Source organism: Pseudomonadales bacterium (assembly GCA_041395945.1).
GTDB lineage: Bacteria > Pseudomonadota > Gammaproteobacteria > Pseudomonadales > Azotimanducaceae > SZUA-309.
In genome coordinates this window covers 288,358-346,028 of the sequence record JAWKZN010000001.1, presented here as the reverse complement: position 1 = coordinate 346,028, position 57,671 = coordinate 288,358, and the positions used below count along the sequence as shown (strand labels likewise).

General features: G+C 61.3%; 54 protein-coding genes and 1 tRNA gene (2 of these 55 only partly in view). 27 read left to right on the top strand and 28 right to left on the bottom strand.

Annotated elements, in window-relative coordinates; translation table 11 throughout:
- Positions 1-210 carry the 3' end of a lipoyl synthase gene (gene lipA / locus R3E82_01640; protein MEZ5549570.1) on the top strand. The gene continues 792 nt to the left of window position 1, outside the view, so 210 of the gene's 1,002 nt are visible here — the last part of the coding sequence; its start codon lies beyond the left edge, outside the window; its stop codon occupies positions 208-210.
- Here lipA and R3E82_01635 read toward each other — a convergent pair.
- Positions 191-772, bottom strand: coding sequence for a GNAT family N-acetyltransferase (locus tag R3E82_01635; protein ID MEZ5549569.1), 582 nt, complete (start codon positions 770-772; stop codon positions 191-193). The genes lipA and R3E82_01635 overlap by 20 nt on opposite strands.
- 33 nt (positions 773-805) lie before the next feature.
- On the opposite strand from R3E82_01635, the gene R3E82_01630 reads away from it, so the two are divergent.
- From R3E82_01630 to R3E82_01610, 5 genes are all read left to right on the top strand, one after another.
- Positions 806-2,164: a leucyl aminopeptidase family protein gene (locus R3E82_01630; protein ID MEZ5549568.1), complete on the top strand. Its 1,359-nt coding sequence runs from the start codon at positions 806-808 to the stop codon at positions 2,162-2,164.
- Complete coding sequence (gene hisI, locus R3E82_01625; protein ID MEZ5549567.1) at positions 2,161-2,568, top strand: phosphoribosyl-AMP cyclohydrolase; 408 nt, start codon at positions 2,161-2,163, stop codon at positions 2,566-2,568. Before R3E82_01630 ends, hisI begins: the two co-directional genes overlap by 4 nt.
- A 69-nt stretch (positions 2,569-2,637) precedes the next feature.
- Positions 2,638-4,047: a cysteine--tRNA ligase gene (cysS, locus tag R3E82_01620; protein ID MEZ5549566.1), complete on the top strand. Its 1,410-nt coding sequence runs from the start codon at positions 2,638-2,640 to the stop codon at positions 4,045-4,047.
- Positions 4,044-5,249 (top strand): NAD(P)/FAD-dependent oxidoreductase, encoded by a 1,206-nt coding sequence (locus tag R3E82_01615; GenBank protein ID MEZ5549565.1) that lies wholly within the window; start codon positions 4,044-4,046, stop codon positions 5,247-5,249. The genes cysS and R3E82_01615 overlap by 4 nt, the downstream gene beginning before the upstream one ends.
- A 1-nt stretch (position 5,250) precedes the next feature.
- Entirely contained in the window at positions 5,251-6,687 is a 1,437-nt protein-coding gene (locus R3E82_01610) for a M20/M25/M40 family metallo-hydrolase (GenBank protein ID MEZ5549564.1), read from the top strand.
- Positions 6,688-6,731: 44 nt separating this feature from the next.
- Here the strand turns inward: R3E82_01610 and R3E82_01605 are convergent, their stop codons facing one another.
- On the bottom strand, positions 6,732-7,322 hold the full coding sequence (locus tag R3E82_01605; protein ID MEZ5549563.1) for an HNH endonuclease: 591 nt from the start codon (positions 7,320-7,322) through the stop codon (positions 6,732-6,734).
- Positions 7,323-7,452: 130 nt separating this feature from the next.
- On the opposite strand from R3E82_01605, the gene R3E82_01600 reads away from it, so the two are divergent.
- Positions 7,453-7,659 (top strand): hypothetical protein, encoded by a 207-nt coding sequence (locus tag R3E82_01600; GenBank protein ID MEZ5549562.1) that lies wholly within the window; start codon positions 7,453-7,455, stop codon positions 7,657-7,659.
- A 57-nt stretch (positions 7,660-7,716) separates the two neighbouring features.
- Here the strand turns inward: R3E82_01600 and R3E82_01595 are convergent, their stop codons facing one another.
- Genes R3E82_01595 through R3E82_01580 form a run of 4 tightly spaced genes read right to left on the bottom strand, consistent with a single transcriptional unit; the run spans position 7,717 to position 10,617 of the window.
- Positions 7,717-8,388, bottom strand: a complete 672-nt coding sequence (locus R3E82_01595; GenBank protein MEZ5549561.1) for a glutathione S-transferase family protein — start codon at positions 8,386-8,388, stop codon at positions 7,717-7,719.
- Entirely contained in the window at positions 8,385-9,389 is a 1,005-nt protein-coding gene (gene rarD, locus R3E82_01590) for an EamA family transporter RarD (protein MEZ5549560.1), read from the bottom strand. The genes R3E82_01595 and rarD overlap by 4 nt, the downstream gene beginning before the upstream one ends.
- A gap of 39 nt (positions 9,390-9,428) precedes the next feature.
- The gene (gene gloB, locus R3E82_01585; GenBank protein MEZ5549559.1) at positions 9,429-10,196 is read right to left on the bottom strand and encodes a hydroxyacylglutathione hydrolase; all 768 of its coding nucleotides are present in this window, start codon (positions 10,194-10,196) and stop codon (positions 9,429-9,431) included.
- Positions 10,197-10,248: 52 nt separating this feature from the next.
- Positions 10,249-10,617 carry a hypothetical protein gene (locus tag R3E82_01580; protein MEZ5549558.1) on the bottom strand — a complete coding sequence of 123 codons (369 nt, stop codon included), beginning with the start codon at positions 10,615-10,617 and terminating at the stop codon, positions 10,249-10,251.
- Positions 10,618-10,682: 65 nt separating this feature from the next.
- Here R3E82_01580 and R3E82_01575 point away from each other — a divergent pair, with 65 nt between their 5' ends.
- Entirely contained in the window at positions 10,683-11,558 is an 876-nt protein-coding gene (locus R3E82_01575) for an acyl-CoA thioesterase II (protein MEZ5549557.1), read from the top strand.
- Between the two features lie 20 nt (positions 11,559-11,578).
- On the opposite strand, the gene R3E82_01570 is transcribed toward R3E82_01575, so the two are convergent.
- Positions 11,579-12,058 (bottom strand): peroxiredoxin, encoded by a 480-nt coding sequence (locus R3E82_01570; GenBank protein MEZ5549556.1) that lies wholly within the window; start codon positions 12,056-12,058, stop codon positions 11,579-11,581.
- A 63-nt stretch (positions 12,059-12,121) separates the two neighbouring features.
- A complete protein-coding gene (locus R3E82_01565; protein ID MEZ5549555.1) occupies positions 12,122-12,787 on the bottom strand; it encodes a CoA pyrophosphatase in 666 nt (221 codons plus the stop codon).
- A gap of 62 nt (positions 12,788-12,849) precedes the next feature.
- Between R3E82_01565 and R3E82_01560 the strand changes: the two genes are divergently transcribed.
- Positions 12,850-13,785 (top strand): DMT family transporter, encoded by a 936-nt coding sequence (locus R3E82_01560; protein MEZ5549554.1) that lies wholly within the window; start codon positions 12,850-12,852, stop codon positions 13,783-13,785.
- Between the two features lie 96 nt (positions 13,786-13,881).
- Entirely contained in the window at positions 13,882-14,532 is a 651-nt protein-coding gene (locus R3E82_01555) for a hypothetical protein (protein ID MEZ5549553.1), read from the top strand.
- A gap of 87 nt (positions 14,533-14,619) precedes the next feature.
- On the opposite strand, the gene R3E82_01550 is transcribed toward R3E82_01555, so the two are convergent.
- Both R3E82_01550 and R3E82_01545 read right to left on the bottom strand, forming a co-directional pair.
- Positions 14,620-15,408 (bottom strand): enoyl-CoA hydratase-related protein, encoded by a 789-nt coding sequence (locus tag R3E82_01550; protein ID MEZ5549552.1) that lies wholly within the window; start codon positions 15,406-15,408, stop codon positions 14,620-14,622.
- Positions 15,409-15,415: 7 nt separating this feature from the next.
- Positions 15,416-16,039: a TetR/AcrR family transcriptional regulator gene (locus R3E82_01545; protein ID MEZ5549551.1), complete on the bottom strand. Its 624-nt coding sequence runs from the start codon at positions 16,037-16,039 to the stop codon at positions 15,416-15,418.
- 151 nt (positions 16,040-16,190) lie between these two features.
- On the opposite strand from R3E82_01545, the gene R3E82_01540 reads away from it, so the two are divergent.
- From R3E82_01540 to R3E82_01515, 6 genes are all read left to right on the top strand, one after another.
- Positions 16,191-17,357 (top strand): acyl-CoA dehydrogenase family protein, encoded by a 1,167-nt coding sequence (locus R3E82_01540; GenBank protein MEZ5549550.1) that lies wholly within the window; start codon positions 16,191-16,193, stop codon positions 17,355-17,357.
- A gap of 83 nt (positions 17,358-17,440) precedes the next feature.
- Complete coding sequence (locus tag R3E82_01535; protein MEZ5549549.1) at positions 17,441-18,568, top strand: acyl-CoA dehydrogenase family protein; 1,128 nt, start codon at positions 17,441-17,443, stop codon at positions 18,566-18,568.
- Between the two features lie 14 nt (positions 18,569-18,582).
- The gene (locus R3E82_01530) at positions 18,583-19,404 is read left to right on the top strand and encodes a peptidylprolyl isomerase (GenBank protein ID MEZ5549548.1); all 822 of its coding nucleotides are present in this window, start codon (positions 18,583-18,585) and stop codon (positions 19,402-19,404) included.
- The gene (locus R3E82_01525) at positions 19,401-20,405 is read left to right on the top strand and encodes a HupE/UreJ family protein (GenBank protein ID MEZ5549547.1); all 1,005 of its coding nucleotides are present in this window, start codon (positions 19,401-19,403) and stop codon (positions 20,403-20,405) included. Before R3E82_01530 ends, R3E82_01525 begins: the two co-directional genes overlap by 4 nt.
- A 42-nt stretch (positions 20,406-20,447) precedes the next feature.
- Positions 20,448-21,674: a parallel beta-helix domain-containing protein gene (locus R3E82_01520; protein MEZ5549546.1), complete on the top strand. Its 1,227-nt coding sequence runs from the start codon at positions 20,448-20,450 to the stop codon at positions 21,672-21,674.
- A 22-nt stretch (positions 21,675-21,696) separates the two neighbouring features.
- The gene (locus tag R3E82_01515) at positions 21,697-22,845 is read left to right on the top strand and encodes an SO2930 family diheme c-type cytochrome (GenBank protein ID MEZ5549545.1); all 1,149 of its coding nucleotides are present in this window, start codon (positions 21,697-21,699) and stop codon (positions 22,843-22,845) included.
- Here the strand turns inward: R3E82_01515 and R3E82_01510 are convergent.
- The 4 genes from R3E82_01510 to R3E82_01495 all read right to left on the bottom strand — a co-directional run bounded on the left by R3E82_01510 (position 22,842) and on the right by R3E82_01495 (position 27,126).
- Positions 22,842-23,888, bottom strand: a complete 1,047-nt coding sequence (locus tag R3E82_01510; protein MEZ5549544.1) for an IS630 family transposase — start codon at positions 23,886-23,888, stop codon at positions 22,842-22,844. The genes R3E82_01515 and R3E82_01510 overlap by 4 nt on opposite strands.
- A gap of 198 nt (positions 23,889-24,086) precedes the next feature.
- Positions 24,087-25,049, bottom strand: a complete 963-nt coding sequence (locus tag R3E82_01505) for an IS5 family transposase (protein MEZ5549543.1) — start codon at positions 25,047-25,049, stop codon at positions 24,087-24,089.
- A 126-nt stretch (positions 25,050-25,175) separates the two neighbouring features.
- Entirely contained in the window at positions 25,176-25,628 is a 453-nt protein-coding gene (locus R3E82_01500) for a GtrA family protein (GenBank protein MEZ5549542.1), read from the bottom strand.
- The gene (locus R3E82_01495) at positions 25,621-27,126 is read right to left on the bottom strand and encodes an MFS transporter (GenBank protein MEZ5549541.1); all 1,506 of its coding nucleotides are present in this window, start codon (positions 27,124-27,126) and stop codon (positions 25,621-25,623) included. The genes R3E82_01500 and R3E82_01495 overlap by 8 nt, the downstream gene beginning before the upstream one ends.
- Positions 27,127-27,259: 133 nt before the next feature.
- Here R3E82_01495 and R3E82_01490 point away from each other — a divergent pair, with 133 nt between their 5' ends.
- Entirely contained in the window at positions 27,260-27,742 is a 483-nt protein-coding gene (locus tag R3E82_01490; protein ID MEZ5549540.1) for a thioesterase family protein, read from the top strand.
- Between the two features lie 56 nt (positions 27,743-27,798).
- Here the strand turns inward: R3E82_01490 and R3E82_01485 are convergent, their stop codons facing one another.
- Positions 27,799-28,938, bottom strand: a complete 1,140-nt coding sequence (locus tag R3E82_01485) for an acyl-CoA dehydrogenase family protein (GenBank protein ID MEZ5549539.1) — start codon at positions 28,936-28,938, stop codon at positions 27,799-27,801.
- Between the two features lie 280 nt (positions 28,939-29,218).
- Between R3E82_01485 and R3E82_01480 the strand changes: the two genes are divergently transcribed.
- Positions 29,219-29,515 (top strand): hypothetical protein, encoded by a 297-nt coding sequence (locus R3E82_01480; protein MEZ5549538.1) that lies wholly within the window; start codon positions 29,219-29,221, stop codon positions 29,513-29,515.
- Positions 29,516-29,720: 205 nt separating this feature from the next.
- Positions 29,721-30,389, top strand: a complete 669-nt coding sequence (locus tag R3E82_01475) for a 50S ribosomal protein L11 methyltransferase (protein ID MEZ5549537.1) — start codon at positions 29,721-29,723, stop codon at positions 30,387-30,389.
- Positions 30,390-30,415: 26 nt separating this feature from the next.
- Here the strand turns inward: R3E82_01475 and R3E82_01470 are convergent, their stop codons facing one another.
- Entirely contained in the window at positions 30,416-31,171 is a 756-nt protein-coding gene (locus R3E82_01470; GenBank protein MEZ5549536.1) for a hypothetical protein, read from the bottom strand.
- 162 nt (positions 31,172-31,333) lie between these two features.
- On the opposite strand from R3E82_01470, the gene R3E82_01465 reads away from it, so the two are divergent.
- The 4 genes from R3E82_01465 to R3E82_01450 are packed head-to-tail and all read left to right on the top strand — an operon-like array spanning position 31,334 to position 35,609.
- On the top strand, positions 31,334-32,167 hold the full coding sequence (locus tag R3E82_01465) for an enoyl-CoA hydratase-related protein (protein ID MEZ5549535.1): 834 nt from the start codon (positions 31,334-31,336) through the stop codon (positions 32,165-32,167).
- Between the two features lie 29 nt (positions 32,168-32,196).
- Positions 32,197-33,132 (top strand): alpha/beta hydrolase, encoded by a 936-nt coding sequence (locus R3E82_01460; GenBank protein ID MEZ5549534.1) that lies wholly within the window; start codon positions 32,197-32,199, stop codon positions 33,130-33,132.
- On the top strand, positions 33,129-33,917 hold the full coding sequence (locus tag R3E82_01455; protein MEZ5549533.1) for a DUF169 domain-containing protein: 789 nt from the start codon (positions 33,129-33,131) through the stop codon (positions 33,915-33,917). Before R3E82_01460 ends, R3E82_01455 begins: the two co-directional genes overlap by 4 nt.
- A 12-nt stretch (positions 33,918-33,929) precedes the next feature.
- Positions 33,930-35,609, top strand: a complete 1,680-nt coding sequence (locus R3E82_01450; GenBank protein ID MEZ5549532.1) for an NAD(P)/FAD-dependent oxidoreductase — start codon at positions 33,930-33,932, stop codon at positions 35,607-35,609.
- 61 nt (positions 35,610-35,670) lie between these two features.
- On the opposite strand, the gene R3E82_01445 is transcribed toward R3E82_01450, so the two are convergent.
- Positions 35,671-35,931 carry a hypothetical protein gene (locus R3E82_01445; protein MEZ5549531.1) on the bottom strand — a complete coding sequence of 87 codons (261 nt, stop codon included), beginning with the start codon at positions 35,929-35,931 and terminating at the stop codon, positions 35,671-35,673.
- A gap of 304 nt (positions 35,932-36,235) precedes the next feature.
- Between R3E82_01445 and R3E82_01440 the strand changes: the two genes are divergently transcribed.
- Entirely contained in the window at positions 36,236-38,050 is a 1,815-nt protein-coding gene (locus tag R3E82_01440) for an NAD(P)/FAD-dependent oxidoreductase (GenBank protein MEZ5549530.1), read from the top strand.
- A gap of 56 nt (positions 38,051-38,106) precedes the next feature.
- Here R3E82_01440 and R3E82_01435 read toward each other — a convergent pair whose 3' ends face one another.
- The 4 genes from R3E82_01435 to R3E82_01420 are packed head-to-tail and all read right to left on the bottom strand — an operon-like array spanning position 38,107 to position 47,023.
- Positions 38,107-42,891, bottom strand: a complete 4,785-nt coding sequence (locus R3E82_01435) for an NAD-glutamate dehydrogenase (GenBank protein MEZ5549529.1) — start codon at positions 42,889-42,891, stop codon at positions 38,107-38,109.
- Positions 42,892-42,946: 55 nt separating this feature from the next.
- The gene (locus tag R3E82_01430; GenBank protein ID MEZ5549528.1) at positions 42,947-44,158 is read right to left on the bottom strand and encodes a site-2 protease family protein; all 1,212 of its coding nucleotides are present in this window, start codon (positions 44,156-44,158) and stop codon (positions 42,947-42,949) included.
- A complete protein-coding gene (locus tag R3E82_01425; protein MEZ5549527.1) occupies positions 44,151-45,350 on the bottom strand; it encodes an acyl-CoA dehydrogenase family protein in 1,200 nt (399 codons plus the stop codon). The genes R3E82_01430 and R3E82_01425 overlap by 8 nt, the downstream gene beginning before the upstream one ends.
- Complete coding sequence (locus R3E82_01420; GenBank protein MEZ5549526.1) at positions 45,350-47,023, bottom strand: thiamine pyrophosphate-binding protein; 1,674 nt, start codon at positions 47,021-47,023, stop codon at positions 45,350-45,352. The genes R3E82_01425 and R3E82_01420 overlap by 1 nt, the downstream gene beginning before the upstream one ends.
- A 275-nt stretch (positions 47,024-47,298) precedes the next feature.
- Between R3E82_01420 and R3E82_01415 the strand changes: the two genes are divergently transcribed.
- Positions 47,299-47,526, top strand: a complete 228-nt coding sequence (locus R3E82_01415) for a DUF2061 domain-containing protein (protein ID MEZ5549525.1) — start codon at positions 47,299-47,301, stop codon at positions 47,524-47,526.
- A gap of 85 nt (positions 47,527-47,611) precedes the next feature.
- Complete coding sequence (locus R3E82_01410; GenBank protein MEZ5549524.1) at positions 47,612-48,853, top strand: LLM class flavin-dependent oxidoreductase; 1,242 nt, start codon at positions 47,612-47,614, stop codon at positions 48,851-48,853.
- Between the two features lie 90 nt (positions 48,854-48,943).
- Here the strand turns inward: R3E82_01410 and R3E82_01405 are convergent, their stop codons facing one another.
- From R3E82_01405 to pdxA, 4 genes are all read right to left on the bottom strand, one after another.
- Complete coding sequence (locus R3E82_01405) at positions 48,944-51,238, bottom strand: xanthine dehydrogenase family protein molybdopterin-binding subunit (GenBank protein MEZ5549523.1); 2,295 nt, start codon at positions 51,236-51,238, stop codon at positions 48,944-48,946.
- A 7-nt stretch (positions 51,239-51,245) separates the two neighbouring features.
- Positions 51,246-52,088, bottom strand: coding sequence for a fumarylacetoacetate hydrolase family protein (locus R3E82_01400; GenBank protein ID MEZ5549522.1), 843 nt, complete (start codon positions 52,086-52,088; stop codon positions 51,246-51,248).
- A 1-nt stretch (position 52,089) separates the two neighbouring features.
- On the bottom strand, positions 52,090-53,172 hold the full coding sequence (locus R3E82_01395; GenBank protein MEZ5549521.1) for a Zn-dependent alcohol dehydrogenase: 1,083 nt from the start codon (positions 53,170-53,172) through the stop codon (positions 52,090-52,092).
- A gap of 98 nt (positions 53,173-53,270) precedes the next feature.
- Positions 53,271-54,272: a 4-hydroxythreonine-4-phosphate dehydrogenase PdxA gene (pdxA, locus tag R3E82_01390; protein MEZ5549520.1), complete on the bottom strand. Its 1,002-nt coding sequence runs from the start codon at positions 54,270-54,272 to the stop codon at positions 53,271-53,273.
- 39 nt (positions 54,273-54,311) lie between these two features.
- On the opposite strand from pdxA, the gene R3E82_01385 reads away from it, so the two are divergent.
- Positions 54,312-54,548: a hypothetical protein gene (locus R3E82_01385; GenBank protein MEZ5549519.1), complete on the top strand. Its 237-nt coding sequence runs from the start codon at positions 54,312-54,314 to the stop codon at positions 54,546-54,548.
- A gap of 11 nt (positions 54,549-54,559) precedes the next feature.
- Here R3E82_01385 and ribB read toward each other — a convergent pair whose 3' ends face one another.
- From ribB to R3E82_01370, 3 genes are all read right to left on the bottom strand, one after another.
- The gene (gene ribB / locus R3E82_01380; GenBank protein MEZ5549518.1) at positions 54,560-55,651 is read right to left on the bottom strand and encodes a 3,4-dihydroxy-2-butanone-4-phosphate synthase; all 1,092 of its coding nucleotides are present in this window, start codon (positions 55,649-55,651) and stop codon (positions 54,560-54,562) included.
- Between the two features lie 329 nt (positions 55,652-55,980).
- Positions 55,981-56,057: transfer RNA gene (locus R3E82_01375), tRNA-Arg, on the bottom strand.
- Positions 56,058-56,286: 229 nt separating this feature from the next.
- A protein-coding gene (locus R3E82_01370) for an amidohydrolase family protein (GenBank protein MEZ5549517.1) crosses the window boundary here: on the bottom strand, positions 56,287-57,671 show its 3' portion. The gene runs 307 nt beyond the window's last position; only the last 1,385 of its 1,692 coding nucleotides appear in the window; its start codon lies beyond the right edge, outside the window — the gene reads right to left on this strand; its stop codon occupies positions 56,287-56,289.

Here is a 57,671-nt window from a genome sequence, read left to right as displayed (position 1 = left end):
CTGGGTCAGTATCTGCGCCCTACTCCCAACCATCTGCCCGTGCAGCGCTGGGTACCTCCGGAAGACTTCGATCGCTATCGGCATCTGGGTCTGGAAAAAGGCTTCATCGAAGTCGCGTCCGGTCCTCTGGTGCGTTCGAGCTATAGAGCGGATCGGGTACTCGCGCGAGACAACCTGGGCATCGAACTGATCAGCGTGAAACCGGTGTGAGCTTCCGCCGCGGATAAGCGCCCGGCCAGGGTTCGAGGGGGTGGTCGGGGAGTTGTTCCCTGTGCTGCTGCGTATCGAAGAGCCGGAAGCCCCGGGCCTGGTAGTTGCCCAGTGCCGCGGGGTGGTCGAGGGAGCAGGTGTGCAGCCACACCCGTTTGCCACCCAGCGACCAGGCAGTCCGGACCGCATCGCTCAGCAGCGCACCCCCCATGCCCCGACCGATGAAGCGGGGCAGCAGCCCGAAGTAGCGGATTTCGACTGCGGCCTCGGCCTGCTCCTCGAGTTCAAAATACCCCGCCGGAGTGCCGCGCACATAGGCAATCCAGGTCGAAACCTGGGGGCGCGACAGATCTTCGAGCCACTGGGCATAGGTCCAGTTCAGCCGCATATACCAGGTCCAGTCCGCGCCCACACTGGCGTAAAGGAATCGATTCAGTTCCGGCTGCGGGATCTCCGAGCGAATCAGTTCATAGGGCAGAGCGCTGGGTCCAGCAGCGGTAAACTGCTCAGGGTCGCTGAGTTCGAGGTGCCAGATGGTGACCGTGCCTTCCATCTGCGCCATGATAGTGCATTCATTTTCAGCGATCGACGCACCATGGCCCTGATCAGCGAAGCCACGACGACTCCGACCCCCATTCAACTGGTGCGGACATCCGATCTCAGCGCGTGGCGGGAAAGCCAGTCGAGCGCTGCGACGGCCTGGCTGCAGCGTCAGCAGTTCAAGGCGGAGGCCGGTCAGTTTGCCTGGTTGCCGGACAGTGCAGACCAGCCCGCCAGTCTGGTGGTCGGCTGGGACGGCAAGGACAATCTGAGCACACTCGGTGGGCTGCCCTTTCTGCTGCCGGAAGGCGAGTACCGGATAGAACAGCCCCTCAGCGCGCTGCAACTGCTCGGCTGGGGTCTGGGTGCCTACCGCTTTGACCGCTACCGGTCCGGTCCGAGGGAACCCGCCCGCCTGCTGATACCCGCGGATCAGAACGCAGACGATCTCGCCAACACGGTTGCCGCGGTCACCCTAGTGCGCGATCTGATCAATCTGTCGGCGGAAGATCTCAAGCCCAGTGCGCTCGCCGAAGCGGCCCAGCAGCTGGCCGACACCCACGGCGCCCAGTGCACGCTCACGGTAGGCGATGAACTGCTCGAGAAAGGTTACGGCGCCATCCACGCCGTGGGGCGCGCCGCAGACGATGCACCGCGACTGATCGATTTCAGCTGGGGCAAATCCGAACATCCGCGTATCACCCTGATCGGCAAAGGGGTGTGCTTCGACAGTGGCGGTCTGGATCTGAAACCGGCGAACAACATGCGCACCATGAAGAAAGACATGGGAGGTGCCGCTCAGGTACTCGGTCTTGCGCAGATGATCATGTCCGCGGACCTGCCGGTGCGGCTGCGGGTGCTGATACCGGCTGTCGAAAACGCAATCTCCGGAAATGCCTTTCGTCCCGGTGACGTGCTGCAGACCTACAAGGGCATCACAGTTGAAGTCGATAACACCGACGCGGAAGGGCGCCTGGTGTTGTGCGACGCCCTGGCCATTGCGGCTGAAGACAAGCCCGCGCTCGTCGTCGACTTCGCCACCCTCACGGGTGCCGCCCGCTCCGCGGTAGGCGCGGAAGTCGCCGCGATGTTCTGCAACGATGACAAACTGGCCAGTGAGCTCAGCGAACTGGGCGCAGCTGTCGATGATGCGCTGTGGCGACTGCCCCTGCATCAGCCCTACGGCTACCTTCTGGAAAGCAAGGTGGCCGATTGTGTGAACTCCACGGGCACGCCTTTCGCAGGGGCGATCACTGCCGCGCTGTTCCTGGAAAAGTTCATCGGTGAACACCCCTGGGTGCATTTCGACATCATGGCCTTCAATACCCGGGCGCGCCCGGGACGGCCGGAAGGTGGCGAAGCGATGGCGGTACGCGCGGTTTTCGAGTATCTGCGCAAGCGGTACCCGGTGTGAGCCTGTTCAAATCGCTGGAGTCTGCCACCCTCGGCGCGGAAACGCCGCTCAAGGACGTCCTCGATGCGCTGCGTTTCGACTCCGGCGGGCTGTTACCGGCAATTGCCCAGTGCGCCACAAGCGGCGCAGTACTGATGCTCGCGTGGATGGATCGCACCGCCATTGAGCGCACGCTGAACGAAGGCTACGTGTGCTACTGGTCCCGGAGCCGCCAGGCCTACTGGCGCAAGGGTGAGACCTCGGGCCATCTCCAGGCGCTGAAGGAAATGCGCTTCGACTGCGATGGCGACGCGGTGCTGCTGATCGTGGAGCAGACGGGTCCGGCCTGTCACACGAACCGCCAGAACTGCTTCTACCTGAGCGTCAGCGAGCAGGTCGTACGGGTGACCGCAGTTCCGGCCTGACTTATACTCACGCCGCCTCCCGCGCAGGTATGCGCACTCCGTCATTCCCAGCCAGCAGCGAACAGTCTCATGGACATCCATCTCCACAACACCCGCTCCGGACGCAAAGAACGCTTCGAGCCCATGGATCCGGAACGGGTGACGATGTATGTGTGCGGACCCACCGTGTACAGCTTCGTGCATATCGGCAATGGACGGCCAGCGGTGGTCTTCGACGTGCTCTACCGGCTGCTCCTGCGTCTTTATCCCCGGGTCGACTATGCACGCAATGTCACTGACATCGACGACAAGATCAACGCTGCTGCCCGGGCCAACGGTGAACAGATCGATGTACTCGCCGACCGCTTCACCCGCGCCTACCGGGAAGACATCGACGCACTGCTGGTATTGCCACCCACGGTCGAGCCCCTGGCCACGCACCACATTGCAGAAATACAGGCGATGATTCAGCTGCTGATCGATAAGGGGCATGCCTACGCAGCGGACGGTCACGTGCTGTTCGACGTGCCTTCGGATCCCTCCTACGGCAGTCTGTCGCATCGATCCCTGGAAGACATGATCGACGGCGCCCGGGTCGAAGTTGCGCCCTATAAGAAAGACCCGAAAGATTTCGTGTTGTGGAAACCATCCGCACCGGACGTACCGGGATGGGACAGCCCCTGGGGACGCGGACGACCTGGCTGGCACATCGAGTGCTCGGCCATGATCAGCCGGCATCTGGGTCCGGTGATCGACATACATGGTGGCGGGTCCGACCTCACCTTCCCGCATCATGAAAATGAAGCTGCCCAGAGCCGTTGTGCACTCAATGCCGGCAACGGAGAGTTCGTCCGCTACTGGCTGCATAACGGCATGCTCACCATGGGCCAGGAGAAGATGTCCAAGTCGCTGGGCAACATCGTGACCATCCGCGATCTGCGCCGGACGTACCCGGGTGAAGTGCTGCGTTATGCGCTGCTCAGTGCCCAGTACCGTTCTCCGCTGGCGTGGTCCATGGACCTGCTGGATCAGGCCCGTGCCAGCCTCGACCGGCTCTATGGCGCCCTGCGCGACGCAGGCATGGAGGAAGTTGCCAGCCGGTTTGCCGATGCTCCGATCGAGGAATTTCCGCAGAAGGTGCTCGAAACGCTCTGCGACGATCTCAATACACCCCAGGCATTCGCCGCTCTCCATGAGATCGCAGGCGCAATGAACCGCACAGACGATAACCAGCAGCAGCGCGCCCTGGGCGAACGCCTGCTGGCCGGTGGCTGGCTGCTCGGCATACTCAATTCGAAACCTTCCGAGTACTTTCAGCGCGACAGCAGTCTGGACACGGCAACCATCGAAGCCCGGATCGAAGCCCGCAACACCGCCCGACGCAATCGGGACTTTGCCGGTGCAGATCGTATCCGCGATGAGTTGCTCGCCGCTGGAATCGAACTGGAAGACGGTCGCGACGGCACCCGCTGGAAGGTGATCACCAGAAGCGAGCGATGAGCGAAGTTCCGAATCCCGCTATCAGTGTCGGCATCATCGGCACAGACCCGGCCGCCCTGACCCTTGCCCTCGCCTGCCGGCTGCATGGACTGTCCTGCCATCTCTACGAAACGATCCCGGAGCCTGCCCAAATCGATCCTGTGGTCGAACTCACCGCCAATGCCACCCGGGTTCTGCATTCTCTGGGGCTGCGTGAACGGCTTGCGTCCGAACTGCTCGAGCCCATGTACAGCCTCACCCGCACCGCCCGCGGCGCGCTGCTGCTGAGTCAACGACCTCTCGGTCCTTTCTCCGCCGCCCGCTATGGCGCCACCTGCCATCTCACATCCCGCGGCCAGCTGATCCGGCTGCTGCGCAACGCCTGCGAAGCAGAAGGAGTGATCATCAGGCCTGCCGGCACACCCATCACCACCATCGACGATAAAACCGGCACGCTGCGCTTCGCTGATGGCACTGTTCAGGAACACGACATCATCGCCCAGGCGGTGCGCCTGCCGTCTTCGATTCAGACGGACTTTCCGGACAGCCGCAATGCCTCTGCAGCCGGGGAAGCACCGCCGTCGAGCACTCCAGGCGCAGCGTTTACCGTGTTACGGGCCAACAGCAGCCATCCCGGGAATCCGCAGGCGGTGCAGATCTGGTGTGCTTCCGGTATGGGCGTGATCGAGTATCCGCGGGAATCCGGTTGTCAGCTGCTGGCGGTATTTTCCGGCGCTTCAGAAAACAGCAATGGCAAAGCCTTCCTGCAGGATCGACTCGCCGGGCTGCATCCGCAACTGCGGAAACTGGCCGACGGCCTCCTCGAGGTCAGTCCGATGACGGGATGCAACTCGGAACCGCTGTCACAGTGGTTCAATCACAGACGCGTACTGCTGGGTGATGCCTGTCATCCCCTGCCCGCCCATGCGACACAGGCCATCGCTGCCGGAATCGAGGATGCCTGGGTGCTCGCCACCATGCTGGAACGCTGGGAGTCCACGCCGGCGCGCGGTTTCCCCGACTACCAGCGCTTCCGGCGCCCCCGGGTGCTCAGAATTCGCAACCATGCCCTGGAACAGGCGCGGCAGCAGACCCTCTCTCAGCCGCGGGAGGTATGGTTGCGCAACTTCCGCTGGAGCATGACCAGCCGTTTTCTGCCTGAGATCGCCATGTCGAATGACGACTGGCTGTTCGGATATGACTGCATAAAAGGATTCGTCTGACATGAGCATTCCCGTTTTTGATCAGAGCGCCATCGCAGCTTTCACTGAAAACAGCTGGGAGACTTCCATACTTCCCACCCTGTGTGACTACATCCGGATCCCCAACAAATCACCCATGTTCGATCCGGACTGGTCCGCCAGCGGTCATATGCACAGGGCCATCCGGCTGCTGGACGGCTGGACGAAGAGCCTGTCGATTCCGGGCATGACCACGCGCATCGTGGAACTGCCGGGGCGCACCCCGCTGCTCCTGTGCGAGATTCCGGGGACTGTGGAGAGCGATACCTGTGTACTGCTTTACGGCCATTATGACAAACAGCCCGAGTTCGATGGCTGGGAAGCCGGTCTCACCCCCTGGGAACCGGTGCTGCGCGACGGACGACTCTACGGTCGCGGCGGCGCTGACGACGGCTATGCGCTGTTTGCATCCCTCACCGCCATTGCTGCCCTGGCAGAGCAGGACATCCCCTACGCACGCTGCGTGGTGCTGATCGAAGGCTGCGAAGAAAGTGGCAGCTTCGATCTGCCGCACTATGTGAGCGCACTGACTGAAGAGATCGGCCATCCGGATCTGGTGATCTGTCTCGATGCCGAGTGCGGTAACTACGAACAGCTCTGGACCACGACCTCGTTGCGCGGCATGTTACCGGGTAATCTGACGGTGCGGGTTCTTGAGGAAGGTCAGCACTCCGGAGCCGCCGGAGGCATTGTGCCGTCGAGCTTCCGGATTCTGAGAAATCTGCTGGACCGTATCGAAGACAGCACCACCGGCGCACTGCATGCAGCACTGCAGGTCGATATTCCCGCCGGTGTGCGTGCTGAACTTGAGCGGGTCGCTCAGGTACTGGGACCGGAAGTCATACACCGTTACCCCTGGGCTGGCGATACCCGGCCCGAAAGCGACGACACCGTGGAACTGCTGATGAACAACGCCTGGCGACCGAGTCTCGCAACCGTCGGTCTCGGCGGCGCTCCATCCCCAGGCAACGCCGGGAATACACTGCGTCCGGCAACTACCGCGCGGCTGGTGTTCCGGCTGCCCCCGTCCCTGGATGCGGCGACAGCCGCGGCGGCCGTAAAACAGGAGTTCGAACGGGATCCGCCCCACGGCGCTCAGGTCACGTTCGAAGTCGATACACCCCAGACCGGCTGGTGTGCGCCGGGACTTGCCGCCTGGCTGGAGCAGGCGCAGAACGACGCGTCGCAGCTCTGGTTCGGCAAGCCTGCGATGCGCATGGGGATGGGCGGCACCATTCCCTTCATGAAAATGCTGGGTGAATCCTATCCCGGTGTTCAGTTCATGGTGACAGGCGTGCTCGGTCCGAAATCGAATGCACACGGTCCCAATGAGTTCCTTGAGATCCGCACCGCAAAACGACTGACCGGGTGTGTAGCGCTGGTACTGGCGCGGCACGCGCAGCAGCACGGTCGCCAGTAAGGACGCGGCTGTCTGATCAGAGCCTCCCCTGCCTGGGGCGACGATTACTGAAGCAGGCGGCTGTTGGCTCCGAAACTGCGCCTTAAGAACTCCATCTGGTCACCCAGAATACGGCCGCTGTTGGTCAGCGCCAGATACTCGGCGAAATTGGGCACGTAAGGCAGCGCGAGCAGTTCCACGCTGCACTCTTCGAGCAGGCGATTGCCCTTGTAGTGATTACAGCGCTTACAGGCGGCGACCACATTGTCCCAGCTGTCCCGCCCACCCCGGGAAGTGGGCAGCACATGGTCCCGGGTCAGGTCGCCATCAGCAAAGGCTCCACCGCAGTAGAGGCAGACATTGAGATCACGGCGGAACAGCGCCTCATTGGTCAGTGGCGGGATACCCCGGGAGGGATGCACGACTTTGCCGTCGCAGGCCACAATGGCATGGATGTCCATCTGGGACTGGCAGCTGTCGATCCGCGAATGCCCGCCGCGAATGCGCAACACCGCATCACCCAGGGTCCATACCACGATCTCCCGTGCGTAGAGGCATACGGCATCCTGCCAGCTGATCCAGTCGATCGGCTGGCCGGAAATATTGAGCCGCAGAATCCGCGGCACACGATCAAAGTCTGCAACGGTCGCAACCATGGGTCACCCTCGCGAAGCCGCCGGTATCATGAACAATCAGCTGTGAGTATTCAATGCGGTGAAAGTGCCATCCACCGTGACGGAGTTTCCGGTTTTTGACTATTCGCGCGGAGATGGGCAGAGTGCGCCGATGCAAATTCGTACCCTGCTGATTCTGTTACTGGCGACCGCTCTCTGTCTGGGTGGCTGCTCGTCAAAAAAGGCCATTGGCGGACAGTTCAGCCGCAGTCCGGAAATGTGGTTCTGCCAGCCGGACGCCACAGGGAAGGACTGGGACTGTGCGGATGATCCGGCAGCAGCCCAGGCCATCGAGCACGGTTCCCTGCGCAGTCCCTGAGCGAACAGGCTGCAGCGAGCATTGCGATCGCGCAGCCGGAATGCTCATGACGCGCCGCTAACGGCGGACGCTTCCCGAGGAATCCGCCAGCTTCGTAGCAGGGTCGATTGCGCGATAGCTCGACCGTCCGCGCAGACGTTCCAGATACGCTCCGCAGCGGGGGAATTCTCCCAGTTCCATGCCGTCCACCTGCAGGACCATGGCGAGCGCCATGAAGGGCACATCGGCGAGACTGAAATCTCCCGCCAGGTATCCCTGCTGACTCAATTCCATTTCCAGAAAGGGGAAGATCTGCTCACGCAATCCGGCCCTGCCGCGCTCCATGGCCTCGGCGTCCCGCTGATCCTGTGGTGACCACCACGGCATCCAGATCATCGGCAGAAATCGGGACAGCACACCCTCGTCACCGTAGTTCTCGAGTGCTCTTGCCCGTGCGCGCAGGAGCGGTTCAGCCGGCAGCAGGGGCGGTTGCGGATAGGCGTCGTTGAGGTACTCGTTGATCACTGTGGAGTCGTAGATCGTGTGCCTGTCGTCTTCGATCCAGGGCACCTTGCCCAGGGGGTGTCTGGCGAGCACGCTGGGTACTTTTTTCCAGACATCGCCCGGTCGCACCAGCTCAATCCGATAATCGAGACCCTTCTCTTCGAGCACGACTTTGGTTTTACTGCCATTGGTCGAGCGCAGCGTACCGTAGGGGTACTCCCGCTCCATGGTGTAGAGCACAATCATCGCATTTCCCTCTCAATCATTGCTTTCCCCCTCATCTGCTTCGCGTCCACCTCGTCTGACTCTTCTCCCTTCAAGCAAACACTTCCGGCAATCGCCTGTGTTCGCCTTCGGAGCCTGAACTGACGATACAGGCCCTCACCCGAGAAGAGCAGCAGCGCCAGCCAGATGCAAGCAAAGGTGACCGCCTGACTGGGGCGGAAGGGCTCATGATAGACAAATACCGCCAGCAGCAGGGTCAGTGTCGGTGCGAGATACTGGAAAAAGCCGAGCACCACCAGGGGCATCCGCATCGCAGCAGCGGCAAAACAAGCGAGCGGAATGACCGTAATCAGTCCGCCAAGGCCCAGAAGTCCGATTTCCGCCGGCATGGCTCTGAACAGCGTACCTTCGCCGGTGAACGCCTGGAGAACCAGATAGCCCAGCGCCAGTGGCAGCAGCAGGCTGGTCTCCACGCCGAGGCCGATGATCGAATCCACCGCCAGCTTTTTCCGCACCAGTCCGTAGAGTCCGAAAGTGCCGGCAAGTGTCAGGCCCACCCAGGGCAGACTGCCCAGGCTCACCACTTCATTCAGCACCCCGGCGCCGGCCAGCAATACTGCGACCGTCTGCCAGATCCGCAACCGCTCACCCAGAAACAGCATACCCAGCAGCACATTAACCAGCGGGTTGATGTAATAGCCCAGGCTCGTCTCCAGCATCCGTTCATTGAGCAGTGCCCAGACGAACACACACCAGTTGATGGATATCAGAGCGCCGCTTACCCCCAGCCAGCCGATCCTCGACCAGGGCAGATGGCGCAGAGCGTAGAACTGCCGGCGCACCAGGACCACACCGAGGAGGATCAGCACCGACCAGACGATGCGATGGGCGATGATCTCGAAGGGTGTGGCGAACCCGACCAGCTTGAAGTAAACCGGTGCTATTCCCCAGATGCCGTAAGCGGCCAGGGCATAAGGCGCACCGGATCCTGCGAACTGCCCACCGGCACGGTTATCGGACATGACTACACAATATGGGCAGCGTGCACTGAATATTGTGCGCTAGAAATGATCCTTGCGACGACGGGTTTCCGCGAAGACCTCGACCAGTGGCGCGCCCACCAGACCCAGGCTCTTCTGCAGGCCGGCGCTGTCGGGACGCAGAAAGGGGTTCGTGGCTTTTTCCTCCGCCAGGGTCATGGGGACCGTAGGCAAACCCCGTGCCCGCATTTCGTCAATCTTCTTTGAGCGAGCCACCAGGAGCGCATTGTCCGGCTCCACTGACAGGGCAAATTTCGCGTTCGACTGAGTGTACTCGTGGGCGCAGTACAGGGTGGTGTCGTCCGGCAGGCGCATCAGCTTCTGCAGGCTGTCCCACATCTGCCCGGGTGAGCCTTCGAACAGGCGGCCACAACCCAGTGCGAAGATGGTGTCGCCCACAAAAGCCACCTTGTCGGATTCGAAGTAATAGGCGATGTGTCCGGTGGTGTGCCCCGGCACAGCCAGTACCTTCGCCTCGGTGGTACCGAATGCAAACCGCTCACCGTCCACTACCTGCCTGTCGATGCCCGGTATCCTTGCTGCATCGTTTGCAGCACCCGTGATGGTGCACTTCCACTGGGCCTTCAGTGCTTCGTTGCCACCCGCGTGATCCGCGTGGTGATGCGTGTTGAAGATATCGGTGAGTGTCCAGCCCTTGTCCTTAAGGGCTGCATTGATGGCCTTCACATCCGGCGTGTCAATCACAGCAGTGACCCCGGCTGCCGCATCGTGCAGGAGAAAACCGTAGTTGTCCGTCAGACAGGGAAACATATGTATTTCAAGACTCATGCGTTGCTCCTGAGTGAGCCGAATGGCGCTCTGGCAGTGGACACAACCACCTTCAGGCCTGTTGAGGATCGTCGTCCAGCGGAATAAAGAGACAGGTCCGCGGCTCTCCGGCCACCGCACGGCTGATGTGCCCCTGGCCGGTGGTGTCTTCTGCGAGCAGGATGCCGCCGGGGCCAATGCGGCGGACGCTGCCATCGCCTGTTTCGATGTCCACAGCGCCGGTCAGGTTGATCACGAACTGGCGCCTCGGTGCCGTATGAAAATCCAGGGCATAGTCGCCGTCCACTTCCCGGAACAGCACACCGTTCGCCGGCCATCTGGCGGATATGCGTCCGAACGCACCCTGGGCCTGAAGATCGATTTCAAAATCTTCGAAATGGGAGCGACCGTCGGGCCCTGTGTAGACACGTACTGCTTTCATGGTGGGTTAAGATACCAGCTTTGCCGCCTTTAGCCGGCATGGATTGCAAAAAGTGAACCGGGCAAGTGAATAAAGTACTCAAGGAAATCGTCGAACTGATCGACGTGGAACCCATCGAAACCAACCTGTACCGGGGCCAGAATCACCAGACCGAGCACGTATTCGGCGGGCAGGTGCTCGCCCAGGCGCTTGCTGCCGCTTACCGCACGGTGGACGAATCCCACTCGCTGCACTCCCTGCATGCTTATTTTCTCCGCCCAGGCGACTGGAAAGTGCCCATTCTCTATGAGGTGGACCGCATACGGGACGGGCGCAGCTTCACCACCCGGCGTGTGGTCGCCATTCAGCACGGCCGGGCGATCTTCGATATGGCCCTGTCCTGGCACAAGCTCGAACCGGGCCCGTCCCACGCCCTGCCGATGCCCGATGTCCCGCCTCCGGAAGCACTGCGGGGCGACAGGGAAACATTCAAGGCCCATGCGATCGATCAGCCTGAACTGAAACGCTTTGCTTTCCGTTTCGAAGCCATCGACTCACGGCAGATCGAGCGAATTCCGATGACCGACAACAGCGCGCACCCGCCCTACAAGCACACCTGGCTGAAGGCCCGGGATGCCCTCCCGGACGATCCCGAGGTCCATCTGGCGCTGCTCGCCTACATGTCGGATCTCGATTTCATGAGCACTTCCATGCTGCCCCACGGACGTAACGGCCTGCGCGGCAACATACGGGGCGCAAGCCTCGATCATTCGCTGTGGTTCCACAGGCCATTCCGGGCCGATGAGTGGCTGCTTTTCGCAAAGGAGTCCCCGAACGCCGGAGGCGCCCGGGGTTTCGTGAGAGGCCACTTTTTCAATCGTCAGGGTGAACTGGTGGTCACGGCGGCCCAGGAATGCCTGATCAGGCCGGTCAACCCGGCCATCCGGAACACCGGTGACTGAACCCTGGCCCCGCCCGCCCCTCAGAGTGCGGCGAGCATCGCCTCCGCCTTGCTGACCTCGAGCTTCCCGGGCGCCTCGACGGCAAGTTTGGTCACTTTGCCATCATCGACGATCATCGCGTAGCGCTGTGAACGCTTGCCCAGGCCAAAACCGCTGCCGTCCATTTCCAGGCCGACCGCGGTGGTGAATTCGCCGTTGCCATCCCCCACCATGAGGATCTGCTCGGCGTTCTGATCCTTACCCCAGCTGTCCATCACAAAGGCATCGTTAACCGACAGGCAGACGATGCTGTCGACACCTTTGGCCTTGATCGCATCCGCGTTGACCACAAATCCGGGCAGGTGAGCCTGGGAGCAGGTCGGCGTGAAGGCGCCGGGCAGCGCGAACACCACGACCTTCTTACCGGCAAACAGCTCAGCGGTGGTTACCGGCGTGGGCTTGCCGTCCTTCATCATGAACATCTTTGCGTCGGGGAGTTTGTCCCCTTCTTTGATAGCCATAGCTTATAAATCCTTCCTTGATGTACTGCGGACCACGCAGTGTGGAGAAACCCCCGACAGGGGTCAACGCCAGGCGAAGCGTGGCTGTTCGTAATGGGCAACCCGGGTGTGTCGCTCGAGCAGACACACCTCCCGGAACTGATACAGCAGCGCTGCGGTGGGTGCCGCAATATGATCGTCCCCCACCGGCATCCGCAGCACCGGATGCGCACTGGTGTTCTGATCGCTGAGCAGTGGTGCGTCGGAGCGCAGTAATTCGGTCAGCGGTATGCGATGGATTGAAGCCACCTCATCGGGATTCGGAGAGGCCTCACGCACGCTGCCACCCCAGACCACGACCGGGGTCATCACGAACCCGGAACGGGTGACGAAATCGTCCAGGCACCCCAGCACCTGCTGATCGCCGAGGCGCACGCCGACCTCCTCCTCCAGCTCCCGCAACGCTGTCTGCACCGGTGTCTCACCAGGATCCAGACGACCGCCGGGAAACGCCCACTGTCCGGCATGCTTGCGCAGGGAGGCTGCACGGCGGGTCAGCAGCAGAGCAGGTTGCGCCTGCCACTCACCGTGCGCAGGCAGGCCCGGCAGATCTGCACCGAATCCTTCATCGACAAGCACAATCGCTACCGCAGCATGGTGCGCATCATCGACAGCCGAACGTTTGAACGGAAATGCTGCGAGCCGCGCCCGGATATCGGCAGACAGCGAGGCATTCATGGAGAGCTTCATCGTTACAGACTGCCAAATCCTGCGCTGGGGCTCAATCAGACTCTCCGCTACAGTGTGGTGCCATGAACTCCGAACGACAGGCCGTTCTCTTCGCCCTGGGCGCCGTATGCCTGTGGTCTACCGTGGCCACCGGCTTCAAGCTCGGACTTTCGGTTATGGATCCCGCCCAGCTGCTGTTCGCCGGCTCCCTGATTTCCTCCATCGTATTCATCATCGCCGCACTGCCTTCGGGTTGGCCGCGCCGGCATCTGTATCTGAAAGAGGCGGCACTGTTCGGCGCGATCAACCCGCTTGTCTACTACCTGGTGCTGTTCGAAGCCTATCAGAGACTGCCGGCTCAGATCGCCCAGCCGCTGAACTATACCTGGGCCATTGCGCTTGCACTGCTCGCCGTGCCGCTGCTCGGTCAGCGGCTCTCCCTGCGGGCCGCTGCGGGCATCCTGCTCAGCTACTCGGGTGTGCTGATACTGCTCTCCCGCGGACGGATCGATACCTTACCCGGGCTCGACTGGTTCGGTGTGGCACTGGCACTGCTCAGCACACTGCTGTGGGCCGGCTACTGGCTGCTCAACGCACGTTCCACCACGCCACCGGCGGCGTTCATGGCCTCCAGTTTCATTCTGGCTACCCCCGTGCTGGGACTGTACTGTCTGTTCAGCGCCGGTCTGCCACCCTTGAATAGCGAAACCCTCTTCTATGGTGCCTGGGTGGGACTGGTCGAAATGGGCATCACCTTTCTTCTCTGGCAGCGGGCACTGCGGCTGACCAGACACGCTGGCCGGATCAGCCAACTGATATTTCTCTCGCCTTTCCTCTCTCTGCTGCTGATCGATGCGGTACTGGAGGAGACGGTTCATCCATCCTCCTGGGTGGGACTGGCCGTGATCGTGTCTGGTCTGCTCGTCGCAGGCAGAGTGAAGCCTGAGTTGCCCGCCGTCACGAAACGCGCGACCATCGCGCAGCCGCTGACCCTTCGGCGTCCCGCCGGGCGGGAATGAGTTCATCAGTAGGTGAAGTTCCCGGTTGGCATGCACTGCGCCTGACTACACACTGGGCGGCGACCGCAGAAAACGGTGAAGCCAAGGAAGCACAACTTGCAAGAAGCACAATTTTTCGCCCAGAGCCGATCGATGGCAGCCATGCCGCAATGGCGCTTCGTGTCCAGGCTTGCCTGGCTGTTGTTGCCGGTGCTGACCCTGTTCAGCAGTATCACCCTGGCAGAGCGCTCCGCCGAACGGGGTGCCTACATGGTGGAACTGCTGGGCTGCGCCCGCTGCCATACGGAAGGGCTTCTGACCGGGGACGCAGCCGAAGGGCCTCACCTGGCCGGATCCCGAATCGGCATTGCCTACACCGCTTATAACGAACAGCAGGATCTGCCCGGGGTGGTCTTTCCGAGCAATCTCACATCGGATCCTGAAACCGGGCTGGGTAAGTGGAGTCGTGCCGAAATCATCGCCGCGCTGGCCCGGGGGATCAGCAAAGGCGGACACGAGCGGCTGACAGTGATGCCCTGGATCAATTACGGTGCTGTCAAGACCCGGGACCTGGAAGCCATGGCCGACTACCTGATGACACTGCCGCCGGTAAAGCGTCCGATTCCCGACCCGGTACCCGCGGGGGTACCGAGCCGTGAAGACTACGTGCGATTCGGCACTTACCGGTTCACGCCTCACTGGCACCTGGGCACAGATCCGGACAGTTCCGCCGGGGCAGATCAGAGCCCGGGAGATCTGGATCCCTGAAAGCCGCTGTGTCTGACACAACAGTCACAGCCAGACAACAGCCACGGTCAGGAAATTTCCGAAGCCCGGGACGTCGGCCGTCCGTGTTCAGCGGCCTTTGAAACCAGGCTTACGTTTGCTCAGGAATGCGTCGATACCCTCCCGGCCATCCGCGGAGATGGATAGATCGGCGATCGCCCGACCTTCGAGTTCCATCTGTGATTCCAGGCCCTGCTCGAAGGTGCCATTGAGCAGGCGCTTGACAGCCGCGAAAGCGAGGGTGGGACCCTCGGCAAGTTGCCGGGCAAGAGCGCCTGCGGTTGCGGCAACCTGATCGTCCGCCACCACCTGATTGACCACGCCCCAGTCCAGCGCCTCAGCAGCACTCAGGACCCTGTTGGTAAGCATGAGCTCCCGGGTGCGGCGATCGCCGATCTTGCGGGGCATGTAGTAGGTCGAACTGCCATCCGGAGACAGTCCGGCCCGGGTATAGGCCATGGTGAAAACTGCCCTTTCCGCCGCAACGGCCAGGTCACAGGCCATCACCAGGGAAAAACCCGCACCGGCGGCGGTCCCGTTCACCGCCGCGATCACCGGCGCCCGTGATCGGGCAAGCCGCGACAGGCCGACATGCAGGTCGCTCGCCATCTCCATGAGCAGATGCCGGGCACCATCACCCGCCGCAGCAAATGCACCAAGATCACCACCCGCACAGAACATGCGGCCGGTGGAGGCGATCAGCACAGCGCGGATATCCGGATTGTCGTCGCACAGCAGCGCCGCCTGGGAAAACTCCTTCGCCATGAGTGGTGACATGGCATTCGCCGCCTCCGGTCGATTGAGGGTAATCGTGGCGACCCCGGCCGTGATATCAAACAACAGCGTTGCGAATTTCATGATGCCTTCATCTCCCCGGATTTTTTTCGGCCCCGGGACCTTGTACCGCAACCCAGGCGGCGTCGGCAAACAGCGCTTTCACCTTGCGCGGTGAATTGGGATGGTGGCCGGACAGCCAGCGCCGCACGTACTCCTGAATCGGCCCGCTGATCAACGGTACATAGGTATGCAGGGGCAGACGCCGCATCTCTCCCCGCTCAACGTAGGGTGCAAACCATTCGAAAACACTGCGGATGTAATCCTGGTGCATCTGCTGGAGTCTGCGACGGGCGTCCTGCGAAAAATCGATGTCCCGGGAGTGCAGATAGCGGGCAAGATTCCGGTTGCGCGTGCACCACTCGCAGTAGTGTTCCACTACCGCCCGCACACTCTGTTCTGCATTCCCGCAGCGCCGCAGTTTACGCAACATGCCCTGATTGAGCCGGTCAATGCCTTCCAGAAAGAGTTCCTCCGCGATCCCTTCCTTGCTGCCGAAATGGTGGTAGAGGCTGCCAATACTGCATTCCGCGCGCTTCTGGATATGCTGAACTGTGGTGCCTTCGAGGCCGTATTCGGAAAAACAGTCCAGCGCGGCATCCAGCACGCTTTTTCTGCGGGCTCTGGTGGCATCCTGTCGGGGCGATTCGCGCATGCTCAAGCATCCTAGTCCGATTCACCCGGTCCGTAAACGATTAGAACAGCATTCTAGTTATTCGTTAGAATATTGTTCTAGTAACTGTTCGGGATTCTGTATTAAGCTCCCGGGAACCTCTGATCCATGAATCGACATCAGGACACCAGCAATGGATATCGACCTCAGCACCGAAGACCAGAAATTCAGGGATGACGTCCGCGCATTTCTGTCTGACAACGCCTACAAACCGGGCACCGATTACAACGAATGGCGGATGGGCTGGTTTGCCAAGGCCAGGGCCAAAGGCGGCTGGGATGTGCCGAAATGGCCGACGGAATTCGGCGGTCCGGGCTGGACACCCACCCAGCATTACATCTGGGAAAAGGAAACTGCGGTCGCCACCCTGCCCTTTGATCTGCCCTTCGGCCTCAGCATGCTGGCCCCGGTGCTCATGGGCTATGGCAGCAAAGAACAGCAGGAGCGTTTCCTCCCGGACATACGGGCACGAAAGGTCAACTGGTGTCAGGGCTACTCCGAGCCGGGTGCAGGTTCCGATCTGGCATCTCTGAAAACCAAGGCAGTCCTGTCCGAAGACGGCACGCATTATGTAGTCAACGGCACCAAAATCTGGACCACGCTTGCCCACATGGCCGACTGGATCTTCTGCCTCACCCGCACGGATGATTCCGGCATCAAGCAGGAAGGCATCACGTTTCTGCTGTTTCCGATGAAGCAGGAAGGCGTCGAGGTGAAGCCCATCATCACCCTGGGCGGGTCGCACACGGTGAATACGGTATTTCTGAGCGACGTCAAAGTCCCGGTGGAAAATCGAGTTGGTGAAGAAGGCAAAGGCTGGACCTATGCCAAAGGCCTGCTGCAGCATGAGCGCACCGGACTCGCCGGCATCTCCCGCTCCATCGTTGCGCTCGAAGGACTCAAAGCTCACGCGCGCAGTGTGAAGCGGGGCAATGGATCACTGCTGGACGATCCCGCCTTCAGTTCCCGGATCGCGGAGCTCGAAGTCGACCTCATGGCGACCGAATACACCGAACTGCGGAGCCTTGCCAGCGCATCCGCGGGTGCCGCCCCCGGCCCGGAATCTTCGATCCTCAAGCTCAAAGGCACAGAGATCCAGCAGCGCATTCAGAAGCTCACCGTGGAAGCCGGCGGCATTTTTTCCGCTGCCTGGGGTGGTCGTTCAAGCGGCCCCAGCTTTGCGAGGAGCGGCATGAGCGGGTATCTGTCCAGTCGCGCCTACACCATTTACGGTGGCGCCAGCGAGGTGCAGAAAGATGTGATCGCCAAGAACGTGCTCGGAATCAAGAAGTCGAGCTGAACCCGGCGGCGCACCACACCGGACACCTTAAGTTTCCTACATAGTATTGGCGCGGGAGTGGATCCGGCGCCCGGAGATCCGAGATGAATTTTGAACTGACCGAAGAACAGCAGCTGCTCAAAGACAGCGTCGAGCGATTTGTCAGAGACAACTACGAACTGGAAAAGCGCCGTAAAATCTCGGCCGCCGATCCGGGTTTTTCCACCGACTACTGGAAACAGATCGCCGGGCTGGGCTGGCTCGGCATGCCTTTCTCCGAGGCGGACGGCGGTTTCGGCGGGAATCAGATCGATACCATGGTGATCATGGAGCAGGTGGGCAGAGGTCTGATGCTCGAACCTTTCTTTGCCAGCATCGTGCTGGGCGGCAGCGTGATGCGCAACGCCGCAAGCGCTGATCAGAAGGCGCGGATCCTGCCCGGCGTGATCGATGGTACAGCACAACTCACTCTGGCCTATGCCGAAGAGCAGGCCCGATTCGATCTCCACGACATTACTACCACCGCTCGCGCAGACGCCGGCGGCTATGTGATCAACGGTCGCAAGTGCATGGTCGCCAACGCAGCCACTGCCAGCCACATCATTGTTTCCACCCGCACCAGCGGTGGTCAGATCGATGAAAAGGGTATCTCCCTGTTTCTGGTGGAGGCGGGTGCAGCGGGACTTGAGCTGCAGAATTTTCCGACGGTGGACGGGCTGCGCGCATCCGAAGTAACCTTCAAGGACGTGCGGGTCGAAGCCGGTGCGCTGCTGGGTAAACTGGACCAGGGCTTTCCGGTGCTGGAGATGGCAGCCGCGGACGGTATTCTGGCGCTGTCTGCAGAAGCGGTAGGCGCCATGGAAGTTCTCTACAAGGACACTGTGGAATACACCCAGCAGCGGGTACAGTTTGATCACCCGCTCTCGGAATTTCAGGTGCTCCAGCACCGCATGGTGGACATGTTCATGGAGTACGAGCAGTGTAAATCGCTGCTGTTCCGGGCGACTCTGGAAACGGTCAGTGGCGGCAGCAGGACCGCGCAGCGCACAATCCATGCGCTCAAACACCTGATCGGAAAGTGCGGAATCCGCATCGGTGAAGATGCGGTGCAGATGCACGGCGGTATGGGCATGACTGAGGAACTGCGTATCGGCCATTATTTCAAGCGGCTGCTGGTGATTGACGCCCAGTTCGGCAACGCGGCCCATCATCTGCAGAAATTCGCGGCCTGATTACGCAACTTCAGATGAAGAAGTGGTATGCCGATCCGCTGGTGATCTTCCTCCTGATCGGCGCGGTCATTTTCCTGCTCGATCGCGCCAGCGGAGGCTTCGGCGAAGATGCTGCCACGTTCATCGAAATCACCCCGGCCCTGCACAAACGCCTGGCTGATCAGTGGCAGGCTCAGATGGGGCGGCCGGCTTCTGCAGAGGAAACCCGGTCGCTGATTGAGCAGTGGATCCGCGAGGAAATCTACTACCGGGAAGCCATGGCGCTCGGACTCGATCGCAACGACACCATCATCCGCCGCCGGCTGGCCCAGAAGCTCAATTTCCTCACCGAAGACATGGCGGACGCGGCAGAGCCGACCGCAGAAGAACTGCACCGCTACTTCGAAGCCCGCGCCGAAAGTTTCCGCGAACCGGCACGCTTCGGATTCGAACACCGTTACTTCAGCGCTGACCGCCGCAAGGATGCGCAGGCAGACGCACAAGCCGCGTTGCAGGACGAGTCCCAGGCGGGTGATCCTTTCATACTGCAGAAGAGCTACGCAGGGCGCAGCGAGCGTGAAATAGCCGATCTGTTCGGACGGTCCTTCGCAGAGGCGCTGCAGTCGCTGCTCCCCGTCAGCGAAGCCTGGCGTGGACCGATTCAATCCGCCTACGGCTGGCATCTGGTACGGCTGACACAATACAGCCCGACTCACGTGCCTGAATTCAGCAGCGTCGCCGACAAAGTGCTCGAGGAGTTACGACTCGAAAGACGCCGGGAGGCCAACGAAGCGCTGTTTGCAGACCTGCGCGCGAAGTACGAGATCCGGGATCTGACGGTTTCCCCAGGCCCGTGAACGGACGTCCACATCCAGGCCCGGTACCCGGCCGCTGGCAGGGCTGCCTGTTACTTGTTCTGGTCGCATTGACCGGCACCACACAGGCACACGAGGTCAGACCCGCTTACCTCGAAATCGAACAGGTCTCCGCGCTCGAGTATCGGGTGCTCTGGAAGCAACCGCTGCTCGGCGACCGCCGCCTGCCAATCGATCCCGTGCTGCCTGAATCCTGCACCACCGGAGACGTCCAGCTTCCCGAAAATACCGGCACCGCGCTGATCGAGCGCTGGTCGGTGGCATGCGATCTCACCGGCGGTGCCGTACATATCGCCGGGCTGAGCCAGACACTGACCGATGTCATGGTGACCGTTCGTTATCTCGACGGCACCGCGCGCAGCGAACTTTTGCGTGCGGATGCACCCTCGCTGGGCCTCGGCGATCCGGCACCTCCTCTGGCGAGCTATCTGACTCTGGGGATTGAACATCTGCTTTCCGGGATCGACCATCTGCTCTTTGTAATCGGTCTGGTACTGCTGATCCGCGATCCCTGGATGCTGCTGAAAACCGTGACAGCATTTACGCTCGCCCACTCTCTCACCCTGGGCCTTTCAGTCCTCGGTCTCGTCACCCTCTCCCAGCGTCCGGTGGAAGCGGTGATCGCACTCTCCATTCTGTTTCTCGCCCGGGAACTGCTGATTGACGAATCCCGCCGTTCGGCCGTAATGCGGTTGCGGCCCTGGCTCATGGCCTTCATCTTCGGGCTGCTGCACGGTTTCGGTTTTGCTGGCGCACTGAGCGACATCGGCCTGCCCCGGAATCAGTTCGCCACCAGCCTGCTGCTTTTCAATCTGGGCATTGAGCTCGGCCAGCTGCTGGTGATCGCCGTTCTGCTCATCAGCGGCTGGCTGCTGCGTCGCGTCCCCGGGGTGCAGGAATCCATCGCGCGCCACGCCTTCACTTTCGTCATGGGTGCGATGGCCGCCTACTGGACCATCGACAGGGTGTGGCTGGTCCTGTGAGCGCCGAATTAGATACACTGCGCGCAACTTGAGGGGATCACCATGACCACAACCAGTACACGGACAACCGTCTTTCTCGCCCTGGCCTTTACCGTTACCGCCTGTGGCCGGCCTGAGGCGCCACCGCCGCCTGCGCCAGAAGTCAGCTATGAAGATCAGCTGCGCCTTGCGCTGGAAACAGCTGTCCCGGGTACAGTGATCACCGTGCCCGCCGGCACCCACGCCTTTTCCCGTGGCCTTACGCTGAACACCAGCGGCGTGACCATTCGCGGCGCCGGCATGGACAGGTCGATCCTCTCTTTCAAAAACCAGATCGCTGGCGCCGAGGGACTGCTGGTAAACGCCAGCGACTTCACCATCGAAGATCTCGCTATCGAAGATACCGCCGGGGACGCGCTCAAGATCAACGAAGGCAGCAACATCGTGATCCGTCGTGTGCGCACGGAGTGGACGCGCGGCCCGCATACGGAAAACGGTGCCTACGGCATCTACCCCGTGCAGACAGAAAACACACTCGTGGAAGGGTCTGTGGCCATCGGCGCATCCGACGCAGGCATCTATGTCGGCCAGTCGCGCAATGTGGTGGTGCGCGACAGCAGGGCGGAGTTCAATGTCGCGGGCATTGAAATCGAAAATACGGTCAATGCAGACGTTTTCAATAATGTCGCCACCAACAACACCGGCGGCATCCTGGTCTTCAACATGCCTGATCTGCTCCAGACCGGACACAGCACCCGGGTCTTCGACAATCAGATCCACGACAACAACACCGGCAACTTCGCCCCTCCAGGTGGCGCCGTGGCCAGTGTGCCGGCAGGCTCGGGTATCGTAATCAACGCCAATGACAGGGTGGAGATATACAGCAACGAGATCCGCAATAACCAGACCGCCAACGTGCTCATCAGCAGCTATTTCAGTGCCGGCTACTCGAGCGATCGGGAAACCGCACCGAACTTCGACCCCTACCCCGAAACCATCTACATCTACGACAATCATTTCGAAGGTGGCGGCAATGCACCAGACCGGCCGCAGCTGGAAGCTCTGCGCGTGGCACTGTTCGGAGCTGAGGGTCGACTCCCCGATGTGATCTGGGACGGTTTCGTGAATCCGGCACTCAATGGTGCCGAGTACGCCATCTGTGTGAATAATGGTGAATCCCTCGTGCTGAACATTGACGCTGGCAACGAAAACAGGAATGTCACCACCGACATGACAGCACACCGCTGCGATCACCCGAAACTCTCCGGCGTGACCCTCGCTGCCGACTGACTCCCGGAAAGCGTATCGAGGGATGAAAAGCGCACTGACGGGCCTTTTGCTGATCCTGCTGCTCGTCGCCTGCGACCGGCACCCTCCGGTGCGCTCCTTTCCCCCGGACGCCTATCCGCAGCTCCTCTCCGAGTGGGGCATGCTGATCCGGACCGACTCACACCTGGTGCTCGGCGAGGGTGTACAAGCCTACGATCTGAACACGCCGCTGTTCACCGACTATGCCCAGAAACTGCGGACCGTCTGGATGCCACCAGGCACCGCGGCGACCTACCAGGCAGACGGTGCTTTCGATTTTCCCGTGGGCACCATCGTCAGCAAAACCTTTTTTTACGGCGTTCGCTCCACTGCACCTGCGGAAGTCGCGTCAGGCACTGCAACTTCCGGAATGGTGCAGGCCGAATACGCGTGGTCGACCGGGCAGGATCTGCCCCTGCACAACGTTCGCCTGATGGAGACCCGCCTTCTGGTAAGACAGGAGGCGGGCTGGGACGCGCTGCCTTACGTGTGGGAAGGAACCGATGCCCGCCTGAAGATCGCCGGTGCACTCATTCGCGTGAATCTCGAATACCCGCAGGGTGCTGTCGAAGCCCTGCCCTACATCGTGCCGACCCGCAATGAGTGCGCCGCCTGCCACGCAACAGATCACAGCACCGGTGAACTCCAGCCCATCGGCCTGAAGGCCCGCCATCTGAATCGCGCCTACCTGGGGTCGGGCGAAAACCAGCTCAGAGAATGGCATTCTGCCGGTCGCCTGCGGGAGCTGCCCGCCCTCGAACAGATCGCACGAAATGCGGATGCGGCCGATGCTGCACAGAGCATCGAACGGCGCGCGCGCGCCTACCTGGACATCAACTGCGGACATTGCCACAACCCGGCGGGAGCCGCTGACACCTCCGGCCTGCTGCTGGACGCGTCGACGACTTCGCTGCGTGCGCTGGGTCTGTGTAAGCCCCCCATCGCGGCGGGTCAGGGCACGGGCGGCCGGGCTTTCTCAATCGTCCCGGGACAGCCAGACGGGTCCATGCTGGTATTCCGCATGCTGAGCACGGATCCGGGCAGTCGCATGCCCGAGCTCGGTCGCTCTCTGGCGCACAGAGAAGGGGTAGCACTGGTCAGTGAATGGATTGCCACCCTGCCCGGTGAGTGCATTCAGACTTCCGCCGACTAGTGGCCTGTAACAACTAATTGTGGACTGAGATGTTTGCTGGTGTCGGCGTACTTCCACTTCACGGGCTTCGGCGCCTTGTTGTAGTGCTTGATGTACCGCATGAGCTTGCGGCTCAGGTCTTTGACCGAGGTAAAGATGCCTCGCGCAATCACGTCCCGTTCGATCTTGGCGAACCACAGTTCGACCTGGTTGAGCCAGGACGAGTAGGTCGGCGTGAAGTGCAACTGGACGCTCGGATGTTCTTCAAGGAACGACTGCACCTGCTTGGTCTTATGTGCGGAGAGGTTGTCGGCGATCACATGGATCTCCTTGCCCGCCGGCTGGCTGGCCACGATGTCGGTGAGAAACGCCACGAACTGCGCCGAGGTATGGCGGTCGGTGGTCTTACCGAGCACTTCCCCGGTCTTGGTGTTGAAGGCGGCATACAGCGACAGCGTGCCATGTCGAAAATATTCGAAGCCGTGGCGCTCAGCACGACCCGGCGAGAGCGGCAAGACCGGTACCGTGCGATCCAAGGCTTGGATCGCGGTCTTCTCGTCCACGCAGAATACGACCGCGTGCTGCGGCGGATTCAGATAAAGTCCGATGATATCGGCGGCCTTGGTCTCGAAATCCGGATCCGTGGAAGCCATGTAGCGCTCCAGCCGGTGAGGCTTCAAGCCGTGCTTCGCCCACACGCGCGCCACCATCATGTGCGACACGCCGAGTTTCTCCGCCAGCCGCCGACTGCTCCAGTGCGTGGTGCCATCCGTGGGTGCCTTACGCGTCGCATTAAGAATCCGCGCCTCCAGTTGCGGCGTCAGCCGAGTCGCCGTTTGACCTCGATGGCGACTGTAAAGCCCGGCCAGCCGCTGCTGCGCAAACCGTTTGCTCCAGCTGGCAACGAAGCCACGGCTGCAGTCGAGCCGATCGCACACTTCGTCCCAGGTATGGCCGTCTGCCAACATCAGAATCAGCTGAGCTCGACGCGCATCTTCGGCTCGGCCGGTACGGCTCTTCGCGCGTCGTTGCAGCTCAACTCTCTCCGCACTCGTGACTTCCATCGCGTTCCTCCAAATACTGGGCGCAATGATAGCAGTCTATGAATGGTTGTTACAGGCCACTAGGGAACCTCTGCACAGGCAGGTGTGTAGAGGTCCGGAATGATGAATTTAGCTCGAAGCATCAGCAATTCAGGCGGAAAACGCGCAGTTAAGCTCTGTTGGAGGCCGTTTTCGGCCTCTTCCGGGCCATCATCCCGTTCACGAGAGACACCACTCCCGTGGCAACAACCTGCGTCTGAGCATGTACAAGTTGGCCAGCGCAAACGCGGTGTAGAGCCGGACCGTGTTCTTCGCCAAACCGCGATAACGAACCTTGCTGAAGCCCCACAGCCGTTTGACGACATGGAACGCGTGCTCGCCTCGGGCTCGCGCCTTCGAACGGCATCGGTTGAGGTAGCGTTGGTGCTCGGTCAACGGGCGCTGCTTGGTGCCGCGACGGTTGACCCGGTAGCGGATACCCCGCTCAAGGGCCGCCTGCCGATCCGCCTCCTTCCAGTAGGCTTGGTCGCCAAAGATCTCACGCTCTTGTCCATGCAACAGATCCGGAAGCTGGGTGATGTCCGCAGCACCCGCATGGGTCGTGGTCAGACTGTGGACGATGCCGCGCCGGTCCGTGCCGACATGGGCCTTCATCCCGAAGTGCCAGTCCTTACCCTTACGGCCCTGTCGCATCTCCGGATCGCGCGCCTTCTGGGCGTTCTTCGTCGACGGCGGCGCGGCAATGACCGTGGCATCCACGATGGTCCCGCTCTTCACCAGCAAATGCCGTTCCTCGAGCAAGCTGCGCACCTCGTTGAAGATTGCCTCGGTCAGATCATGGGCTTCCAGCAGATGCCGGAACCGCAGGATCGTCGACTCGTCCGGAATCTTATCTTCCGCGAGCTCGATCCCGGCGAAGCGCCGCATCGACTCGCTGTCGTACAGCGAGTCCTCAGCTTGCGGGTCCGACAGGTTGAACCAGTTCTGCATGAAGTAGACACGCAGCATCCGTTCCAGTGGATGGGGATGCCGACCAGCACCCGCCTTCGGATAGTGAGGCTCGATCAAGCTCATCAACCGCGCCCAGGGGATCACCGCGTCCATCTCCCTGAGAAACCGCTCGCGGCGCGTCAACTTGCCTTTGCGATCCCACGCCGCCGATGCAAATGTCGTCTGCTTCATCAGTTCCCAATACCTCGACAACCTGGCGAGAATTATCAATCATCCGCACGCACTTGTGCAGAGGTTCCCTAGCGGACCGGGCGTTCCCGGACCGCTGCGTGGTCGTTGGCAGGTCCCCACTCTCTCTCAATCAGGATCGTCCACATCGGGGTGAAAGCGGTAAACAAATTTCCGGACCAGCAGGAAGTTGTTGATGGTCGCCAGCACGTTGCCGATCACCATGGCGACGAGCGGATGCTGCTCAAAGGGACCCACCACGACCAGTCCCGCAAAGGTGCCCAGATTGATGCAGGCCCCCGCAGCCTGGATCACCAGGTAGTTGAGAAAACGGGAGTGTCGAATGGAGGCCCCGAAGGTGAAGCGTGCGTTCAGAAAATAGGTCGCGCTGATCGCAGCACCCCAGGCAATGACCCGACTGCCGATGAGCTCAGCGTCTGAGCCCGCCAGATTCACTCCGTACAACAGAACTGTCATCACACTGATGTCGATCACGAAGCCCCCGGCCCCGACGATCAGAAATCGGCTGAGCTGCCTGTGCAGGCGATTATCGAGTCCGCTGTCGCTCCCGGACTCAGCCATGACGTTCCTTCAGCGCCTGCATGATTTCTGCATGGCGATGCCGGTCGAGCCGATAATTCGAGTAGCACCACAGACACACCACCGCGAATCCGGCCACGATCGGTCCGTATATGAGACCCAGCCAGGCGATGGTCTCGGCCGGCACATCTGCAGCGCTTTGTATGTGCGACCCTCTCGGCCAGCTGATCAGATCGAGCGCTATTCCTCCGACCACGTTACCAATGCCCGTAGTGAATTTGCCTGAAAACGAAACGGATGCGAAAAACACGCCTTCCTGACGTCGACCGGTTTTCAACTCATGCTCGTCGACGATGTCTGCAATCATCGAGCCGAAAGTTATGAGCGCCTGCACCACACCCGCACCCTGTACGAACTTGACCAGGACCAGCGTAATCACCAGCGTGTCGGTACCGTTTTCGGGAAACCACCCGAGCAGCCGCAGCACGACCGGAAGGATCTGACACAGCGCCCACCAGCCGGTGCCGAACACGACGGATGGCAGTTTGTCGAAACGCTCGTTGAGCTTCCGGGCGATCAGCGCTCCGGACATGATCCCTAACGGATAAGCTGCAAAGAAGGCAATGTTGCCACCGCTCGACAACTCCCAGAAGAACGTGTTCATGTGCAGATTCAGAGCACTGTCTACACCTACCATCATGAACACGATCAGCACGCCCGAGAACAGCCAGGCGAAAGACCGATTCGCCAGCGCTTCCCGGATCTCCCGAAACATGCGCGCGACGATCTGCAGGGCGTTCAGCTGCTCCGCAGCACCCCGGGGCTGAGGCAGGAAGGGGATCCGCGACCGCGTGCCCAGCGCAGACACGAAAATCGAAATCACCATCAGCACACCCAGAGCGAACGCAAAGGGCGCATATGCGCTGGCGCGGAACTGTCCCCGGGGAAACTCGGTGCTTTCGTGGAAAAACAGCGCAAATCCGACCACATAAGCTAACAGTGTGCCGAAGGTACTGAAGAACTGGCGGAAGGCGACCACAGTGGTCCTTTCATGGAAGTCGGTCGATAGTTCTGCACCGAGCGCGATATGTGGAACGTGGTAGAGCGTCATGGCGGCTCTTGTGAGCACCGCAAAGGTCAGCAGCCAGGCAAAGAGGCCGAACTGGCTCAGGCCCTCCGGCGGGCTGAAGAGAAAAAAGAAGGAAACAGCCAGAGGTGCAGCAGCCAGATACATGAACGGATGACGCCGACCCCGGGACGAACGCCAGTTGTCCGAGACAGAGCCCGCCAGAGGATCCGTGATCGCGTCAAAAATCAGCGCGATACCGACGGCCAGTCCGGCGTAGGTCCCCGAAAGCGCCAGGACCTGGTTGTAGTAGAAGAACAGAAACACGCCGAAGGCGCCGTTCTTGATGCCCTCCGCCGTCTGGCCGAAGCCGTAGGCAAACTTGACCGGCAGTCCAAGGGGCGGCATATGGGCCACCCCGTCGGGCGGTTTCGCTTCTGCCTTCGGAGTTGTTGGTGTGGGGTGCGCTGTCACGAATGTGTAGGTCTCTGCTGGATTGAAGAGTCGCCGGTGCAGCTACAGGCGCCACCTGGTGAAGCGCCTGATTGGTTCACGAGGGTCGTCGGCCAGAGTACCATCTCGTTCCCGAAGCATACGGAAATTTTCAATGTGGGAAGCACCCATCCGCTGCCCGGAACAGGGCCTGGAACCGGAGTGGATCGACTACAACGGCCACCTCAACATGGCCTTCTACCACGTGCTGTTCGACCGGTCAGTGGATCACGTCTACGACCAGCTTGGAATCGGCGCGGACTATGTGCGCGAAGGCAGAGGCTCCTGCTTCACCATGGAAGTGCACGTGCACTATCTCAACGAACTCGTGCTCGGTGACCGGGTGAGGGTGGAATTTCAGCTGCTCGACCACGATGTCAAACGCCTGCATTTTTTCGAGCAGATGTTTCATTGCGAAACCGGTGAACTGGTCGCCACAGCAGAGCAGCTCGCACTGCACGTGGATATGACAAGCCGACGCTCTGCGCCGTTTCCGGAATCAATATTGTCCCGTATCGACGAACTTGCTGCTGCTCACCGCGACCATCCGGCGCCTCCCCAGGCAGGGAGCCGGATCGGGATCCGCAGGAAACACTGAAGCAGCCGACATCCGCCTGACAGTGTACTCACCGCCAGGCGGGAGACCGTCAGCGCTCAATAACCTTCGAGTTCGCCATAGCGGTTGCGATGGAAGTTCACATCACCAAACGTCTGCTCGGTCACGGCAGCGCGCTTGATGAAGAACCCGATGTCGAATTCATCGGTCATCCCGATACCGCCATGCATCTGTATCCCTTCCCGGGACACCGTGTGGAAGGTTTCCCCGACTTTGGCCTTGGTAAGGCTGGCCAGCTTAGCGACTTCTACTGCGTCACGACCTTCGTCGAGGGCGGTAAGCGCTTCAAGCACGCAGGACTTGGACAGTTCAATCTCGCAGAACATGTCCGCCGCCCGATGCTTGAGTGCCTGAAAGGAACCGATCGGCACACCAAACTGCTCGCGCTCCTTCAGATAGGCGATGGTCCGCTCGAAACACTCCTGCAGACTGCCCAGCATTTCCGCGGCGATGCCGATTCTGGCGATATCGAGGGTCTGATCGAGAACGTCCGCACCCTTTCCCGCCTCACCGATAATGGCTTCGGCAGTGACACCGTTCAGTTTCACATTGGCGGCGTTGCGGGAGTCCGCCATGCGGGTGCGGGTAATCTCCACACCCTTCGCCTTGGCATCGACCAGGAACAGACTGATACCTTTCCGCTCACCTGCTTTGCCTGCGCTGCGCGCAGCCACGATCAGTTTGTCTGCGACATGGCCATCGAGCACAAACGTCTTCTCGCCAGTGAGCTGCCACTTGCCGCCTTTTTCTTCCGCTCTGGTGGCAACACCATATGGGGAATGCCGGTGCGACTCTTCAAGTGCCAGCGCCAGCAGGAGCTCGCCGCTCGCAACCTTCGGCAGCAGTTCCGCTTTCTGTGCATCACTGCCACCGACGTTGATCGCTGTCCCGCCGACCCACACCGTGGCAAACAGGGGGCTGGCCGCAAGCGTCCGGCCGGTTTCTTCGGTGACCACACCGAGGCCTTTGTAACCGAATGCCAGTCCACCGTGTTCCTCCGCCCAGGGAATGCCCGACCAGCCCAGTTCGACCATCGCCTTCCAGGTCGCGCGATCGAAACCATCCGCATGGTCATCATCACGCAGTTTGCGCAACTGGCTGATTGGCGCGTTGCTGGAACAGAAATCCTTGGCGGAATCTTTGAGCATGTTCTGCTCTTCATTGAGAATCATCGGCATCGTGGCGGCTCCCCCGGAACGGACCAGTAACTGGTTAATCCTGGCTGTTAGCTGTTTATAAAAAGTCAGTCCATGACCAGCCGAGACCCTGATTATCGGAGAGGATCCTGCGGCAGGCCCGGTATTCTAAGACCTTCACACCGGGACCATCAAACATTGTGACGATTCAATCCTCGCCGCCAGATACGAACGATTTACAGCGGTTACATCGACAACGCTGCATGAGTGAGATCCCGCGCATAGACTGCCTGCGTGTTTCGAGGAAGGTCCGGATAAAACCGTGCGATTTGCACCCAAGCTCACCGCCAGGATTCTGCTCGCAGCGGCACTCTCTGCCACAGCGATTTCCGCTGCTGAGGCACGATCACCGGACAATCTGTCAAATAAAGTGACTTCTATCCCGGCACAGACCACGGAGCACCGCCACGAACGCCAATCTGACGCCACTACCCGGCCCCAGAACGCCACCTTGAAGACCGGTGTCACGAGTAAGGCCCAGGATCTGGCGGTTTTCGCTTTGATCGGGCTGGGCATCATCGGCCTGCTCTGGATCCGCCGCCACACCTCTGAACTGTAACCGGTCGACCTTCTGTCGGGCGAGCAGCCTGTTGAAACAGTCTGGTTTGCTCAGCGCGCCCTCCGGGAGGCTCTGGCGCGAGGGCCGACTACGTTGCACCTCCTGGCAAGGTCACACACATCGCCTTCGAGGTGCGTCTTGCCCGCCCGCACGTCAGAAACTCATGCTTTCGAGACCTTTTTCAACAGGCTGCTAGAGTAGGCCTATGACCATCGCCCGCCTCCAGGCCCTGCTCAACCGGACTCTGCCCGATGCCCGCATCGAACCCCTGTCGCTTCCCGGCTGCGGACCTATGAAGCTGGGTCTGATCAATGCCGACTATGCTCCCGGGCCCCTGGATCCCGAAGTCATGCGGGCCGTGATCCGCGAACCCGCCTACTGGGCCTTCTGCTGGGGCAGCGGTCTGGCTCTGGCCCGGTATCTGACCCGGCATCCCACCCTGGTCCGCGGCCGGCGCGTCGTCGATCTGGGCTCCGGATCCGGGGTGGTCGCAATTGCGGCCGCGCTGGCCGGCGCGGACCGGGTGATCGCCTGTGACAACGATCCGGACGCTCTGATGGCGACAGGCATCAACGCCGAGCTCAATGGTTGCAGAATCGAGCTTTCCGACCACCTCTATCGGTTGCCCGCCGACAACGATCTGCTGCTGATGGCAGATGTGCTGTACGATGCCGGCAACCTGCCCCTGCTGACCGCTGCAAAAAACCTGGCTGACACTCTGCTGGTAGCGGACTCGCGGATTGCCCGCCTGCCGGACCCGGCCTTCACCCTGATCGACACGATCGAAGCCCGTACCTGTCCGAATCTGGGGGAATTTGATGAATTCCGTTCCGCGCGCCTGTTTCACTGGGGAACACCGCTGGAACTTCACTGACCTGACGGACCCCTGCTACTCAGTCATCAGAGCCGGGCGTTGAACTCCAGCAGTGCCTGAGCCGAGACCGCCTTCCGTGCCAGAGCCAGTTCCGTCGCCGTTCTCGAGTCCGCGAGCCAGGCACTCGCGGCGTTCGAGTCCGGGAATGCAAGCACCACCAGCGTATTCCAGTCCACCTGCCCCGCAACCACATCCACCGGTGCCTGCCAGACCATCTGGCCGTGGAAAGGCCCAAGGGTCGCAAAAACCGAGGCGAGCGCCGCCGGAGCAGCACCTGCGACCCCCGCAGCGACAGCCTCCGATGGACTATCTGCCTGTTTTTCCTCTCGAAGTCGCAACAGCCACAGCAGCAGTGCACCTTTCTCCTCAAGCACTTCAGGCTGGGTCGGTGTGCCCAGAAGCAGTGGGGGTACGGCAGCGGCCAGATCCCGGTATTCCGCGCTGGTCAGAAGCTGCACAACGTCAGCACCGGCTGCGAATCTGTACACCAGCAGGTCATCTCGCTCGTCAGCCAGACGCCCGGAGTGCATGGTCGTGAGCGCGCCGCGCCAGAGCAGCTGGCCTTCTTCCTCCCGCACCAGTTGCCGCAGCTGCTGGAAATAGCCGCTCGAATCCGTGCCATCGGGGACGGATGCCAGATGCACCACATAGTAGGGCGTGCTGCGACGGTCACCGTCCACCGCCAGGGAAACGACCGCAGGCCCGAGCCACCACACACCCACCCCGAAGGTGACACAGAGCGCCAGGAGAAACCACAGAAAGGCTGCGAATGATCGATTCAAGATGGTTGAGAGCCTCTGATCAGCTGGCACGTCGCAACGGGCCGTACCTGCATCCAGGTATGACACACCGCGCCGGGAATGGTATCGCAATGGACGCTGCGTCGCCCCGTACGGTACATTTCCTCGCCATTGAGGAATGCAGAAACACCGAAGGAGCGCGCAATGAACTATCAGGACATTCTCTACCGGGTGGAAGATCCGGTCGCGATCATCACCATGAACCGGCCGGACAATCTCAACGCATTCACAAATCGCATGCTCGCTGAGATCCGTCACGCGCTGGCCGCAGCCGAGCAGGATCCGGCGGTGATCGGCATCGTGCTTACGGGCGCGGGTCGCGGCTTCTGTGCCGGAATGGATATGGGCGCGCTGGATGCGCTGTCCTCCGGTGGCGGCGAGCGCGAGGATCTCAGCGCGCTGGACGCGAATCCCGGCGATCCCCGGCTCGGACCCAATTTTCAGGTGACCTTTTCTTATCTCCTGGCGATCCGTAAACCGCTGATCGCCGCGGTCAACGGGGCCTGCGCCGGACTAGGATTCGTGTTCGCCCTGCTTGCTGACATGCGGTTCGTCGAACGCCAGGCCAAATTCGCCACCGCTTTCGCCCAGCGCGGTCTGATCGCAGAGCATGGCGCCAGCTGGCTGCTGCCGAGGATGATCGGGCCAGGCCGCGCGCTGGACATCCTCTGGAGCGGGCGCAAGTTCGACGGGGTGGAAGCCGATCGCCTGGGTCTTGCCGAGCGATTGTGCGATACGGGTACCGCACTCGAGCAGGCCCGCACCTACATAGAGGAACTTTCCAAAAACGTTTCTCCCACCTCGCTGCGTACCATCAAGGCCCAGGTGTACCGCCATCTGAATATGCAGCTCGGCGAGTCCATGGAGGAAACCAATGCCTGGATGGCGGAGAGTCTGGAGCAGCCGGACTTCAAGGAAGGGGTGAAATCCTTTATCGAGCGTCGCCCGCCTGCCTTCAAACGCCTGCAGATCGACTGAGCTGTGGGAGTTGATCTGAGGAATCCCAGATGAGTGAGCCAGGATCGCTGCAGATCGACGCCAATGGTGTGGCCCTGCATGTCTACACACTCGGTGATCCCGCAAAGCGACCGCTGGTGATGCTGCATGGCATGCGGGATGTCGCGCTGAGCCTGCTGCCGGTCGCTGAGCACCTGAGTCACGATTACCATGTGCTGCTGCCGGATCTGCGTGGTCACGGTCGCAGCGCACGTCCGGGGAACTACGCCCTGCCTCAATACCTGTTCGACCTGCACTGTGTGTTTTCCCGGTTGCTCGACAGTCCGACAGTCGGCGAGCGTAGCTCTCACCCGCAGCCTGCCGCCCTGTTCGGACACAGTCTCGGTGGACAGATTGTCAGCCGCTTCGCCGCGCTGTTTCCGCAACTCGTCGCGGCAGCCGTGATCGTGGAAGGTCTCGGTCCTCCGGATCGGGCCATGGACCCGGCCACCGCATTGACTGTCGAAGGCGACAGATTGCTCCAGACGCTGGGTATTCCCGTGCAATCACGCGCACTGCCGAGTATCGAATTCGCCGCAGAACGCCTGCGCGCCAACAATCCCCGCCTGCAGCCGGACCACGCGCTCGCGATTGCACGACGTGCCACCGAACTCGATCAGGCGGGCAATCTGCACTGGGCCTTCGATCCCCGGGTGCGTTCAGTCTTTCTCGGCGGCGCACCGATCGAAGGTGAACGTTACTGGTCTGCCGTGCGCTGCCCCACCCTGATCATCAGCGGCCGGCTTGCCGCCGAATACTGGCGCGGTGCGGTCCCTGCAGGTGCCGGCTGGCAGGGCGAATTCGCCGCCGGGGAACTGGAGGCGCGGGTGGCACTTTTTCCTGACCACGAGCATCTGGCCTTCGAGCGATCCGGGCATATGGTGCACTTCGATGAACCGGATCACCTCGCCAGCGCGGTTGGCGATTTCCTGAGGAGACGATTATGAGCGACCTGATAGCGACCGAACATTCTGCACTGGATTTTGAATCCATCGTCAGCGATCTCAACAGACTGCTGCGCCTGCGTACCACACCCATCGGGATGAAACTCTTCGAGACCCGGGAGGCAATGGAAGCAATTCCACGCATCCGCCGGCCGAGTGCCATTCACACCACAGATCAGATCGTTGGCATGGCCTCGCGCAACGGCTGGACGGTCGGCATTACCGTGGAAGACCTTGTCGGCGCCCAGTGCAGTACCGTCATCGGGCTGCATCCGCGCAGCGAGGAATGGCTTTCCGGCAACCGCATGAAGGGGGTCTGGTACAAGGAAGCGGGAGATGCCAGCGCACATCAGGCTGCGATGGACGTCGTCGAGCACGGCAGGTACGAAGCGATGGTGGCAAGTCCACTCACCAGCGGTCGATTGAACCCTCCGGACATCTGTCTCATTTACGCCACGCCGGCGCAGATGATTCTGTTTATCAACGGACTGCAGTGGACGGGGTATAAGAAGCTCGACTGGGGATGCGTGGGTGAGTCTTCCTGCGCGGATTCCTGGGGACGCGCATTGAAGACGGGCGAACCCAGCCTGTCGATCCCCTGCTTCGCGGAGCGGCGCTACGGTGGCGTGATGGAGGATGAACTGCTGATGGCGCTGCCGCCGCAGTTCCTGCCAAAGATCATCGCCGGGCTTGAAGCGCTTTCCCGCAACGGTCTGCGCTATCCCATTGCACCCTACGGTGTGAACAACGATGTCCGCGCGGGCATGGGTGTGAGTTATGCGAGCTGATCCGGAGTACCTATGAGCAATCCCTCTTCCACCGCTGCAGCTCGTGGATCTGCAGACAAAGTCTCCAGCGACACGGCGATCGAACTGGACGCGCTCATCGTCGGTGCCGGATTCGCAGGCATGTACATGCTGCACAAACTGCGCCAGCAGAGACTGGATGTCCGCGTACTGGAAGCGGGCAGCGGCGTGGGCGGCACCTGGTACTGGAACCGCTATCCCGGCGCCCGCTGCGATGTACCCAGCATCGAATACTCCTACAGCTTTTCCGACGAACTCCAGCAGGACTGGAACTGGACCGAGGTGATGGCCGCCCAGCCCGAGATCCTCGATTACGCCAATCATGTGGCGGACCGCTTCGATCTGCGTCGCGACATCACATTCGACACCAGGGCAGTGTCGGCCCGCTTCGATGAACTCAGCCAGCGCTGGCAGATCCGCACCGATACCGGCGATCTGTATTCCGCCCGTTTCTACATCATGGCCACCGGCTGTCTGTCGGTGCCGAATACCCCCCGCATCGAAGGTGCAGACGACTTTACCGGTCCTGTCTATCACACCGGCTGCTGGCCCCACGAAGGCGTGGACTTTACCGGTATGCGTGTCGGCATCATCGGCACCGGCTCCTCGGGAATTCAGGCCATCCCGGTGATCGCCAAGCAGGCTCAACACCTTGTGGTCATTCAGCGCACGCCGAACTACACCATGCCGGCCCACAACAGCCCACTGAGCGGGGAATATATTGCTCAGGTGAAGTCAAATTACGATGAGATCCGCCAGACCCAGCGGGAATCCCTGGCCGGCATTATCGGCTACGGCTTCGGTTTCGGCGGTGCGGACAGTCAGGAACCCGTCGCCACCATTATCGACACGACACCCGAGCAGCGGCGCGCAGCTCTGGATGCCGAGGGTTTCAGTGCCATCAGACGTTTCGCCGATATCGGTCTGAGTATGGAAGCGAACGAACTGGCCTGCGACATGTACCGCGAACAGGTCCGCCGGATAGTTCGAGATCCGGATGTTGCCGAGAAGCTCTCACCCAGGGGCTATCCACTGGGCTGCAAGCGACCGGTCATCGACACCGACTACTACGAAACTTTCAATCGCAACAACGTCACACTGGTGGATCTGCGGCGCGGTGCTCTGCGGCGCATTACCCCGAACGGTGTGCACACCGGGCAGGGAGACTTCGAGTTTGATGCGCTCGTGTACGCGACCGGCTTCGATGCCATGACGGGTCCATTGCTCAGCGTGGACATTCGCGGGCGCGCCGGCACACGACTGGCCGACCACTGGCATGCGGGCCCGCGCACCTACCTCGGCCTGCAGATCAGCGGATTCCCCAATCTCTTCACGATCACCGGCCCGGGCAGTCCATCCGTGTTGAGCAACATGATCGTCTCGATCGAGCAGCACGTGGACTGGATCAGCGCCTGTATCGCCCATATGGATCAACGCCAGCTGCGCACCATCGAGGCAACAGCCGCCGCTGAGCAGGCCTGGATCGAGCACGTCAACGAAGTCGCCAGCGGCACCATGCTGACCGCTCCGTCGTGCAATTCCTGGTATCTGGGTGCCAATATCCCCGGTAAGCCCCGCATATTCATGCCCTACGTGGGGGGAGTGGGCAATTACCGGATCAGGTGCGATCAGGTGGCAGCCGCGAACTACGAAGGATTCGAGCTGCGCGCCTGACGCGCGGGCGGCTTCCGGAAGACGCGTCTGCAGAAGGACGCGTCTTTAAACGGACCAATCTTCAGGAAGACGGTGCTGCGGCGATGAGTCTGCTGTTGAGATCGAGCAGCACTTCATCCTCGATCATCGATGCCAGTTCCGCTGCGGCGATCGGCTGCTCGGCAGTTTCGGCTCCCGGCAGCACCTCTGCGACGACCACAAACTCTACCGACGACGGTTGTGCGGGGACGCTCAGGGGCTCATCCGCAAAGGCCAGGGTGGGACTCACGCAGAGCAGGGCCATCAAAAGACGGGTCTGAAGGTTTCTGGTCAGGTTCAACATGTTACTTATCTACCCATTTGGACGGTGGGCATTCTAGGTAACAGGTGGTCGAATTCTGTGACCTGGTCAGCGGATTCCCCTTTTCAACGCCACCTCTCCTTTGCGAGCACGCGTGCGGGCACGCGCTTGTAACATTTTGAAACATGATTCAGTATTCAGCGATGCCGAAGCCCGTTCTGAGCCTTTCCACCGGGAAAAAATCCGGCCCCGGCCACTGCCCCCGCCCGGAAGCGACCCGCGCCGGGATCCTCGACGCCACTCTGGCGCCGTAACCCGTTCAGCGAACGCAAGAGGACCCGCACTGATGAGCGAGACAGTCGTATCACCCGGAAAAACCCTGCCCTTCGACCCCGACGCATTGCGCGAGCGCTATCGCATTGAACGCGACAAGCGTCTGCGTGCCGACGGCAATCAGCAGTACCTGGAAATGACTGGTGAATACGCCCGCTACCTCGAAGACCCCTACATCGGCGAAAAGATCGCGCGTGAGCCGGTGACGGACGAAGTCGACGTAGTCCTTATCGGCGGAGGCTTCGGCGGTCTGCAGGCAGGCGCACGACTGCGGGATGCGGGCATCGAGGACATCCGCATCATCGAAAAAGGGGGTGATTTCGGTGGTACCTGGTACTGGAACCGCTATCCCGGTGCCCAGTGTGACATCGAGTCCTACTGCTATCTGCCGCTGCTGGAGGAACTCGGCTACGTGCCTAAGGAAAAGTATTCCTACGCCAGGGAAATCCTGGCCCACAGTGCACGCATCGGCGAGCACTACGATCTTTACAAAGGCGCGCTCTTCCAGACCGAAGTCACGGGCCTGACCTGGGACGATGCGGCCGCCCGCTGGACAGTCTCGACCAGCCGGGGTGACGCCATTCGCGCGCGTTTCGTTGCAATGGCCAACGGTCCCCTGCATCGTCCGAAACTGCCCGGCATTCCCGGCATCAGAGAATTCAAAGGCCACACCTTCCACACCAGCCGCTGGGACTATGCGTACACGGGCGGCGGACCGGACGGCGGACTAGACAAACTGCACGATAAACGTGTTGCCATCATCGGCACCGGCGCAACCGCCATTCAGTGTGTGCCCTTCCTGGGAGAAGCTGCGCAACAGCTTTATGTCTTCCAGCGCACCCCTTCCTCAGTGGACGTGCGCGGCAACACGCCCACTGACCCCGAGTGGGCGAGCAGTCTGCAGCCCGGCTGGCAGAAGGCCAGAATGGAGAACTTCAACGCACTGGTGTCCGGTGTACCCCAGGAAAAGGATCTGGTGGCGGATGGCTGGACAGACCTTATCGGCAAGATCGTCCATCAGTTCCAGAAATCCCAGGGTCAGAGCAACATGACGGTCCCTGAGATGATGGAGATGGCCAACTTCGAAAAAATGGAGGAGATCCGGGCCAGGGTGGACGCCCTCGTGGAGGATCCGGAAGTGGCGGAAAAACTGAAGCCCTACTATCAGATGTTCTGCAAACGCCCGACCTTCAACGACGACTTCCTGCCGACTTTCAACCGCCCCAACGTAACGCTGGTGGACACCGACGGCAGAGGGGTGGAACGCATCACCGAAAAGGGGCTGGTGGTCAATGGTGTCGAATACGAAGTGGACTGCATCATCTACGGCACCGGCTTCGAGGTAGGCACCAGCTATACCCGTCGCTCCGGCTACGATGTCATCGGACGGGAGGGTAAGACCCTCAGCGACCACTGGCGCGACGGCACCCGCACCCTGCACGGCATGGGCGCCCACGGTTTCCCGAATCTGTTCATCATGAATACCTCCCAGGGTGGTTTCACTGCCAACTTCCCCCACCTGCTCGACGAAACCGCCGTACACCAGGCACACATCATCGCGACTGCGCTGTCGAAGGGATTGACCCGGGTAGAGGTGATCAGGGAAGCGGAGGATGCGTGGGTGCAGACGATCCTCGGTTTCGAGGGTGGCCCTCTGGGCGGACTCGGTGGTCCGGGTTGTACACCCGGCTACTACAACAACGAAGGTCAGCCGAATCCGAACGCTCAGCAGTCCGCGCCCTATGGCGGTGGCTCGATCCGCTTTTTCGAACTGCTGAAACAGTGGCGCGAAGACGGCAGATTCGAAGGATTGAAGTTCAGCGCCTGAGTCGACACGACCGCGCGCCGGAGCCTCTGAGCTTTCAAGACTTTTTCAACAGGCTGCTAGCGCAGGGACCGACACAGATCTCCGAGTTTTCGGCAGGTCATCGCGTACATGGAAAATTCCTGGACTGAGGCATGCTGCGCATCCGCCATAACCGCGCGCCAGTCGCCGGCAAATCGCTCCTGGGAGACAATCCAGTCCGACACGCTGCCGCCGCTATCAGTCAGTACACGACCTGCCAGAACGCCCTGCTGGGTCTTCACATCATCGAGCAGTGCGTCGCGCTCCATGGCCTGCCAGTGACTGGTGGAAGACAGCGCTGCAAGCTGTTCACTGAGCCAGTCGAGACCCAGCGTCTGGGACAGTTCCACGTAGACCTTCGCCACATCCCCCGCCGGCGCACCGGTCTGATCCGCAGCGTCGATGATGGGCAGCGCGTCCGACAGGCGTACGGCCCGGGCCGTATGTCGGGCAAGGGGTTCCGGCACACTCTCGGCAACCAGCTCTGCAACCGCCTGGCTCCAGTCCTGGGACTGGATGTCGCTCATGAACATATGGCGGTTCTCGATCAGTTCCGCGGTTCGTGAGCGATATCTCTCCACGAATTCCCCCACGCTGGAGAGATCCCGGTGATGTCGCAGGATCCACCGGGTCGCGCTGCGGCCGAGGCGGGAAATCTCAAGCATGAGATCGAGGCGGATGTTTTCGCTGGTGCTGGAAGCAGCAGCCACAGCGTCCATCCACTCACGCAAGCCAAAGCTTTCCGAGAAAGCGAGATAAGCCTTGGCCACCGCATCCGACTTGCCGCCGACATATTCCATGAGATGCGCGGCAAACGTGATGCCCATGCTGTCGACGATGGCATTTGCGAGCTGACTGGCGACGATTTCCGGCAGCAGCCGATGCTGCAGTATGGCTGCTTCGTGACCGGCAACAAGCGCCTCCGGAAACGCACGCAGCGCCTCCCGCGCGATCGTCGGATCCCGGTGCACACCGGCAGCACTGAGCGTGTTCTTCAGATGAATCTTCGAGTAAGCCAGCAGCACGGCGAGCTCAGGCCGCGTCAGACCCCTTCCGAGGCCCACCCGTTCGATGAGTTCCTCATCTGTGGGCAGATACTCAAGCGCCCGGTCCAGACCACTGGCTGTCTCCATACGGGTGATGAAACGCTGATACTCGGAGGCCCGATGCTGCGCATGCCGGGAGGCGAGGCTGAGCGTTCGCGCCTGATTCCGGTTGTTGGTCAGCACCAGTTCAGCGACCGCATCGGTCATGGAACCGAGCAGTGTATTGCGCTGCTTGAGTGTCATGTCCTGGCGTGCAACCACTTCATTGAGCAGAATCTTGATATTCACTTCATGGTCTGAACAATCCACACCCGCAGAATTGTCAATGAAGTCGGTGTTCACAGCACCGCCCGCGAGACTGAATTCAATTCGCGCGCGCTGGGTCATGCCGAGATTACCGCCTTCACCGAACGCGATTGCGCGCAGTTCTCTGGCATCGACTCGCAGATGGTCGTTAGCCCTGTCGCCGACATCGGTATGGGTTTCGAAGTGAGCTTTCACATAGGTGCCAATACCGCCATTCCAGATGAGCTGCACCGGCGACTTCAGCAGCGCATTGATGAGTTCATCCGGTGCCATCCTGTCTGCTTCGATCGCAAAGCGCTCCTGCATCTGCGGACTGATCTTGATGGACTTGAGGTGCCGGGGAAACACCCCGCCACCCGCTGAAATCAGCGACCTGTCATAGTCGCCCCAGCTCGACTTCGGCAGCGCGAAGAGCCGCTCCCGTTCTGCGAAAGACACAGCCGGATCCGGATCCGGATCGATGAAGATGTTCAGATGATTGAATGCGGCCACGAGCTTGATGGATTTCGACAGCAGCATGCCGTTGCCGAATACGTCACCGCTCATATCACCGATGCCGATCACGGTGATCGGGTCGTTCTGTACATCGATACCACGTTCCGCAAAATGCCGCTGTACGGATACCCAGCCGCCTTTTGCGGTGATGCCCATCTTCTTGTGGTCGTAACCGTTTGATCCACCGGATGCAAAAGCGTCGCCCAGCCAGAAACCATAGCGTGCAGATATCTCATTGGCATGGTCCGAGAAAGTCGCCGTACCTTTATCCGCAGCAACCACCAGGTAAGGGTCGTCACCATCGTAGCGGCGTACCCGCGGCGGCGGCACCAGCTCTCCCTGCACGAAGTTGTCGGTGATATCGAGCAGACCGCTGATGAACTGCCGGTAACAATCCACCACATCCCGCGGTGTGCCACCCCGCACCGGCTTCAATACGAAGCCGCCTTTGGCACCGGTGGGCACGATCACACCATTCTTCACGATCTGGGCTTTCACCAGCCCCAGTACTTCCGTGCGGTAATCCTCCAGCCGATCAGACCAGCGCAGACCTCCCCGGGCGATCGGTCCACCGCGCAGGTGCACCCCTTCGAAGTAAGGCGCACACACAAACACCTCGTACAACGGCATGGGCTTCGGCATGGCAGAAACTTCGGCCGGCTTCAGCTTGATCGACAGGTACGGTTTCGGCTGATCCGCTTCGAGCTGATAGTAGTTGGTACGCTTGGTCGCTTTCATCAGCTCGAGAATTCGGCGCATGACCCGGTCTTCGTTGAGCACGTCGACCTGCTCCAGAGCAGCCAGAATCTCAGCCTCCACTGCCGCTGCCGGGCCGGCTTCAGCATCTGCGACCGAAGTTTCTGCGACCACTGCATCTGCCCGCGCAGATTCCGACACTGCAAAGCGGGTCTCAAAATAGTCGAACAGCAGCCGGCTCAATGCCCGGTGTTTGTCCAGAGTGGTACTGATGAAATCCTGACCGAAGCCGAAACGGATCTGTTTCATGTAACGTGCAAAGGTGCGCAGCACGCCCACCTGCCGCCAGCCCAGACCGGCGCCCAGCACCAGACGGTTGAACCCATCATCCTCTGCCTGACCCCGCCACACCCGCACAAAGGCTTCCTCGAACAGGCGCCCGCCGGCGGTGAGATCGATCTCACCTGTGTAGCGCAGCACGAAATCATGAATCGAGACCGCGGCCTGAGAAGATCGTACAACCCGGTAGGCATGTTCGCCGATCACCCGCAGGCCCATGTTTTCCAGCTTTGGGATCATGTCTGAAAGCGGCAGTGGTTCACCCAGATGAAATATCTTCAGCCGCAGAGTCTCATCGCTGTCTTCCGGAAGACGATGAAAGCGGGTCATGAGACTGTTCTGCTCACCCAGTGATTCGACATTGGCCACATCGTCTGCCGCAAATTTTGCGGCATGGTGTTCCCGGTAGCCGGCGGGGAAGGCGTTCGCGTATTCGACCTGCAGCCGACGGCCTTCTGTTTCACCGAATGCCGACAGAAGCGCACTGTTGAATTCCGAGCTCCAGTCACTGATCAGCTCGCCGATCTGTGCTTCGAGGGCGAGGCGATCGATCTGCGCACGGGAGCCGGGACGAATGCGCAGAATGATCTGCAGCCGTACCAGAATGGATTCCGACAGCAGAATGTCGTACTCGGAGTCCACTGCATCGAAGGCATCCACGAGCAGTTCTTCGACCAGCATCCTGGATCTGGTATTGAACAGGTCCCGGGGCATGTAAACGAGGCAGTTCACAAACAGTCCGTAGTTCTCCCAGCGGAAGAAAACCCTGAGCTTGCGACGCTCATGAAAATGGGTGATCGCCACGGCCGTTTCCAGGAGCTCATTTTCACTGATCTGGAAGAGTTCGTCCCTGGGATAGGTAGAGAGAATCTGTGCCAGCACCTTGCCATCAAAGCCACCAGGATCAAATCCGGAGCGCTCCTGTACATTGCGGATCTTGCGCTGTACCACGGGTATGCGGGAGGGGTGCTCCATATAAACGCGGGAAGTGTAGAGCCCGAGGAATCCCCGTTCGCCGATGACATTACCGCTGTCATCGAAGCGTTTGATGCCCACATAGTCCGGATAGGCAGGACGGTGCACGCGGGATTTCGTACCGCTTTTCGAGAACGCCAGCAGCCGCGGCTCGAGCAGAAACTTCCGGGTCGCCTCCGGTTGCCCGGATATCCGCCGCTCAGTGGCTCGCGATCGGTGTTTCAGAATACCCAGGGGTTCACCAACCTGCGCGATGGTGTCATTCCGGTAATCGAATTCCCGGAAACCCAGGAAAGTGAAGTTGTCCTTGCTCAGCCATTGCAGGAAATCCAGTGCCTCACGGAGCTGCTCCGCGGGGAGAGACCCGCCCATGGTACCGAGCTCGTCGACGATGGCCGCAAGTCGTACCTTCATTGGCTGGTAGTCGCCGACTGCCGCCTGCAGATCGGCTAGGGTGGCGTCGAGTCGACTTCGGAGCTCGGCCAGATCCTTGTCTGCCACCCGGTCTATTTCCGCGTGGATCAGCAGTTCCCGGTGACCCGTTCGCTCAAGGGTCAGCGATTCGATGACGCCGCCTTCGTTGCGCTCGACTCCGAACACCACATTGTTGAGCAGATGGGTCACCAGACCATCGTGGGACAGGGCCATGAGCACCGAGTCCACGGAAAACGGCATGTCCGGCCCCATAACCTGCACGACCGTGTGTCGCGACTGCCAGCCATCCCTGGAGCGGACCGGATTACGGATTATGATCTGCACATCACCGGCAGCTCGTGACTTGAATGCCCGCCAGCTTTCGATGCAGAGCCCGGCGTCGTCGTCCACGTCCCGATCCTGCAGATCCTCCGCCTGCACCTGGGACCAGAACAGCCTGGCAAAACGGCCGGCGGCCTGGTATTCGGACTCGGTTACCCGGATCGCAATTCGATTGTCCAACCGCTCGAGATAGCTCTCAGTCTTGGTCAACGTGTCCATACAGTCCCTGTGTTGCGGCGACAATCCGCGGTCCGCCTCCCTAACTCTAGCCCGAGTCCGCTGTTTCGTCGTGCAGCATCATCCATCTGAGCAGATCCGCACTGCGCAAAAGACCGACCACCTGCCCGTCACGGAGGACGGCCAGGGGCCGTTCGCCCGCGGCGGTGAGCAGGCTGGTGGCCCGGGTCGCATCCATATCCGGCATCAGCACATCGGCATCCGCGATGGGTACCATGATCTCCTGCACCTTAGCATCCGCCCGGCGCTCTGCTGGAAGCGCCATGACTTCGGCCAGTGACAGGATGCCCACACAACGACCCTCAACCACCACCGGCCACAATAATTGACTGCTGCGCAGAAGGCAGTCTTCAACGAAATCAGCCACCCGGAGATCCGGTGTCACCACATCGAACCGGGTGCGCATCAGATCTGCCACCGAGAGCGGTGCAAGCACGCGCTGTGTCAGCGCCTGGGAGTAACTCATCGCGGCCAGGTGGCTGATGAACCAGCCGATCAGGATCATCCACATGCCGCCGAGTGACTGCAGTGCAAACAGATTCCAAAGCCCCAGCATCATGATGGCCCAGCCGAAGAGCCGACCGGCGGTTGCTGCATAACGGGTGGCCAGCAGCTGATCTCCGGTCAGTCGCCAGAGGAGCGCACGGAATACCCGCCCCCCATCCAGCGGAAAGCCGGGCACCATGTTGAAGATGGCCAGCATGAAATTGACCGAACCGAGCCACACCGCCGCGGTGATGACCGGACTCGCCTGCTGCATGCCCTCTTCAGGACTTCGCACCAGCATATCAATACCGTCGTCACCAAACGCGCTGGCAGCGAGGGCAGAACAGGCCAGAGCGATCGCCATACTCATCAGGGGACCTGCGATGGCGATGGCAAACTCTGCGGATGGCGTACGGGCTTCGCTCTCAATTTCTGCCATGCCGCCGAAGAGGAACAGTGTGATCCGGGGTACCCGGATGCCGTAGCGTCTGGCAACCAGCGAATGTGACAGCTCATGAGCGAGCAGCGACACGAAAAACAGCACACCCGCGGCAAATGCGGTGACCCAGACGGTGGATACCGGCCAGTCCGGATGCCACGCCGGGAATACCCCGCTGGCCAGACTGTAGACGATCAGCCCGAAGATGATCACCACACTCAGATCCAGGCGGATCTCTATGTCAAAAATGCGGAACAGGCGGATGCCACCACGACGGGTATTCGACGCCCGCGGACGGGGAGAGTGTTCAACCAAAGTACATGCCTCCATCCGTGTGCCGCAGCTTGTCACGGGCAATTACCATGCGGTGGACTTCCGAAGGGCCTTCGCCGATGCGCTTCACCCGCAGCTCACGATACCAGCGCTCGAGTGGCATCTCTCTGGCCACACCCATACCGCCAAACATCTGTATCGCCCGATCGACCACCCGGCCCGCTGTTTCGGTTCCGTAAAGTTTGCAGATCGAGGCATCCACCTTGGCCGTCTGGCCTGCATCTACTTTGGAGGCCGCGTCATACACCAGCAGGCGCGCGGCGCGCAGTTCGACCTCGGAGTCGGCAATCATCCACTGCAGGGCCTGTTTGTCAGCCAGCACGCCGTCCCGGGTCGGACGCTGTTTGACCCAGCCACAGACCATATCCAGGGCTTCCTGGGCGATGCCGATGCACCCGGCCGCATAGGGTATCCGGGCATCCACCAGCCACTGCTGGGCAACACCAAATCCCTGGCCCACCGGGCCCAGCACATTCTCCTCCGGCACCTCGCATTGATCGAGCACGATCTCGTAGGGTGACAGCGCACGGATCACACCGATTTCGTTGAACTCGATGCCCGGAAAACCGGGTTCGACAATGAAAGCCGTGATCTGTGGGGGTGCACCGTCACCACCATCCGAGGTGCGCGCGAAAATGATGCCGTAGTCCGCACCCTTTGCTCCAGTGATCCACATCTTGCGGCCACTGAGGAACCAGCTCCCGCCCTTCTTTACTGCCCGGGTGCTGATGTTGTTGCGCGGATCCGAACCACCGGTCGGCTCAGTAATTGCCACGTAGGCGCGCATGCCGCCCTCGACGCAGGGCAGACCATAACGCTCGATCTGCGCCGGGGTACCGCCCCAGATGATGTTCGGGGGACCGCCGCCAAAAGCGCCCAGTGCGGGCGCATAGGCACCGAGGCGGCATTTGGCGGATTCCTCGGCGATGATTACCCGGGCCATCGCACTGACCGGATTGCCGCCATATTCCTCAGGCACGGTTAGGCGGGTAAGCCCCATGGCCTCGGCGAGGCCGCGCAGACGTGTTCGATCCTCCAGGGAACAGCCCGTGGCATCGTGGGGCAGCCTGTCTTCGATCGGCTTCACCTGCTCACGCATGAAACGACGCACCTGATCCCGCAGCATCAGCAGTTCGTCAGACAGCTGAAATCCGTAGTGGCCCTCTCCGCTCATCAGCGCTTACCCGACGCCGGGCCTTTGGCTTGCTTCGGCATGATTGAGATCTCCATTGGTGCGAAACGGGTCATGTCCACATCGATCAGAAACGGCCCGTCTGTGCTCATGCCCTGATCGAGGGCGGTGGAAAAGGCATCGAGATCGCCGACCCGCACACCGGGGACACCCATGCTCTGCGCCATGGTGGCGAAATCCATGGTGCCCAGATCGGTTTCGTTGATGCGACCGAAGCGGGTGTCCTGCAGCCAGCGCAGCACGCCGTAACCGCCATCGTTGAATACACAGACCACCAGGGGCAGTCTGTATTGCGCGGCAGTCGCAAGCTCCGTTGCATGGAACAGGAAACCACCGTCGCCATTGACCAGTACGCCGCGCTTACCCGTAGCCACCACCGCACCCAGCGCAAAGGGCAGACCCGGGCCGATGGCGCCGGAAGAGGGATTGATCGAAGTGCGGGGTTCATACACCGGAAAGAGCTGATTGCCGAAGTTGTAGGCGGCGATGGTCGAGTCCCGTACCCACAGGCCATCCCGGGGCAGGCGTTCGCGCAGAAGGTCCATGATCCGTTCGAAGTCCGGACCCAGACGCTTGCGCATCGCGCGGCGCAGGCCATCCCGGCCATTCCACACCGCCTGGTTGAACTGGGCATCGTTGCCCGAGGCATCCGTCAGGCCATCGAGTATGCCCTGCAGGGCGAGACGTGCGTCGGCCACCAGTCCGGTGGCCCTGTGGGTGCGGCCGATGATGGCGGGATCGATGTCAACCTGCAGGAGTTCTCCCGGCGGTGTCTGGCGTGCGCCGGTGCCGTCCACTCCGACTGCGAATTTGGTGCCGATGGCCAGGGTCAGGTCCGCGTCCCGGATGGTCTGCTGCATGCCCGCGCTGCCGTAGAAGTTGCCGAGACACAGCGGATGGTCCTCGGGAATGGATCCGCGACCATCCACCGTGGTGAGCACCGGCGCATCGAGTTTTTCGGCCAGACGGGTGAGTTCCGCACTGGCCCCGGCCGCGATGACCCCACCCCCGGCTACAATCACTCTGCGCCGTGCACTGGCAATCTTTTCGACACTGCGCTGCAGCGCGGCCGCCTCCGGTGCAAAGACCGGCAGGTCCAGATCGGGAAACCCCATCTGCGGGCACAGCGCGTACTGCAGATCGATGGGTATCTCCAGCGCTCCCGGTGCCGGGCGGCCGCTGCGCATGTCCCGAATCACACGGATGAAGGACGCCCCGAGTTCCGCAACATGCCGCGGACTCTCCACGCACCGGGCCACGGTTCGAAGCATGGCTACCTGGTTCTCCGCCTCATGCACATACGAAAGTCCTTTGCCGTAAAAACCAGTTTCTGCCTGCCCGGTGATCACCAGTACCGGGGAAGACGCGTACTTCGCTTCGTAGAGCCCGGTGACGGTGTTTGTGGTCCCCGGCCCGGTGCTGGCGATCATCACACCGACCTTGCCGGAAGCCCGGGCATAACCGTCCGCGGCATGGGTCCCCGCCTGTTCATGACGCACATCGATGATGGCCGTGCGGCCGAGCCGATTGATGGCATCGAGGATCGGCATGTTGTGAATACTGACGATGGCGAACACATGCTCTACCCCGTAGGCGGCGAGTCCCTGTGCAATCAGATCTGCGCCGCTGAACCCGGCAGCTTGAGTTTCCGACATCCATTCCCTCACTTTTTGTGTCTGGCTGTTCTTGTGTCTGTCTGTCTACTGACCAATCTGTCTGCTGGCCTGTCCGTCGATATCCCCACCGCCAACCGGCCTGGGATCAGGATGACTATCCGGAGCCCATCCTGTCGAGTCAACTCGATGCCCGGTTCAGCACCCGGCGTGCTGAGGTTATAGCCGGGGGTTTGTGGACGCTCAAATCGGGCTCTGCTAGCTTGCCGGCCTTCCGCTTCGACAATCATCGACTATCCCTTCAGAGGTCCACCGGCATGAGCGTCATCGTGATCGAATCCCGCATCCGGAGTCTGGTGAAGGGGGTTTCCTATCGCATCCTGGGGACGCTCACCACCATCGGTGTGGCCTGGCTGATCGTAGGCGACATCAGCGCTGCGCTGCAGATCGGCGTGATCGAACTGTTCGGCAAGATCGCGATTTTCTATCTGCATGAGCGGGTCTGGGCGCATATTCCACTGGGTATGCCAAAGGAGTCGACATGACCAATCCCGGCAGGCTCTCCGGCTGGCACCCCCGCAATGCTCTGTGCCAAACTCCCGACACAGGTATTTTCGGGGGAGCGGCACGATGAAGTTCGGCATTTTCTATGAGCACCAGTTGCCACGGGGCTGGGATGAGACCAGCGAACACCGGCTGTTCAAGCAGTCCCTGGATCAGATCGAGCTCGCCGACAGGCTGGGTTTCGACTACGCCTGGGAAGTGGAGCACCATTTTCTCGAGGAGTACTCCCACTCCTCCGCACCGGAAGTCTTCCTCGCTGCGGCCAGCCAGCGTACGAAAAACATCCGCCTCGGCCACGGCATCATTCAGCTCACCACCAACCATCCCGCCCGGGTCGCCGAGAAGGTCTCCACACTGGATCTGATTTCGGACGGCCGGGTGGATCTGGGCCTGGGTGAAGGTGCTTCGGTGACCGAATTACATCCCTTCAATCTGAAGTTCCGCGACAAGCGGGAGGTGTGGGAAGACGCGGTGCGCTGTGTGCTGCCGATGTTCTACAACCACGGCTGGGAATACGACGGCGAGTATTTCAAGTTCCCGCTGCGCGCCGTGATTCCAAAGCCCTACCAGAAGCCGCATCCGCCGCTGTGGGTGGCCTGCTCCCAGCTCGACACCATCAAGTACGCGGCCCATCGCGGCATGGGCTCGCTGTGTTTCAAGTTCGTGAATCTGGATTCTGCCCGGGCCTGGGTGCACGCCTACTACAACACCTATCTGCGTCACCTGGAAAAACTCACCGACTACCAGACCAACCCGAACATCGCCGTGGTCGGCGGCTTCATGTGTGCGCAGACCGACGAGGAAGCCTGGGCCAAGGCGGATGGCTGGACGTTCTTCCAGTTTGCTCTGCAGCTCTACGGCAAGGAGGGTCCCTTCGAGCCGGGCAGCGTGAACTTCTGGGACCGCTACCAGGAGTGGAAACAGACGCCCGCCGGTCAGCAGCGCAGCGGCAGCGAACTCATCGGCTCACCGGACACCATCCGCGCACGGTTGCGGGAACTTGCCGATGCCCATGTCGACCAGGTGATCCTGCTCAACCAGGCCGGTAAGAACACCCATGAGGACATCTGTGCGAGCCTCGAGCTGTTTGCACAGGAAGTGATGCCCGAGTTCCACGCCATGCAGCCACAGCAGGATGCCTGGAAAGCGGCTGTGCTCGCCGGCGAAGTCGAACTCGAAGACATCGACACCGAGCCATTCAATATCACCCGCGGGCGCAAGCCGACTCAGCAGTCAACACGGGAAGCGCGGGATATGGTGTCGGGTACTGTGGGACGGCCCGGGGCAGAAGGGGTGAGCGGCGGCTGAGCGTCAGATCCCGGCAGCGGGCTGCGTCCACATCAGGCGTGCCGTTTCCCTCGAATCGCCGCGGCGATCCTCGGGGCTATTCCCCATCTCTCACCGGGATCGCTGCAGCGCCCGCCAGATCCGCTCGGGTGACAGCGGCATATCGAGACCTCGCGCCGCCGCCCCCAGCGCATCCGCCACCGCGCTGAACACCGCGGGCGGTGCGCCGCATGCGCCGCCTTCACCGATTCCTTTCACACCCAGTTCATTATTGGGATCGAGCACCTCATGGAAGCTCACCGCAATATCAGGGATATCGGAAGCCCTTGGTATGCCGTAGTCCATGAAACTGCCTGTCACCAGTTGCCCGTCCGGGTTGTACAGCGCGGCTTCATGCAGGGCCTGACCCACCCCCTGCACCACCCCGCCATGTACCTGCCCGGCGGCGAGCAGCGGATTGATCACCCGCCCGCAATCGTCCACCGCGGTGTAGGCGACCACTTCGGTCACCCCGGTGTCCGGATCGATTTCGACTTCGGCGACATGGCAGCCATTCGGAAACGTGTAACCACCACCCCGGTTGTAACGCAGTGTCTGATCGAGGCCCGTGCCACCGAACTGGGGCTGCAGTGCCGCCCGGGCGACGTCGGCAAGACTGACTCGCGCTGAGGTTCCACTGCTGCGGTAGACGCCACCTTCGAACTCCACGTTCGCCACCGGACTCTGCAGCAGCTCGGCGGCAATCGGCGCCCCCTGACCGGCCACCGCCAGAGCGGCACGACGCACCGCGATGCCGCCCATCTGAGAGGATCGGGAACCGCCGGTACCGCCTCCGAACTTCACAAGCCGGGTATCCCCCTGGATCAGTCGGATCTGGTCAAAATCCAGCCCCAGGGTGTCGTGGAGTATCTGGGAGAATGCGGTGTCGTGGCCCTGACCGTGGGCATAGGTGCCTACCACCACATCTGCTGAGCCATCTTCGTGCAGGATGATGCGGGCTTCCTCCTCGGGACCGCCACCCGAGGACTCCACGTAATAGCCGAGTCCGATGCCACGCAATCGGCCCCGCCCTGCTGATTCTTCCCTGCGCGCCCCGAAACCCGCCCAGTCTGCCCGTTCGAGTGCCATCGCCATGGTTTTTTCGAATTCGCCACTGGCGATGGTGACCCCGGAGTGCATGCGATACGGCAGGTCAGCCGGTGTAATGAAATTGCGCCGACGGATCTCTGCGCGATCGAGTCCGGTGACTCGCGCCGCTTCGTCGAGCAGACGCTCCATGATGTAACAGGCTTCCGGACGACCTGCGCCGCGGTATGCGGCGACCGGCATGGTATTCGTGAACAGACACTTCACGGACTGATACAGCGCCGGAATCCGATAGACGGTGCCGGTCACCCGGCCACCCGCCATAGTCGGCACGAGGGGGCCGACCGCCGAGCAGTAGGCGCCGAGGTTGGCAAGGGTTTCGATCTTCAGTCCGAGAATTCTTGCCTGTGCATCCAGCACCAGCGTGCCCTTTGTCAGATTATCGCGGCCGTGGGAGTCGGTAAGAAACATTTCCGAGCGATCACCCGTCCATTTTACCGGGGCGCCGAGCTCCCGTGCGGCGAACAGACAGAGCACGGCCTCTGGATGCACTTCGCCACGGATACCGAAGCCACCGCCGGTATCACCGGAAATCACCCTGACCCGGTCCAGAGGCACCTTGAGTACCGCTTTCGCCAGCACCACCTGCTGCGCTACGGCGCCCTGGCTCGGGTTATAGAGGGTATAAACCCCGTCATGGTAGCTGCCCACGCAGCAGCGTGGTTCCAGCGGGCTGGGAACAACCCGGTTGTTGATGACGTTCACGGCTACGAGGTGAGCGGCGCCTGCGTGCGCGGCGTCATACGCCTGTGTGTCACCCTGTTCAAAATGAATCGCCAGGTTGGTTCCACAGGCCTCATGCAGAACCGCGGCATCCGGATCCAGCGCACGGCCCGGATCCACCACCGGCACCAGATCGTCCACGTCGAACTCGATCAGCTCGGCAGCATCCCGGGCGGCGCTGCGGCTGCGCGCAACCACCGCGGCAACGGCTTCACCCGCAAAGCGCACCCGTTCTTCAGCAAGCACCGGACGTCTTGGTATGAAACAGGGCTTGCCGTCGCGATCCTTCAGCACGGCCCGGCACGGCAGACTGCCGAGTTCGGCCAGATCCGCCGCAGTGTATACCCGCACCACGTCAGCATGTGTCCGCGCTGCCGTGGTGTTCAGTGTACGAATACGGCCATGGGCATAAGGCGAACGGAAGATCGCGAGATAAAGCTGATCCGGCAGACTCACATCGTCGGTGAAAACACCGCCGCCCGTTACCAGACGCGGGTCCTCCTTCCGCGGCACCGGTTGCCCAACGCCGAATTTCATGCGCCGATCAGCCGACGCTGACGGTGTTGCGCAAGGTGCCGATGGGCTTCACCTCGACTTCGATTACGTCGCCTTCGTCCATGAACACTGGTGGCTTGCGGGCTGCACCTACCCCGCCCGGAGTGCCTGTGACAATCACATCGCCAGGCACCAGTTCGATGAAAGTCGAGCAGTACTCGATCAGCTGTGCGAAACCGAAAACGAGCAGATCGGCCGTCGCATGCTGCATCACTGTACCGTTGAGCCGGGTGGTGATCTCCAGAGCATCCAGATCGCCAATCTCCTCCGGCGTCATCATCCAGGGACCAAAACCACCGGTGCTGGTGAAGTTCTTTCCAGGCGTGAACTGGGAGGTATGACGCTGGAATTCACGCACACTGCCATCGTTGTAGATACCGAATCCGGCCACGTGTCCGAGGGCGTCACTCCGACTGATACGACGCCCCGCCTTGCCGATCACCATGGCGATCTCACCTTCGAAATCCAGTGTCTTTGACTCATGGGGACGCAGCATGGGCTGCTCGTGTCCCATCTGCGCACCGGCAAAACGGGCAAATATCGTCGGGAAAGGTTCCCCGCCCCGGCCGGTCTCGGCCTGGTGATCCCTGTAGTTCAGGCCCACACAGAGAATCTTGTCCGGATTGGGGATAGTGGGCAGATAGCTGATGGCGTTCAGTGGCACATCGGCGCTGTCGCCGTGCGCCGCACCCCGAGCGACGTCCCCGGTGGCAATGGCCACCTTCAGATCCGCAAGCCCCGCACGCTGACCAACGTCGACCACCCCCTGCCCATCCCGGGTAAGGTAGCCGAAGCTGGCCTTGCCCCTGTGTGAAAACGAAAGCCAGCGCATGTCAGTTGAACATGATTACGTTGCGCGCGACCTCTCCGGTCTCGAGCTGCTTGAAGGCATCGTTGATGTCCCCGAGCTTGATGTGACCCGACACCATATCGTCCAGATGCAGCTTGCCCTGCAGATAGAGCTCAACATAACGCGGCATATCCACACGGAAGCGGTTCGAACCCATGAAGGAGCCCTGGATCTTCTTTTCGAAGAGGAAGTCCGGACCGTGCAGGCTGACCATATGGCCAGGTGGAATCATGCCGATCACGGTTGCCGTGCCACCGTTGCGCAGCATGTTGAAGGCCTGCTCCGCCGTGACCTTCAGACCGATGGCCTCGAAAGAGTAATGCACACCGCCACCGGTCAGTTCCTTCACCGCTGCGATTGCGTCGACCTCGCCGGCGTTCACCACATCGGTCGCACCGAACTTGCGCGCGAGTTCGAGTTTGGATGCAACCCGGTCGACGGCAATTACCCGGCTCGCACCGGCAATCGCAGCACCGTTGATACAGGACAGACCCACGCCCCCACAACCGATCACCGCCACCGTGGCACCCGGCTCGACCTTCGCTGTGTGTATGACCGCGCCAACCCCGGTGGTAACCCCACAACCGATCAGCGCCGCTCGATCAAGTGGCATGTCATCCCGGATTTTGGCGACCGCATGCTCATGCACCAGCATGTATTCAGCAAAAGAGCCGAGGTTGGCGAACTGCCCCATCACCGCACCTTTCTGGCTGATGCGGGGCTCTGCATCCGCTGCGCGTTTTGTTTCGGGTTCCTGACACAGTGACATGTGACCTGTCAGGCAGAATTCGCAGTGTCCGCAGAACACGGACAGGCAGGTGATGACGTGATCGCCCGGTTTCACGTAGTGCACGTCCGAGCCCACAGCTTCGACCACGCCGGCGCTCTCGTGCCCGAGTACCATCGGCGTGACGCCGGGATAGGTACCGTTGAAAAAGTGCAGGTCACTGTGACAGACACCGGCCGCCGCGGTACGGATCAGCACCTCCCTCGGACCGGGCTTGGATACCGAGATCTCTTCGATCTCCATGGGCTTGTTCACTTCGCGGAATACGGCGGCTTTCATAGTGAGCTCCTGTCGATGAACGGGTGAGTTTGCCCCACCCGGCGGAAGCCACGCAAGGCGCAGACCGCGCCGCGGGGTGTGGTGCATATGATCAGGATCTAAAGATCGCCCAATTTACCGGCCACCAGGGCCCGGGCAGCCATGATCGCCGCCGCGAGCCCGCGCGGATCGGCAATGCCTCTACCGGCAATGTCGAACGCCGTGCCGTGATCCACCGAGGTGCGTACGAAGGGAATCCCGAGCGTTGCCGTGGTGCTGCGATGGAAGTCATGGACCTTGATCGCGATATGGCCCTGGTCGTGATACAGAGCAAGCACCACATCAAACTCACCGGCAATGGCGCGATTGAACACCGAGTCCGCTGGAATCGGCCCGCTGACCTGCAGACCCGCCTGTCTCGCCCGGGCAACCGCAGGCATGAGCTCATCGATTTCTTCCCGGCCGAGCAGGCCCGACTCGCCACCGTGGGGATTGAGTGCGGCCACGGCGATGCGCGGTGATGGCATGCCCCAGCCCGCCAGGGTGTCGGCCATCAGGCGCAGCTTTTCGAGCACGTTGTCCCGGGTGACATAGCGGGCGGCTTCGATCAGCGACTTATGGGTAGACAGATGCACCACCTTCAAGCCCGGTGTCATCAGCATGGTGGCCGTCCACTGCACTCCGCACAGCCGCGCGAGGATCTCCTGATGGCCGATATCGTGCACATAGCCGGCGGCATGAATGGCGGCCTTGTTGATCGGACAGGTGACCATGCCGGCCGCCTCCCCGGACAGACACCAGCCGGCGGCCTGCTCCACGGCACGCACTGCCAGTTCTCCGCACTGAGCGTTAATTTCGCCGAAACGGAATCCTGCCGGGCGCTCACCCAGATCCACCAGAGCGACGGGGGTGCGTTGTTCTCCCGGGGTGGTGATGCGGGGCAGGTCCGGCAGGCCGACCCCGGCCGCAGCCGCACCCGCATCGAGCGCCCAGCCCGGGCCGATCAGCGTCAGGGGTGCAGCGCCTGTGTTCGATGCCAGGACTTTCGCCAGGACTTTCGCCAGCACCTCGGAACCGATCCCGGCGGGATCACCCATGGTGATTGCGATCGGTCTGTTCACAGACTTCCCCTCGCCGGCTTTACTGTATATAAATACAGTATGAACGTACTTTCAGATCTGCTGGTCGCCTTTCAGCTGTATGCCGTGTGCAGCGACTGTCAGCGCATGGAAGCGGTCGACCTGCCCGCACTGTGTGAGCAGATCGGCGGTACCACACCGATTGCCGCGGTCCGAATGCGTCTGCGCTGCCGCGGCTGCCACAAGCGGACCCGGGACATCCGCATCATCTACGTCGGTGAGGGTGCGAAGCTGTCCGGCTTTCATTATCGGCGCTAGCGGGCCAGGGATCAGTCGTGCAGCAGCTCGGTGGATTCCAGGGTCAGGCCGAAACCTTCCACTCCCACATAGTCCACTTCCCGACCGGCGATCAGCCGTATGCGGGTCAAACCCAGATCGCGCAGGATCTGGGCTCCCACGCCGATCTCAAGCCACTCCGCCTTGCGGGTGTCTTCCTTGCTCTGGCCGGCCAGAGATTCCATGGGCACTCCAACAAAGCCGGAACGCAGGTAAATCAGCACCCCGCTCCCAAGAGACTCGATTCGGTCCAGGGACACATCCAGCAGACTGCGGGCGTGTCCGGACTGGGGGCCGAAAATATCGTCCAGCAGCTTTTCCCGATGGATGCGCACCGGCACCGAACCCGTCGTATCACCGAAAATCAGTGCAAGGTGTTCTGCGTCTTCGAAACGGGTCTTGTAGGCCACCGCCCGCGCCTTGCCGATGCGGGTCTGCACCTCGAACTCCATCGTCCGCTCCACCAGCTGCTCGCGTCGCTGTCGGTAGGCGATGAGATCGGCTATGGAGATGATCTTCAGCTTGTGTGCGGCGGCGAACTCGATCAGCTGGGGCAGTCGCTGCACGGTGCCGTCATCGTTGACCAGCTCGGCCAGCAGTCCGACCGGCGGGCACCCCGCGAGGGTGGCGAGGTCGATACCCGCCTCGGTGTGTCCCGACCGAACCAGCACACCGCCGCGCCGGGCTATCAATGGAAAAATGTGGCCGGGGCGGACAAAATCCGAGGCGCCGACATTGCTGTTCGTCAGAGCCTGTACCGTCGCCGCGCGCTCGTCTGCCGAGATACCTGTGGTCAGCCCCTCCCGGTAGTCGATGGAAACCGTGAATGCGGTACTCATGGGTGCGTCGTTGCGCGCCACCATGGGATCCAGCCGCAGCCGTGACGCCTGCTCTTCGAGAATCGGGGTGCACAGAATGCCGCTGGTGTGGCGGATCATGAAGGCGACTTTCTCCGGTGTCGCCTTGCTCGCCGCCATGATCAGGTCGCCCTCGTTCTCCCGATCGTCATCGTCGACAACCACCACCATCTCACCCATCCGGATGGCCGTGAGGGCGTCTTCCACGGAATGAAACTGACTCGACATGATTTCCTCAAGCGCAGGGTGTGGGCGGTTCTTTTCAGGGCGGGAAGCCTATCACGGCGCTGCAGCACGCCCAATCCCGGAAGCGCCAGGGGTCCGAGCCGGTCGGGTCCGAAGGACCCGGGACGGAGCACCGCTCCGTCAGGCGAGGACGGGCCGGCAAGGACGCCGGCCCTGGGGCCAGTCGAGCTGAATCCCTCGCGCCACGGACGGCGAGAACGCGCCACGGACAGCGAGAACGCGCCACGGACGGCAAGAACGCGCCACGGACAGCGAGAACCAGCCAAACCATGACCACATCCAAAAACCACAACTATTTGAAACATGAGTGATGGCGCGCCCGCAGGGACTCGAACCCCGAACCCCCAGGTTCGAAGCCTGGTGCTCTATCCAATTGAGCTACGGGCGCTCAGAAAATTGTACTTCCATGCCGTCCCTGGCGATGCAGTGTGCAACTATTCAACACCAGCCCGCCCTTCCATGCGCGGGCGTAATCGCCTGGCGAACCCGTGGTTCGCCTCGGGCTGCGCCCGACCGGCTCTTACCCAATTGAGCTACGGGCGCTCAGATCGACTACTGGAAGCCGCGCAGTTTGCTTCCCGGCCCTTGCGAAATCAAATCAAAAACCGGCTGTCTGCTCAGGACCGCAGCAGCCGACCCGGCGTCGCTCCACTGTGTACGTTGTCCTCGAGCAGCACCTCGCCGTTGACGATCACCTGATGCATACCCTCGGCCGTCTGCTTCAGCCGCTTAGCACCGGCGGGCAGGTCGTGCACGACCTCAGGCAACCTCGCACCCACGGTGTCCGGATCGAAAATCACCAGATCCGCCGCCATGCCCCGACGGATCAGCCCTCTGTCGTGGAAGCCCCAGAGCGTGGCGGTGTCATAGGTGATCTTGCGCACCGCCGCTTCCAGGCTGAAGGCCTGGCACTCGCGTACCCAGTAACTGAGCAGATGGGTCTGCAGGGAGCTGTCCATGATCTGCGCCACATGGGCTCCGGAATCCGAGAAGGTCAGCAGCGACCGCGGGTGCTTCATCATCTCCAGCACATGATCCTGGTCTTCGTTGGCAATCGGTTGCCGGAAGAAAATGTCGAAATCGTGTTCTAAAGCCAGATCGATCATGAGTTCCACCGGATGCACACCGCGAGCCTTGGCCAGCTCCGCCATGCTCGGCTGGTCGTAGTTCATGTCCGCCATCGGATACACCCAGTCCCACTGAGGCGGGCGCGCTTCAGCGCCCACCACCCGCGGGCCGGTATAGGGACGGCTTGCCACCTCGATCAGCCTGGCCCTGATGGCCGGGTCCCGCAGTTTCACCTTCTGGGCTGCCAGGGGCAGTGCGCGGATGTCCTTCCAGACATCCCATCTATCGAAGGGCGTGTGGCTTTTGAATGACAGCAGTACGTTCAACGCCCGACTGTGCACCTGGGCGTGCATTCTCCCCCCGGCCGCTGCGGTTTCATCGAGCAGGTCAAAATAAGGCCGCCACAGTTCGGGAGCAGCCCGCACGCTGAACATGCCCCAGGTCTGGGTAACACCCGATTTCAGCGCCAGTTGCTTGAGCCGCTCATGGTATTCGCGGATTTTATCCGGATCACGCCCCGGTGCTTCACCGGCAATCTCGAATATGCCTTTTCCCGTCTCGCCCATGGCGCAGACGATCGCCTCGACCTCGGCCCAGTCCGCCACCCGGCTGGCCACCGGCCGGTCATCGGCGGTGGTGTGGTTGAAGGTGCGGGAGGTGGAAAAACCGATGGCACCGGCGCCGACCGCCTCTCTGACCTGCCGCGACATCGCCTGCAGATCCGCGTCCGTTGCTTTGTCTGAGAATGCCCGCTCACCCATCACATAGGTACGCAGGGCGGAGTGACCGATATAGCCGGCGTAATTGATGCCTTTCGGCAGCGCGTCTACCGCGTCGAGAAACTGGGGAAAGGTCTCCCAGTTCCAGCGGATGCCTGCCAGCATCGCGTCCCGGGAGAGATCCTCAGCACGCTCCAGATTCCGGAACACCAGAT

Coding starts and splice junctions, on each gene's coding strand:
- R3E82_01635 (MEZ5549569.1), bottom strand. CDS start 772: ATGGCGCAGATGGAAGGCACGGTCACCATCTGGCACCTCGAACTCAGC.
- R3E82_01630 (MEZ5549568.1), top strand. CDS start 806: ATGGCCCTGATCAGCGAAGCCACGACGACTCCGACCCCCATTCAACTG.
- cysS (MEZ5549566.1), top strand. CDS start 2,638: ATGGACATCCATCTCCACAACACCCGCTCCGGACGCAAAGAACGCTTC.
- R3E82_01615 (MEZ5549565.1), top strand. CDS start 4,044: ATGAGCGAAGTTCCGAATCCCGCTATCAGTGTCGGCATCATCGGCACA.
- R3E82_01610 (MEZ5549564.1), top strand. CDS start 5,251: ATGAGCATTCCCGTTTTTGATCAGAGCGCCATCGCAGCTTTCACTGAA.
- R3E82_01605 (MEZ5549563.1), bottom strand. CDS start 7,322: ATGGTTGCGACCGTTGCAGACTTTGATCGTGTGCCGCGGATTCTGCGG.
- R3E82_01600 (MEZ5549562.1), top strand. CDS start 7,453: ATGCAAATTCGTACCCTGCTGATTCTGTTACTGGCGACCGCTCTCTGT.
- R3E82_01595 (MEZ5549561.1), bottom strand. CDS start 8,388: ATGATTGTGCTCTACACCATGGAGCGGGAGTACCCCTACGGTACGCTG.
- rarD (MEZ5549560.1), bottom strand. CDS start 9,389: ATGTCCGATAACCGTGCCGGTGGGCAGTTCGCAGGATCCGGTGCGCCT.
- gloB (MEZ5549559.1), bottom strand. CDS start 10,196: ATGAGTCTTGAAATACATATGTTTCCCTGTCTGACGGACAACTACGGT.
- R3E82_01580 (MEZ5549558.1), bottom strand. CDS start 10,617: ATGAAAGCAGTACGTGTCTACACAGGGCCCGACGGTCGCTCCCATTTC.
- R3E82_01570 (MEZ5549556.1), bottom strand. CDS start 12,058: ATGGCTATCAAAGAAGGGGACAAACTCCCCGACGCAAAGATGTTCATG.
- R3E82_01565 (MEZ5549555.1), bottom strand. CDS start 12,787: ATGAAGCTCTCCATGAATGCCTCGCTGTCTGCCGATATCCGGGCGCGG.
- R3E82_01560 (MEZ5549554.1), top strand. CDS start 12,850: ATGAACTCCGAACGACAGGCCGTTCTCTTCGCCCTGGGCGCCGTATGC.
- R3E82_01550 (MEZ5549552.1), bottom strand. CDS start 15,408: ATGAAATTCGCAACGCTGTTGTTTGATATCACGGCCGGGGTCGCCACG.
- R3E82_01545 (MEZ5549551.1), bottom strand. CDS start 16,039: ATGCGCGAATCGCCCCGACAGGATGCCACCAGAGCCCGCAGAAAAAGC.
- R3E82_01540 (MEZ5549550.1), top strand. CDS start 16,191: ATGGATATCGACCTCAGCACCGAAGACCAGAAATTCAGGGATGACGTC.
- R3E82_01535 (MEZ5549549.1), top strand. CDS start 17,441: ATGAATTTTGAACTGACCGAAGAACAGCAGCTGCTCAAAGACAGCGTC.
- R3E82_01530 (MEZ5549548.1), top strand. CDS start 18,583: ATGAAGAAGTGGTATGCCGATCCGCTGGTGATCTTCCTCCTGATCGGC.
- R3E82_01520 (MEZ5549546.1), top strand. CDS start 20,448: ATGACCACAACCAGTACACGGACAACCGTCTTTCTCGCCCTGGCCTTT.
- R3E82_01515 (MEZ5549545.1), top strand. CDS start 21,697: ATGAAAAGCGCACTGACGGGCCTTTTGCTGATCCTGCTGCTCGTCGCC.
- R3E82_01510 (MEZ5549544.1), bottom strand. CDS start 23,888: ATGGAAGTCACGAGTGCGGAGAGAGTTGAGCTGCAACGACGCGCGAAG.
- R3E82_01505 (MEZ5549543.1), bottom strand. CDS start 25,049: ATGAAGCAGACGACATTTGCATCGGCGGCGTGGGATCGCAAAGGCAAG.
- R3E82_01500 (MEZ5549542.1), bottom strand. CDS start 25,628: ATGGCTGAGTCCGGGAGCGACAGCGGACTCGATAATCGCCTGCACAGG.
- R3E82_01490 (MEZ5549540.1), top strand. CDS start 27,260: ATGTGGGAAGCACCCATCCGCTGCCCGGAACAGGGCCTGGAACCGGAG.
- R3E82_01485 (MEZ5549539.1), bottom strand. CDS start 28,938: ATGCCGATGATTCTCAATGAAGAGCAGAACATGCTCAAAGATTCCGCC.
- R3E82_01475 (MEZ5549537.1), top strand. CDS start 29,721: ATGACCATCGCCCGCCTCCAGGCCCTGCTCAACCGGACTCTGCCCGAT.
- R3E82_01465 (MEZ5549535.1), top strand. CDS start 31,334: ATGAACTATCAGGACATTCTCTACCGGGTGGAAGATCCGGTCGCGATC.
- R3E82_01460 (MEZ5549534.1), top strand. CDS start 32,197: ATGAGTGAGCCAGGATCGCTGCAGATCGACGCCAATGGTGTGGCCCTG.
- R3E82_01455 (MEZ5549533.1), top strand. CDS start 33,129: ATGAGCGACCTGATAGCGACCGAACATTCTGCACTGGATTTTGAATCC.
- R3E82_01450 (MEZ5549532.1), top strand. CDS start 33,930: ATGAGCAATCCCTCTTCCACCGCTGCAGCTCGTGGATCTGCAGACAAA.
- R3E82_01445 (MEZ5549531.1), bottom strand. CDS start 35,931: ATGTTGAACCTGACCAGAAACCTTCAGACCCGTCTTTTGATGGCCCTG.
- R3E82_01440 (MEZ5549530.1), top strand. CDS start 36,236: ATGAGCGAGACAGTCGTATCACCCGGAAAAACCCTGCCCTTCGACCCC.
- R3E82_01425 (MEZ5549527.1), bottom strand. CDS start 45,350: ATGAGCGGAGAGGGCCACTACGGATTTCAGCTGTCTGACGAACTGCTG.
- R3E82_01420 (MEZ5549526.1), bottom strand. CDS start 47,023: ATGTCGGAAACTCAAGCTGCCGGGTTCAGCGGCGCAGATCTGATTGCA.
- R3E82_01415 (MEZ5549525.1), top strand. CDS start 47,299: ATGAGCGTCATCGTGATCGAATCCCGCATCCGGAGTCTGGTGAAGGGG.
- R3E82_01410 (MEZ5549524.1), top strand. CDS start 47,612: ATGAAGTTCGGCATTTTCTATGAGCACCAGTTGCCACGGGGCTGGGAT.
- R3E82_01405 (MEZ5549523.1), bottom strand. CDS start 51,238: ATGAAATTCGGCGTTGGGCAACCGGTGCCGCGGAAGGAGGACCCGCGT.
- R3E82_01400 (MEZ5549522.1), bottom strand. CDS start 52,088: ATGCGCTGGCTTTCGTTTTCACACAGGGGCAAGGCCAGCTTCGGCTAC.
- R3E82_01395 (MEZ5549521.1), bottom strand. CDS start 53,172: ATGAAAGCCGCCGTATTCCGCGAAGTGAACAAGCCCATGGAGATCGAA.
- R3E82_01385 (MEZ5549519.1), top strand. CDS start 54,312: ATGAACGTACTTTCAGATCTGCTGGTCGCCTTTCAGCTGTATGCCGTG.
- ribB (MEZ5549518.1), bottom strand. CDS start 55,651: ATGTCGAGTCAGTTTCATTCCGTGGAAGACGCCCTCACGGCCATCCGG.